This is a genomic window from Pseudomonas sp. PGPR N4 (genome assembly GCF_059693665.1).
In genome coordinates this window covers 115344-173014 of the sequence record NZ_JCAUKV010000006.1, presented here as the reverse complement: position 1 = coordinate 173014, position 57671 = coordinate 115344, and the positions used below count along the sequence as shown (strand labels likewise).

Here is a 57671-nt window from a genome sequence, read left to right as displayed (position 1 = left end):
AGGATACCTTTGATCAGATAAATGCCGGTTTGCAGGCACTTTTTCCAAAAGTTTTCGGCGGTGGCAGCGCTTACTTGGAACTGACGGGCGAAGATTTACTCGATACTGGGGTGACAATCATGGCGCGCCCGCCTGGCAAGAAAAACAGCACCATCCATTTGTTGTCGGGTGGCGAGAAAGCCTTGACTGCGCTGGCGCTGGTGTTCGCTATCTTCAAACTCAACCCGGCACCGTTCTGCATGCTCGACGAAGTCGATGCGCCGCTGGACGATGCCAACGTCGGGCGGTACGCCCGGTTGGTCAAGGAAATGAGCGAGACCGTGCAGTTCATCTACATCACCCACAACAAGATCGCCATGGAGATGGCCGATCAACTGATGGGGGTGACGATGCACGAGCCAGGCTGTTCACGTCTTGTTGCAGTTGATGTAGAGGCGGCAATGGCCATGGTAGACGCCTGATAAGCGACGCTGAGGCGTTTTCAGCAGCTAAAACGTCTGTCATGTGTGACAGACGGTGTAAAGTTGTCTTTGGTCGTGCTAGCTTTACCGTCACGTGTATTCTGCGTGGGTAAAACGCCTGTCAGAACATAGAGTTGGCGCCACGTGTTAAAGGGCTTTGAACCCTTTGTTTTCAAGCATATTTTTTATAGAGGCACGGGATTAAATGGAAATCGGTCTGCGCGAGTGGCTGATCGTCATCGGCATCATTGTCATCGCCGGTATTCTTTTCGACGGCTGGCGTCGCATGCGTGGTGGCAAAGGCAAGTTGAAATTCCGTCTCGATCGCAGCTACTCCAATGTTGCGGACGAAGAAGGCGGCGCGGAAGTGCTCGGCCCGGCACGCGTGCTGGAAGGCCAGCACAAAGAGCCCGAGCTGGATGAAACCGACCTGCCGTCGATGAGCGCAGGGCGTGAGCGCGAGCGCGAAGCCAAACCCGTCAAGGCCGCCAAGCGCGGCAAGCGCAACAGCGAGCCGCAGCAGGGCGATCTGAGCCTGGCGGCCGAGCCGCGTGAGCCCGACCTGTTCGCCGAGCCTGACAACGCCTACGAGACTGACAACAACCGCAGCAGCGGTTTCTCCTCGAGCTCGTCCAGCAGCAGCGTCAAGGAGCTGCCACCGGCTGAAGAAGTGCTGGTGATCAGCGTGATCTCCCGTGACGAAACCGGCTTCCGCGGCCCGGCCCTGTTGCAGAACATTCTCGAGAGCGGTCTGCGCTTTGGCGAAATGGACATCTTCCACCGTCACGAGAGCATGGCCGGCCACGGCGAAGTGCTGTTCTCGATGGCCAACGCGGTCAAGCCAGGGGTGTTTGACCTGGATGACATCGACCATTTCAGCACCCGTGCGGTGAGCTTCTTCCTCGGCTTGCCAGGCCCGCGCCATCCCAAGCAGGCGTTCGACGTGATGGTCGCTGCTGCGCGCAAGCTGGCCCATGAGCTCGATGGCGAACTCAAGGATGACCAGCGTAGCGTGTTGACGGCGCAGACCATCGAGCATTATCGCCAGCGCATCGTTGAGTTCGAGCGTCGCGCGCTGACTCAGAAACGTTGATTTAACTGTGCGGGCAGGGTCGATAGTGATCCTGCCCGCAGTGATTTTTGCGCTAGAGCAGCTTTGGGGTTGAGTGGGGCAGGCGAGTGCGGCGGTGCCTGGATTGGGGCTGCGGCGCAGCCCTTTCGCGACACAAGGCCGCTCCTACATGGATCCCGTTGCCGTTGAGGTCAGTGCGGTCCCCGCCGCTCTTTAGGCATGCGCGGTCCCCTGTAGGAGCGGCCTTGTGTCGCGAAAGGGCCGCATAGCGGCCCCCCATCCGCCAAACCCACCCAAAGCCGCTCTTGTGCCCAGCAAGAGACCCCCCCATGACCGCCGAAACCCGCATCCATCAGCTGCGCGCCGAACTCGACCAGCACAACTACCGCTACTACGTCCTCGACGAGCCAAGCATCCCCGACGCCGAATACGACCGCCTGTTCAACGAACTCAAAGCCCTCGAAGCCGAACACCCGCACTTGGTCACCCCTGACTCGCCAACCCAGCGCGTCGGCGGCAGTGCCCTGGCGGCTTTCAGCCAGATCCGCCACGAAGTGCCCATGCTCAGCCTGGGCAACGCCTTCGAAGAGGCCGACCTGCGCGAATTCGATCGCCGCGTGGTCGACGGCCTCGATCAGCCCGGCGCCGTCGACTACAGCTGCGAGCCCAAGCTCGACGGCCTTGCGGTTAGCCTGCTGTACCGCGATGGCCAGTTGGTGCAAGGTGCCACCCGTGGCGACGGCACCACCGGCGAAGACATCAGCAGCAACGTGCGCACCGTACGCAACATCCCGCTCAAGCTGCAGGGCAGCGGCTGGCCAGCGGTGCTCGAAGTGCGCGGTGAAGTGTTCATGAGCAAGGCCGGCTTCGACCGCCTCAACGCCAGCCAGGCTGCCATTGGCGGCAAGACCTTCGCCAATCCGCGCAACGCCGCCGCCGGCAGTCTGCGCCAGCTGGACTCGAAGATCACCGCCAGCCGCCCGCTGGAATTCTGCTGCTATGGCGTTGGGCAAACTTCCGAAAGCATCGCCGACAGCCACATCGACACCCTCGAGAAGCTCAAGACCTGGGGCATGCCGATCAGTCGCGAGCTCAAGCACGCCGCTGGTATTGAGGAATGCCTGGCCTACTACCAGGACATCGGCGCTCGCCGCAACGAGCTGGCCTACGAGATCGATGGCGTGGTGTTCAAGGTCAACAGCCTGGCCGCACAGCGCGAGCTGGGCTTCCGTGCACGCGAGCCGCGCTGGGCGATCGCCCATAAATTCCCGGCCATGGAAGAGCTGACCGAAGTGCTCGACGTCGAGTTTCAGGTCGGTCGTACCGGCGCAGTCACGCCTGTCGCGCGCCTGAAGCCGGTCAAGGTCGCCGGCGTCACCGTATCCAATGCCACCCTGCACAACATGGACGAAGTCGCCCGGCTCGGCGTGCATATCGGCGACACGGTGATCATCCGTCGCGCTGGCGACGTCATCCCGCAAGTCATGCAGGTGGTGCTCGAGCGCCGCCCGGCTGACGCCCGTCCGGTGCCGGTGCCGAGTGAATGCCCGGTGTGCGGCTCGCAGGTCGAGCGTACCCAGTTGATCAAGCGCAGCAAAGGCAAAGAGACCACCAGCGAAGGTGCGGTCTACCGCTGCGTTGGCCGCCTGGCCTGCGCCGCGCAGTTGAAGCAGGCGATCATCCACTACGTCTCGCGCCGCGCCATGGACATCGATGGTCTAGGCGAGAAAAGCGTCGAGCAGTTGGTCGATGAGGGGCTGATCCGCTCGCCGGCTGACCTGTACAAGCTGACTTTCGAGCAGATCGTCGACCTCGAAGGCTTTGCCGAGGTTTCCAGCAACAAACTGCTTGAGGCCATCAACAACAGCAAACGACCAAACCTGGCGCGCTTCATCTACGCCCTCGGCATCCCCGATGTCGGCGAAGAGACCGCCAAGGTCCTCGCGCGCTCGCTGGGCAGCCTGGCGCGGGTGCAGGAGGCGCTGCCGCAGGTGCTCACCTACCTGCCCGATATCGGCCTGGAAGTCGCCCACGAGATCCACAACTTCTTTGAAGACCAGCACAACCGCGACGTCATCCAGCAGTTGCTCGACAGCGGCATGCAATTGCAGGAGGAGGGCGAGCTGGCCCCCGAGTTCGCCGCCAGCACTACCCTCGCCGGGCTGATCACCAAGCTCGACATCGCTTCGGTCGGCCCGACTGGCGCCGAGAAGCTGGTAGCCAAGCTCGGCAGCCTCGAGCAGATCATCCAGGCCGACGGCATCGACCTGCGTCAGGCCCTGGCGGCCAAGCAAGCCGAAGCCGTGCGCGAGTTCTTCAAGGTCGAGGCCAACCAACAGCTGGCACGCGCTATCGAAGCGCAGCTGCTGAAGTTCGGCATGCACTGGGCCAGCGACAAGCGCGTGGTCGAAGGCCTGCCCCTGGCCGGGCAGACCTGGGTGCTTACCGGCAGCCTCGAGCGCATGAGCCGCGACATCGCCAAGGACAAGCTCGAACAGCTCGGCGCCAAGGTCGCCGGTTCGGTCTCTGGCAAGACCCACTGCGTCGTCGCCGGCCCCGGCGCCGGCTCGAAGCTGGCCAAAGCCAGCGAACTCGGGGTCAAGGTGCTCGATGAAGACGCCTTTGTCGGCTTTTTGGCCGGCCACGGCATCGACATCTGACTGCCTCGCGGGACAAGTCATTGAGAAATGATGATTTTTTCTTGATGCAGAGGTTGTAACTTCGTCCCAGAGCGGTACAATGGCGCGGCTTGTCACATGGCAAGTCGCGTTATGGTGGCCCTATCGGTCCCTCCGCATTGATTACCCGTTGACCTGGTCAGATCCGGAAGGAAGCAGCCAAGGCGGGGACATTGAGTGCCGGGGTGTGGCTGGTGGGGCTGCCTCCATTTCAGGGGTCGGAAAATTTTTCGGCGCGCCTGCTCCAGCATCTCCCTTCGCTGTCCAACCCAACTCCCCTCAGTTATTCGAGCGCCGCTCGCGTACGCGTACCCCCGCAGCCGCAACCTTCATCAACCGCTGAAACGTCGGACACGCCAGATGATCGTCCTCAGGGCACGCCGCCGCATGCCGCAGCCCTTTGCTCATGGCCTGCAAGCGTTTGACCTGTTCATCGATTTCGTCCGCCTTGGCCCTGAGCATGTCGCGATCGACCTGCAGGTCTACCAGCATCGCCCGCACTTCACTCAATGAAAACCCTGCTGCCTGCCCAAGCGCGATCAGGGCCAGGCGATCGGCTACGTCTGCGGAAAACTGGCGACGTTGGCCGGGGCTGCTAAGTGACTCGAGCAAGCCAGTCTTGGCGTAGTAGCGCAGGGTCGAGGCGGGTACTCCGGTGCGCTTGGCGACATCGGCGATGTCCATGATTGCTCCCTTGACTTGAAGTTGACTTCAACTTCTATGCTGCGCGGCATTGGGGTTTTTCGTCAATCTGCGAGGGTGTATTCATGGGCGTTACGGTTTTATTGATTTCCACGCTGGTGGTCGGCATCGGCGCCACGTTGGTGATGGATGCGTGGGCGATGGTGCTGCGCCGCCTGGGGGTGACAACGCTGAACTACGCCATGCTCGGGCGCTGGGCGGGGCACCTGCTGCGGGGCAGGGTGCACCATGCAGCTATCGCCAAGGCGGAGCCGATCAGGCACGAGCGGGTGTTGGGTTGGGCGTTGCATTACGCGATTGGCCTGTTCTTCGCCGCCGCGTTGCTGGCACTGCAAGGGGCCGACTGGCTGCACGCGCCGACGCTGCTGCCAGCGCTGACCTTTGGGCTGTGTACCGTTGTGGCGCCGCTGTGCATTCTACAGCCGGCGATGGGGGCGGGCTGGTTTGCCAGCAAGACGCCAGCGCCGCTGCGCAACAGCCTGCGCAGTGTGGCCACGCACCTGGTGTTCGGCAGCGGCTTGTATGCCACGGCGTTGCTGCTTTCACTGGTGTGAGCCGATCACCATCGGCGCTGGCGAAGTGGGCGCGGCGTAGTGCTGAACAATGCGGTCCATCTCGCCGGACTGCTTGATCCGCACCAGCGCCCTGAGCAGCGCCTGGGTCGGGCGCGACGGGTCGCTGCGGACCACGCAACCGAGGTTTTGCTCTTCCAGCAGCGCGCGGCTCTGCAATTGCGCTTCGGCTGGCAGTTGGCGGTTGAACCACTGCAGCGATAACTCATTGCTCACTGCGTACTGGTAGCGCCCGGCCTGTAGTTTCTGCAGGGCCAGTTGTTGGCTACGGCTGTCTTCGCGGTGCAATTGTCCTCGGCTGAACAGGGGTTGCAGGGTTGGGTAGCTATAGCCGAGGACCGTACCAATGGCTTGAGCCGGCAGGCGCGAGGCATCCACGGGGTCGAGCAGGCCGGCGCGGCTCACCAGCAGATCGCGCTGGACCATCAGCGGCACGCTCCAGATGTACTCGCCTGGGCGCTCGATCAACCAATTGGTTGCGAGGTGGCAGCGCACGTCGACATCGCCGTCCTCCATGGCTTGCTGCATGCGCAGGCGGGCCAACACGTGGTACTCAGGCCGCACCCCGGCTTCGCGCGCGGCAGACTGCATCAAGTCATAAAGAATGCCTTCGACCGGCTGACCCTGCTCTATGCGGATCAGCGGCATGCTCCAGCTCTCGGCAATGGCGAAGCGCAGCACCGGTTGCTCGGCCCAGCTGGGCGTGGCGCATAACATCAGGCTGGCCAGTAGTCGGCGCACGTGTATTCCTCCTTGATCTGCGTCGAACCGTGCATGGCTTAGCGTAGACGAGATTGGCCGGGTGCAATTTCGGCCCCGCTCCGCTAGCATTAGCGATCTTCCGCTGGTTCAGTTTGCGATGGTTTTTGATGAGTTATCAGGTTCTTGCACGTAAGTGGCGTCCGCGCTCGTTCCGCGAAATGGTCGGCCAGACCCATGTGCTCAAGGCATTGATCAATGCGCTGGACAACCAGCGGCTGCATCACGCCTACCTGTTTACCGGTACCCGCGGGGTCGGCAAGACCACCATCGCGCGGATCATCGCCAAGTGCCTGAACTGCGAAACCGGCATCACCTCGACGCCCTGTGGCACCTGCTCGGTGTGCCGGGAGATCGACGAGGGGCGCTTCGTCGACCTGATCGAGATCGACGCTGCCAGCCGAACCAAGGTCGAAGACACCCGCGAGCTGCTCGACAATGTGCAGTACGCACCGAGCCGTGGCCGCTTCAAGGTCTACCTGATCGACGAAGTGCACATGCTCTCGACGCACTCGTTCAACGCCTTGCTGAAGACGCTGGAAGAGCCGCCGCCCTACGTCAAGTTCATCCTCGCCACCACCGACCCGCAAAAGCTGCCGGCCACCATCCTCTCGCGCTGCTTGCAGTTCTCGTTGAAGAACATGAGCCCGGAGCGGGTGGTAGAGCACCTGAATCACGTGCTGACTGCCGAGAACGTGCCGTTCGAGAATGACGCATTGTGGCTGCTCGGGCGCGCTGCCGATGGCTCGATGCGCGACGCCATGAGCCTGACCGATCAGGCCATCGCCTTTGGCGAAGGCCAGGTACTGGCCGCCGATGTGCGGGCGATGCTCGGCACACTTGACCACGGCCAGGTGTACGGCGTGTTGCAGGCCTTGCTCGAAGGCGATGCGCGAGCGCTGCTGGAGGCGGTGCGCGATTTGGCCGAGCAAGGCCCGGACTGGTCCGGCGTGCTCGCCGAGATGCTCAACGTGCTGCACCGCGTGGCCATCGCCCAGGCACTGCCCGAGGCGGTCGACAATGGTCAGGGCGACCGTGATCGAGTCCTGGCGCTGGCGTCGGCGCTGCCTGCCGAGGACGTGCAGTTCTACTATCAGATGGGTTTGATCGGCCGGCGCGACTTGCCGCTGGCACCAGACCCGCGCGGCGGTTTCGAAATGGTCCTGCTGCGCATGTTGGCATTCCGCCCGGCGGACAACGATGACGCGCCGAGACCGCAGCTAAAGCCAGTGGGGATCAGCCAGGCCACAGCTGATTCAGCAAAAGCGGTGGCAGCGGCAGCGCCCGTCAGCGCGGTTGCAGAGGTGCCGGCCCCGGCTGCGCCGGTGGCCCCAGCGGTTGCCGAACCAGTAGTCGCGGAGCCTGTTGCGGAACCAGAGCCAGAACCAGAACCTGCTGCGCCAGCGCCAGTTGCCGAGCAAGCCATCGACCTGCCATGGGAAGAGCAGGCAGCGCCTGTCGCTCCGCCGAAGCCACCTGCGCCTGAGCCGCCAGCCAAGCCCGAGCCGCAACCCGAAGCACAGCACGCGCCGTCACGTGACGACGCGCCGCCGTTTGACCCGGCTGCCTACGATGGCGTCGGTATGGAACGTGACGACGAGCCGCCGCTGGACGAGGACTATTATGCCGGCGAGGCCGACCCGGTTGGTTTCAGCTACCTCGACGAACTCGCCGAGCACGTTCAGGAAGACCAGCAGGCGCCGCCGCCCGAGCCGCTGCCAGCCTCCAAGCCGGCAACTGGGCTGGCCCTGCAATGGTTGGAATTATGCCCACAGTTGCCTGTATCGGGGATGACAGGCAACATCGCCGCAAACTGTACGTTGATTGCCGTCGACGGCGATAACTGGCTGCTGCACCTTGACCCGGCGCAGGGCGCGCTGTTCAACTCGACCCAGCAGCGGCGTTTGAACGACGCGCTCAACCAGCACCTCGGGCGCACCCTGCAGCTGAGCATCGAGCTGATTCGCCCGGAGCAGGAAACCCCGGCCCAGGCCGCAGCGCGCAAGCGTTCCGAGCGTCAGCACGATGCCGAAGTGTCGATCGAGCAGGATCCGCTCATCCAGCAGATGATCCGCCAGTTTGGCGCGACCGTGCGGCAGGATACTATTGAGCCCGTAGAGCCTCTGGTCAGCCAGGGGCAATAAACCGATATCCATGCGGCCGGCACTGCGCCAGGCCGCATCATATGAACCAATCGAGGTATACCCCCATGATGAAAGGTGGCATGGCAGGCCTGATGAAGCAGGCTCAGCAAATGCAGGAAAAAATGGCCAAGATGCAGGAAGAGCTGGCCAGCGCCGAAGTCACTGGTCAGTCCGGCGCCGGCCTGGTCAGTGTGGTCATGACCGGCCGTCATGACGTCAAGCGCATCAGCCTCGACGACAGCCTGATGCAGGAAGACAAGGAAGTCCTCGAAGACCTGATCGCTGCCGCCGTCAACGACGCCGTGCGCAAAGTCGAGCAGAACAGCCAGGACAAGATGGGCGGCATGACCGCTGGCATGCAACTGCCGCCAGGCTTCAAGATGCCTTTCTAAGGCATTGGCTTTCCTGCAGGACAAAACGCCCGTTGATCGGGCGTTTTTTTTTGCGCTGGGTAAACCCTGGCCAGTAACCGCAGCCGACCGAACCCGCAGGCGCGGTCGAGGGTCAACCACAACACAGGTAGGCCTTGTCGGTATCGGCTGTAGCTGATTTGACGCTGCCTGCCGTGGCCGGTATAAACCGCCTCTTAATTTGTATTGTCAGGCCTCTCCGATGAGCTTCAGCCCACTGATCCGCCAACTGATCGACTCGCTGCGCATCCTGCCCGGTGTCGGCCAGAAAACCGCCCAGCGCATGGCCCTGCAGTTGCTCGAGCGTGACCGCAGCGGCGGCCTGCGCCTGGCGCAGAGCCTGACCCAGGCGATGGAAGGGGTCGGCCACTGCCGCCAGTGCCGCACCTTGACCGAACAGGAGCTGTGCCCGCAGTGCGCCGATGTGCGCCGCGACGACACCCAACTGTGCGTGGTCGAGGGGCCGATGGATGTGTATGCCGTGGAGCAGACTGGTTTCCGCGGTCGCTACTTCGTACTCAAGGGGCACCTGTCGCCGCTCGATGGCCTCGGGCCTGAGGCTATCGGCATCCCGCAGCTGATGGCGCGCATCGCCGAGCAGGGCAGCTTCACCGAAGTGATCCTCGCCACTAACCCGACCGTAGAAGGTGAGGCGACCGCGCACTACATCGCCCAGTTACTGCACGAGCAGGGCCTGGTTGCCTCGCGTATCGCCCATGGCGTGCCGCTCGGTGGCGAGCTGGAGCTGGTCGATGGCGGCACCCTGGCCCATGCCTTTGCCGGGCGCCGGCCGATTGCGCTGTAACTGACTGCCCCCCAGCCGGTTACTTCATCCGCGGCATTTCAATCCGGTGCTCGTGTACGCGCCGGTACAAGGTTGCCCGGGAAATGCCCAGCGCCTGAGCTGCATCCGCCGGTTTCCAGCGATGACGAATCAGCGCATCGAGAATCATCTGCCGGGCCGGGCTGGAGACGCTGGTCAGCGCCGGCGCGTCCTGAGCGGCGCCGCGCAACTCTTGCGGTAGATCATCCAGGCGCAACTGGCCACCATCACACACCGCGCAGGCATAGCGCAGCACCTGGCGCAGCTGCCTGAGGTTGCCCGGCCAGCGGTAGCTCAACAGCGCTTCCAGCGCCGCATCGGTGAGCAGCACCTCAACCCCGCAGGCCTGCGCCTCCTCGGCCAGCAGGCGGTGGATCAGGCTCAGGCGGTCGTCGCGCTCGCGCAGCGGCGGCAGTTCGAAGCGGGCGTTGGCCAGGCGGAAGTACAGGTCCTCGCGAAAGCGCCCGTCGCTGACCATCGTTGCCAGGTCACGGTGAGTGGCGCAGATCACCTGGATATCGACGCGCTCGCGCCGGGCCGCACCCAGCGGCGCCACCTCGCCCTCGGCCAGCACCCGCAGCAGCCGGGTTTGCAGGCTTAGCGGCATGTCGCCGATCTCGTCGAGAAACAGCGTGCCGCCATCGGCTTGCTGGAGCAGGCCCTGCATGCCTTTGCTGGAGGCGCCGGTAAACGCTCCGGCAACATAGCCGAACAGCTCGCTTTCGATCAGCGACTCCGGGATCGCCGCGCAATTGAGCGTGACAAACGGCCCTGCTGCGCGCTGGCTGAGCTGGTGCAATTGGCGGGCGAAGACTTCCTTGCCGACCCCGGTTTCACCTTGCACCAGCACCGCCAGGTTGCAGTCCTTGACCCGCGTGGCCAGGCGCAGGTGCTGGCTGATGCGCGCGTCTTGGGCTGGCGCCGTGGGCACTGATGGCGGGCTGCGCCGCTGTGGCGCGCTGACTCGCCCATACAAGGCAAAACCTGGCAGGCGCTGGGCGCTGGCCTCGCTGGCGCGGCGCAGTTGCTCGAGGTCGAACAGCTCGCCGATGTGTTGCGGCAGGCGCCCGTTGCGTGCCAGCAGATGCTCGCGGGCGAGGCTGTTGAGCGCTTGCAGGCGGCCTTCGGCATCCCAGGCGAGCAGGTAATCGGGCTGGCTTTCGACATAACCGGGGGTGCCGTGGGCGCGCATCACCCAGTGGCCCTGGCTGCTGTGCATGAAGAAGGCGTTTTCGATCTCGCGAGCGGTCTGCTCGACCAGCTGGCGAATCAGGTGCTGGCTGCGCCGATCATCCGGCGACTTCAGCGCGGACACGTCGACCACCCCCAGCAGTTCGCCCAGCGGGTCGAACACCGGCGCTGCGGTACAGGTCAGGCCGATGAATGCAGCGCGATAGTGATCGCGCTTGTGCACGGTCACCGGCGCCTTGCTGGTCAGCACCGCCGCCACGCCGCAGGTGCCTTCTTCCACTTCCGACCAGCAGGTGCCCAGATACAGGCCGGCCTTGCGGCAGTCAGTGCGGATGCTGCTGTCGACCCGGTAGTCGATGGTGCGGCCCTGGCCGTCGGTCAGCAGCACGCAGTAGTCGGCGCCGCGCACTTGGGCGTGCAGGCGCGCCACGGCGTCGCTGGCGATGCGCAGAAACAGCTCGGCGCGCTCGCGGCATTCGTTGAGCAGGTTTGGCGAAAGGATGCGTGGACCTTGCTGCGAACCAGGGTCGAGGTGATGCAGCTCCATCGAGCGCCGCCACGAATCGAGGATCAGCGCGGGTACCGGCACCTGTGGCTGGCGTTCGGCGTTTTTCAGCACGCGGCTGACACAGTCGACATGGGCTCTGGAGTTCGCGGCGAGCATTCGGGCCTCCGGGTCTCTCGTTCTTGTCTTTATCGAGCCATTAAGCACCCGTGCGAAAGCCGCGACAAGCGCTGCTTGATTGGCGGCGCGGCTGAGACGCGGCGTCTCAGCGTCTCGCGGTCGGCGCTGCTGGCGCGGCACCCGGCGTCTCGCCGGCAAGCCGCCAATGTGCGCTGGACAATAGCTGAAACCGCTCTGCCACAGGGTTTGCAGCGTTCAGATCAAAAGCTGGCACCGGCCTTGCTCTGGCTCTCCTCAAACAATAAAACGAGGTGCGCCATGCGCCAGCCCGGCCCGATCATCGGGATCATTGCCAACCCTGCCTCCGGTCGCGACCTGCGCCGCCTGACGGCCAATGCCGGTTTGTATTCCAGCACCGACAAAGCCTCGGCGATCCAGCGCCTGCTCGCCGCATTTGGCGCCACTGGCATTGCCCAGGTGCTGCTGCCAACCGATATGACCGGCATCGCCGCCGCGGTGCTCAAGGCCAGCACTGGCCCGATGGCCCGTGAGCAGCGCTGGCCGGCGTTGCAGATGCTCGATCTGCCTCTGACGCAAACCGCCGCCGACACCCGCCTCGCGGCTCGCCAGATGGTCGAGCAGGGCGTGGCGATGATCGCTGTGCTGGGCGGCGACGGCACGCACAAGGCGGTCGCCGCCGAAGCCGGCGATACGCCGTTGCTGACCTTGTCGACCGGCACCAACAACGCCTTCCCTGAACTGCGCGAAGCGACCAGCGCGGGCCTCGCCGGTGGCCTGCTGGCCAGCGGGCAGATCCCAGCAGCCATAGGCCTGCGCCGCAACAAGCGGCTGCTGGTGCGGGTGCCGCAACAGCAGCTGTGCGAATGGGCGTTGGTCGAGGTCGCGGTTTCACCTCAACGCTTTGTCGGCGCCCGCGCCTTGAGCCGCAGCGAAGACCTGGCAGAAGTGTTCGCCTGCTTTGCCGAGCCACACGCCATCGGCCTGTCGGCCATCTGCGGGCTGTGGTGCCCGGTTTCACGTCAGGCCGAGCAGGGCGCCTGGGTGCGCCTCGATACCAGCGCCACACAGGTCTTGCTGGCGCCGCTCGCGCCCGGCCTGTTGCAAGGCTGTGGGGTGACCGCCAGTGGCCCGCTGCAGCCGGGCGTGGCGTATCCGCTGAGCCTGCGCAGCGGCACCCTGGCGCTGGATGGCGAGCGTGAAATCGAGTTTGCCGAGCAAGACACCCCAACCATCACCCTCGACCTGCACGGCCCACTTTCGGTCGATGTCGAGGCAGTGCTGGCGCATGCCGCCCGCCACCATCTGCTGGTCGTCCCCCGCGACCAGCGGCACACCCCTGCAACCCTGCGTTGAGACAACCCTGGAGAACAACAAGATGTCCACCCAACTCAGCTCCGAGCAGTTGCTGCATGCCTATGAAGTCATGCGCACCATTCGCGCCTTCGAAGAGCGCCTGCATGTCGAGTTTGCCACCGGCGAGATCCCCGGTTTCGTCCACCTGTATGCCGGCGAAGAGGCCTCGGCGGCCGGGGTCATGGCGCACCTGCGCGATTCCGATTGCATCGCTTCCAACCACCGCGGCCATGGCCACTGCATCGCCAAGGGCGTCGATGTGTACGGGATGATGGCCGAGATCTACGGCAAGAAGACCGGCGTCTGCGGCGGCAAGGGCGGTTCCATGCACATCGCCGACCTGTCCAAGGGCATGCTCGGCGCCAACGGCATCGTCGGTGCCGGCGCGCCGCTGGTGGCCGGCTCGGCGCTGGCAGCCAAGCTCAAGGGCCGCGATGACGTCTCGGTGGTGTTCTTCGGCGACGGCGCCTCCAACGAAGGCGCGGTGTTCGAAGCCATGAACATGGCCTCGGTGATGAACCTGGCGTGCATCTTCGTCGCCGAGAACAACGGCTACGCCGAAGCCACCGCGTCGAAATGGTCGGTGGCCTGCGACCATATTGCCGACCGCGCCGCCGGCTTCGGCATGCCCGGGGTGACGATCGACGGCTACGACTTCTTTGCCGTGCACGAAGCCGCAGGCGCCGCCGTCGAGCGTGCGCGCAGCGGCCAGGGGCCGTCGCTGATCGAGGTCAAGCTGACCCGCTACTACGGCCACTTCGAGGGCGACGCACAAACCTACCGCGCCCCCGACGAGGTCAAGAACCTGCGCGAAACCCGCGACTGCCTACTGCAGTTTCGCAACAAGACCACCCGTGCCGGCCTGCTCAGCGCCGCGCAACTGGACGCCATCGATGGCCGCGTCGACGACCTGATCGAGGACGCCGTACGCCGCGCCAAGGCCGACCCCAAACCACAGCCCGCCGATCTGCTCAGCGACGTTTACGTCAGCTACTCGTGAGCCCCCGACAATAACAACGACAGGACAATCACCATGGCAAGAAAGATCAGTTACCAGCAGGCCATCAACGAGGCCCTGGCCCAGGAAATGCGCCGCGACAGCACTGTGTTCATCATCGGCGAAGACGTCGCCGGCGGCGCCGGTGCGCCGGGTGAGCAGGACGCCTGGGGTGGCGTGCTTGGCGTGACCAAGGGACTTTATCATCAGTTTCCGGGGCGGGTGCTGGATGCGCCGCTGTCTGAAATCGGCTACGTCGGTGCCGCCGTCGGTGCTGCCACCCAAGGCCTGCGCCCAGTCTGCGAACTGATGTTCGTCGACTTTGCCGGCTGCTGCCTGGACCAGATCCTCAACCAGGCGGCGAAGTTTCGCTACATGTTCGGCGGCAAGGCTGTGACACCGCTGGTGATGCGCACCATGGTCGGTGCCGGCCTGCGCGCAGCGGCCCAGCACTCGCAGATGCTCACCTCGCTATGGACGCATATCCCGGGCCTGAAGGTGGTCTGCCCGTCGTCACCGTATGACGCCAAGGGCCTGCTGATCCAGGCCATCCGTGACAACGACCCGGTGATCTTCTGCGAGCACAAGCTGCTCTACAGCATGCAGGGCGACGTACCCGAAGAGCTCTACACCGTGCCGTTCGGCGAGGCCAATTACCTGCGCGACGGCGACGACATCACCCTGGTGACCTACGGGCGCATGGTCCATCTGGCCATGGAAGCTGCCAACAACCTGGCCCGCCAGGGCATCGACTGCGAGGTGCTCGACCTGCGCACCACCAGCCCGCTGGACGAGGACAGTATCCTTGAAAGCGTGGAGAAAACCGGCCGGCTGGTGGTGATCGACGAAGCCAACCCGCGTTGCTCGCTGGCCACTGACATCAGCGCGTTGGTCGCGCAAAAGGCCTTTCCCGCGCTCAAGGGGCCGATCGAGATGGTTACCGCGCCGCACACGCCAGTGCCGTTCTCCGATGCCCTCGAAGACCTGTACATCCCCGATGCGGCGAAGATCGAAGCCGCCGTGCGCAAAGTCATGGACGCCTCAAGGAGTGCTGCATGAGCCAGATCCATACCCTGACCATGCCCAAGTGGGGCCTGTCGATGACCGAGGGCCGAGTCGACGCCTGGCTCAAGCAGGAAGGCGAGCAGATCAACAAGGGCGACGAAGTGCTGGATGTCGAGACCGACAAGATCAGCAGCAGCGTCGAGGCGCCGTTCAGCGGCGTGTTGCGCCGCCAGGTCGCCCAGCCGGACGAAACCCTGGCAGTCGGCGCATTGCTCGCCGTACTGGTCGACGGCGAGGCGGATGAGGCCGAGATCGACGCGGTGGTCGAGCGCTTCCAGGCCGAGTTCGTCGCCAGCGCTGCCAGTGAGCAGGCGCAAGGCCCGGCACCGCAGAAAGCCGAGGTCGGCGGGCGCCTGCTGCGCTGGTTCGAACTGGGCGAGGGCGGTACACCGCTGGTACTGGTGCACGGCTTTGGCGGCGACCTCAACAACTGGCTGTTCAACCACCCGGCCCTGGCCGCCGAGCGGCGGGTGATTGCGCTGGATCTGCCTGGTCACGGCGAGTCGGCAAAGACCCTTGAGCATGGTGACCTGGACGAGCTCAGCGGCGCCGTGTTGGCCTTGCTCGACCACCTCGATATCACCCGCGCGCACCTGGCCGGGCATTCCATGGGCGGCGCGGTGTGCTTGAACCTGGCCCGCCTGGCGCCGCAGCGGGTGGCCAGCCTGAGCTTGATCGCCAGCGCTGGTCTGGGCCGGGAGATCAATGGCGACTACCTGCGCGGTTTTGTCGAAGTGGCCAATCGCAATGGCTTGAAACCAGCCATGAGCCTACTGTTTGCCGACCAGGGCATGGTCACCCGGCAGATGCTCGAAGACATGCTCAAGTTCAAGCGCCTCGAAGGCGTCGACGCTGCCCTGCGTTTGTTGGCCGCAGCGATTGCCGATGGCGACCAGCAACGCCATGACCTGCGCGGCGTGATCGCCCAACAGCCGACCCTGGTGCTGTGGGGCAGCGAAGACGCGATCATCCCGGCCAGCCATGCCCAAGGCGTAGAGGCCGAAGCGGTGGTGCTGCCAGGGGTTGGCCATATGGTGCAGATGGAAGCTGCCGAGCAGGTCAACCAGCTGCTGCAGGACTTTGTCCGCAAGCACTGATCCCGTGAGCCTGGAGAAAACAACAATGAACGACCTCAGCCACTCCCATATGCGCGCCGCCGTCTGGCATGGGCGCAATGACATTCGCGTCGAACAGGTACCGCTGCCGGCAGACCCACCGCCGGGCTGGGTGCAGATCAAGGTCGACTGGTGCGGCATCTGCGGCTCGGACCTGCACGAGTACGTGGCCGGGCCGGTATTTATCCCGGTCGAAGCACCGCACCCGCTGACCGGTATTCAGGGCCAGTGCATTCTAGGCCACGAATTCTGCGGCGAGATCGCCAAGCTCGGCGAGGGCGTCAGCGGCTACGCCGTTGGCGATCCGGTTGCTGCCGATGCCTGCCAGCACTGCGGCACCTGCTATTACTGCACCCATGGCTTGTACAACATCTGTGAAAAACTGGCCTTTACCGGGCTGATGAACAACGGTGCGTTCGCCGAGCGAGTGAACGTCCCGGCCAATCTGCTCTACCGCCTGCCCGAAGGCTTCCCGCGCGAAGCCGGCGCGCTGATCGAGCCGCTGGCGGTGGGCATGCATGCGGTGAAAAAGGCCGGCAGCCTGCTTGGGCAGAAGGTGGTGGTAGTCGGGGCTGGCACCATCGGCCTGTGCACCATCATGTGCGCCAAGGCCGCAGGTGCGGCTCAGGTCATCGCCCTGGAGATGTCCTCGGCGCGCAAGGCCAAGGCCCTTGAGGTCGGCGCCAGTGCCGTGCTCGACCCGAGCCAGTGCGACGCGCTGGCTGAAATCCGCGCGCTCACCGGCGGGCTGGGTGCTGATGTCAGCTTTGAATGCATCGGCAACAAGAACACCGCCAAGCTGGCCGTCGATGCGATTCGCAAAGCCGGCAAGTGTGTACTGGTGGGGATTTTCGAGGAACCGAGCCTGTTCAACTTCTTCGATCTGGTCTCGACCGAGAAACAGGTGCTGGGTGCCTTGGCCTACAACGGCGAGTTTGCCGATGTGATCGCCTTCATCAACGATGGCCGCCTGAACATTCAGCCACTGGTGACCGGGCGCATTGGCCTGGAGCAGATCGTCGAGTTGGGCTTTGAGGAGTTGGTCAACAACAAGGAGCAGAATGTGAAGATCATCGTCTCGCCAGGCGGGCGTTGATCTCCACAGGCTGACCTACACGGGGAGATGCGCTGGCCGCCAGCGGCCAGCGCAGATCAGGCAGCCCCTAGTATTCGCTCAGGGAAAACTCGGTCAGGCAGAAGGTCGGCACGCCTGCGTCCTGCAGCCGTTGCGAGCCTTCCAGCTCCGGCAGGTCGATGATCGCCGCCGCTTCGAATACTTGCGCGCCGGTGCGCCGGACCAGGTTGGCTGCTGCCAGCAAGGTGCCGCCGGTGGCAATCAGGTCATCGAAGATCAGCACCGAGTCGCCTTCACACAGGCTGTCCGCGTGCACTTCAAGAAACGCCTCGCCGTACTCGGTCTGATAGCCCTCGGACAGCACATGCGCCGGCAGCTTGCCCTGTTTGCGGAACAGGATCAGCGGCTTGTTCAACTGGTGGGCAATGATCGACCCGATCAGAAAACCGCGCGCATCCATGGCACCGATATGGCTGAATTCGGCCTCGACATAGCGCTCGATGAACCGGTCGGCCACATAGCGCAGGCCGCGCGGCGACTGGAACAACGGGGTGATGTCACGGAAGATCACACCCGGCTTGGGGAAGTCCACTACCGGGCGGATCAGGGCTTTGAGGTCGAAAGTGTCGCTGTACATGAGGGGTATCCTGAGAAATCTGGCCGCAAGTATACCCCGTCAACTGGCTCAGGCGTCGATAGCGCCGCCGGCCAGTGCGCACAGCTGGATCGGGTCGAGGATATGCACTTCCTTGCCCTCGGCCGTGATCAGGCCGTTTTGCTGGAAGCGCGTGAACACCCGCGACACGGTTTCCACAGCCAGGCCCAGGTAGTTGCCGATCTCGTTGCGCGACATGCTCAGACGGAACTGGTTGGCCGAATAACCGCGTGCGCGGAAGCGCGCCGACAGGTTGACCAGGAAGGTGGCGATGCGCTCGTCAGCGGTTTTTTTCGACAGCAGCAGCATCATTTGCTGGTCGTCGCGAATCTCCCGGCTCATCACTCGCATCAGCTGGCGGCGCAGTTGCGGCAGTTGCACCGACAGTTCGTCGAGGCGCTCGAAGGGGATCTCGCATACCGAGGTGGTTTCCTGGGCCTGGGCCGATACCGGGTAGGCCTCGGTGTCCATGCCCGACAGGCCGACCAGCTCGCTCGGCAGGTGGAAGCCGGTGATCTGCTCCTCGCCGCTGTCGCTCAGGCTGAAGGTCTTCAGGGCACCAGAGCGAACTGCATAGACCGAGCCAAAATCGTCGCCCTGGCGGAACAGGAATTCCCCCTTTTTCAGCGGGCGGCCGCGTTTGACGATTTCATCCAGCGCATCCATGTCCTCAAGGTTAAGGGACAATGGCAGGCACAACGGGGCCAGGCTGCAATCCTTGCAGTGGGCCTGGTTGTGTGTGCGCAGTTTTACTGGCTCGGACATTTCAATCGATCCTTGTGGGAAATCACACATAAGCCGTAAGGATAACCGACGGCATGGCTTGAGGGCCAGCCTGCACTTTTTTTGTGCAGGCTGGCGGGTCTGCCGCGTGGTGTCGCGCAGCCCGTCCTCAGCGAATGATGTGCCTGCCCCACAGGGAAGTCCATGCGCTGCTTGGTCGCGTCAGATCACCCGCGAGAAACGCTGGCGATTGTGTTGCGCCAGGTAGGCATCGAACACCATGCATACCGAGCGGACCAACAGGCGCCCGGCCGGCAGGACCTTGATGCCCTTGCTGTCGAGACGGATCAGACCGTCGCGGTGCATCGCCTGCAGTTGCGGCCACAGCTCATTGAAGTAACCACGAAAATCGATCATGAAGGTGCGTTCGATCTGCTCGAAGTCCAGCTCGAAGTGGCAGATCAATTGCTGGATCACCGCCCGGCGCAGGCGATCATCCTGGTTGCACAGTAGCCCGCGTTGGGTCGCCAGTTGTGCGTTGGAGAGGAGCTCCTTGTAGGTGTTCAGGTCGCTGCTGTTCTGGCAGTACAGGTCGCCGATCTGGCTGATGGCCGACACGCCGAGGCCGATCAGGTCGCAATGACCGTGGGTGGTGTAGCCCTGGAAGTTGCGCTGCAGGGTGCCTTCTTCCTGGGCGATGGCCAGCTCGTCGTCGGGCAGGGCAAAGTGGTCCATGCCGATGTAGCGGTAACCCGCTGCGGTCAGTTGCTCGATGGTGGCGTGGAGCATTTCCAGCTTGGCTGCCGGGGCCGGCAGGTCGTTGCTGTCGATACGCCGCTGGGGCATGAAGCGCTCTGGCAGGTGTGCGTAGTTGAACACCGAAAGGCGGTCGGGCTGCAGTCGGATCACTTCGTCGACGGTGCGGGCGAAGCCCTCCGGGGTCTGCTTGGGCAGGCCGTAGATCAAGTCCAGGTTGACCGAGCGGAACTGCAAGGTACGCGCCGCCTCGATCAGGGTGCGGGTCTGCTCCAGGCTTTGCAGGCGGTTGACCGCACGCTGCACCACTGGGTCAAGGTCTTGCACACCGAGGCTGACCCGGTTGAAGCCCAGTTCGCGCAGCAGGCCCATGGTCGACCAGTCGGCTTCACGCGGGTCAAGCTCGATGCCGTAGTCGCCGGAGTCGTCGTCGAGCAGGTTGAAGTGCTCGCGCAGGCTCGCCATCAGCTGACGCAATTCGACATGGCTGAGGAAGGTCGGCGTGCCGCCACCAAAGTGCAGCTGTTCAACACGTTGTTTAGGTTCCAGATGACAGGCGATCAGCTGGATTTCCTGTTGCAGGCGCTGCAGGTAGGGCAGGGCGCGGGCGCGGTCCTTGGTGATGACCTTGTTGCACGCGCAGTAGTAGCAGATGTTGGCGCAGAACGGCACGTGCACATACAGCGACAGCGGCCGTACCGCGCGGCGGCTCTCGCGCAGGGCATGCAGCAGGTCGAACGAACCCACTTCGCTGTGCAGTTGCAGAGCGGTTGGGTAGGAGGTGTAGCGAGGGCCGGCCAGGTCGTAACGGCGGATAAGGTCGGCGTCCCAACGAAGTTCGTCGAGCATGTGGAATAGTCCCCGGATAGGAGCAGCAGTGTCCGAAGTCTATGAGCGTCTGTAGGAATCTGTTTTGATTTGTATCAACGCGCCTCGCGAGGCGCCCTCAGTGGCCCATCAGCCAGTGCTGGTGCGGGCCGGGCAGGGTCCACAGGCCAAACACGATCACCAGCAGGCCACCGGCCACGCGCACACTGCGTTTGCGCAGCAGCCGATTGACCCGCTCGGCGGCCAGCCCGGTGGCGAGCAATACCGGCCAGGTGCCGAGGCCGAATGCCAGCATCAGCGCCGCGCTGTAGCCGGCATTGCCCTGGCTCGCTGCCCACAGCAGGGTGCTGTAGACCAGCCCGCACGGCAGCCAGCCCCACAGTGCACCGAGCAGCAGCGCCCGCGGCAAACTCGACACCGGCAACAAGCGAGTTGCCAGCGGTTGAATATGCCGCCACAGGCCACGGCCGAGTGCTTCGATGCGGGTCAGTCCGCTCCACCAACCAGCCAGGTACAGGCCCATGGCGATCAACAGCAACGCCGCGATTACCCGCAACACCTGCGCTGCCGGGCTGCTGGCCACGGCCCAGCCGGCCATGCCCAGCAGCAGGCCGGCGCTGGCATAGCTGAGCACGCGGCCGAGGTTGTAGGCCAGCAACAAGCGCAGCCGACGGCCGCGTTGTTGTGCCGGGATGGCCAGAGTCAGCGCGCCCATCAGGCCGCCGCACATGCCCAGGCAGTGGCCGCCGCCAAGCAGGCCGAGCACCAGCGCCGAGCCCAGCAGGGGCAGCAGCTCAGCCACGGGGCGGGGTGTCCTCATCCGCGGGCTTGGTCTCATGCTTGACCGCCGCTTGATGGCCTGGGTCCTGGTCATCGAAGAGGATGCTGTGCGCCGGGCTGTCGAGGTCGTCGTACTGGCCGCTATCGACGGCCCAGAAGAAGATGTAGATGGCCACGCCAACGATCAGCAGGGCTGCGGGAATCATGATGTACAGCGCAGGCATGGCGGTATCGCTCAGTGAAGGATGGTCGCGCCGGCAACCGCCTCGACGCGGGCCGTGCTGGCGGGCGCGGGGTCGGGCAGGCGGGTCAGGCGCAGGGCATTGAGCACCACCACCAGCGAGCTGACCGACATGCCGATGGCGGCCCACACGGGGGTGATCCAGCCCAGCGCCGCGAACGGCAACATCAGGCCATTGTACAAGGTTGCCCAGGCCAGGTTCTCGACGATTATCCGCCGCGTGCGGCGTGCCAGCAGCAGCGCCTGGGCCAGCGCTTGCAGGCGGTTGGACAACAGCACCGCATCGGCGCTGGTTTTTGCCAGGTCAGTAGCCGAGCCCATGGCAATGCTGATGTCCGCTGCAGCCAGCACGGGCACGTCATTGACCCCATCACCGAGCATCAACACCTTGCGCCCTGCGGCCTGCAATGCGCGCAGGCGGGCCAGCTTGTCGTCGGGGCGGAGGCCGCCAACCGCCTCATCGATGCCCAGTTGCGCGGCCACCTCAGCGACCATCGGCGAGCTGTCGCCTGACAGCAGCAAGGTCTGCCACCCGCGCGCCTTGCAGGCGTCGAGCAAACCCTGGGCGTCGTCGCGCAGGCGGTCGTCCAGGCCAAACCAGGCCAGCGGGCCGTGTGCATCGCCGAGCAGCAGCCACTGGCCACGCGGCTCGGGCAGCAGCGGTGGCTCGCTGCCGCTCAGGGCACAGACGAAACTGGCCTGGCCGATGCGCAGGTGCTGGCCGTCGAGTTGGCCTTCCAGGCCCAGCCCGGGCACGTTCTGCACTTCTTCGGCGGGCCGCGTGCTGCGGCCGAAGGCACGCGCGATCGGGTGCTCCGAGCGGTTTTCCAGGGCGGCGGCGAGGGCCAGGCACTGGTCGCTGCCCAGCGTGCCCAAGGGGCGAATGCTGCGCAGGGTCAGGCGGCCTTCGGTGAGCGTGCCGGTCTTGTCGAAGATCACCGTGTCGATCTGGTTGAGGCCTTCCAGCACATGCCCGCGTGTCACCAGCAGGCCAAGCTTGTGCAGGGTGCCGGTGGCGGTGGTCAGCGCGGTCGGCGTGGCCAGCGACAGGGCGCAGGGGCAGGTGGCGACCAGCATCGCCAGCACGATCCAGAATGCCCGGCTCGGGTCCAGTTGCCACCAGAGCAGGCCGATGGCGACTGCGGCCAGCAGCGTGAATAACAAGAACCACTGCGAGGCGCGGTCGGCGATCTGCGCCAGACGCGGCTTTTCGGACTGGGCGCGTTCCAGCAGCCGGACGATGGCGGACAAGCGCGTGGCCTGGCCCAGCGCTTGGACCTCGACGCTCAGCGTGCTTTCGATGTTCAAGGTGCCGCCGGTGACGTGATCGCCCGGGCTGCGCGCCAGCGGCAGGTACTCGCCGGTGAGCAATGACTCGTCGATGCTCGAACGGCCCTCGACAATCCGCCCGTCCGCCGGGATCACCGCGCCGGGCAGCACCTGCACCCGATCGCCGCAGTTGAGTTCGGCCAGCAGAATACGCTCGCTGCGCCCCTCGCTGTCCAGGCGCAAGCACGAGGCCGGCAGCAGGTTGACCAGTTGCGCAGTGGCCGCCGCCGTGCGCTCGCGGGCGCGGCGTTCAAGGTAACGGCCAGTCAGCAGAAACAGGGCAAACATGCCGACCGTGTCGAAGTACAGCTCGCCACTTCCGGTGATCGCCGTCCAGATACCAGCGCAGTAGGCCAGGGCGATGGCCAGCGACACCGACACATCCATGGTCAGGTGGCGGGTGCGCAGGTCGCGCGCGGCGCCTTTGAAAAACGGCGCACAGCTGTAGAACACGATCGGCGTGGTCAGAAACAGCGCAACCCAACGCAGAATGGTGTGCAACTCGGGGCTGAGGTCGATGTTGAATTCCGGCCAGGTGGCCATGGTCGCCATCATCGCCTGGAACCACAACAGCCCGGCCACACCGAGGCGGCGCAGGGCGCTGCGGTTCTCCCGCGCAAGCTGCTCGGCGGCCTGGTCGGGCTGATACGGGTGGGCGGCGTAGCCAATCTGGCGCAGCTCGGCCATCAGCTTCGACAACGGCAGTTGCAGGTCGTCCCAGCTCAGCAGCAGGCGGTGGTTGGACAGGTTCAGGCGGGCGTTGGCCACGCCTGGCACATTGCGCAGGTGTTTCTCGATCAGCCAGCCGCAAGCGGCGCAACTGATGCCTTCGATCATCAGCACCGCTTCGGCATGGCCATGGTCATGGCGGACGAAGCCTTGCTGAACATCGTTGCGGTCGTACAGCGCCAGTTCGTCCTGCAACTGCTGGGGCAGGGCCTCTGGGTTGGCGCTGGTTTCGCTGCGGTGCTGGTAGTAGTGCTCAAGGCCGCCAGCGACGATGGATTCGGCAACGGCCTGGCAACCGGGGCAGCAGAATGCGCGCAGCTCGCCCAACACCTTGGCGTTGAAGCGGCTGCCGGCAGGGACCGGTAGGGCGCAGTGGTAGCACGGGTTGGGCTGAGTCATCACATCATGGCCTTACAAAAACCGCAAAGTTGCACGCATCCCCGTAGGAGCGGCCTTGTGTCGCGAAAGGGTCGCGAAGCGGCCCCAGGATTCATGCCGCGGCCACTATTGCCGGGCCAGCTTCGCTGGCCTTTCGCGACACAAGGCCGCTCCTACAGGTGCTCGGCGCCCTGGATGGCTTCATCGCCGAGCTGGAGGGTTACGCCGTGCTCGACTTTCTCTTCCTCGAACAAGCGCCAGATGTGGCCATCCTGGCTGCCCAGCAGCTCGACAAAGCGCCGGCCCTCGATCTTGTCGTCCAGTTGGCCAACATAGCGGCCCGCTTCGCTGCGCGCCAACTGGACTTTGCGGTCCTTGTCCGGCTGGGTCGGCGAGATCAGGTTGAGTTCCAACGTCTGCGGGTCGCTGTTGCCGCTCAGACGCAGCTCGACCTCGCCGGTCAGCTCATCGAGGAGCACGCTGGCCTTGAGGTTGAGAGTCTGCGCCAGCAGTTCGCGGTCGAGCGAGCGGTTGATGCCTTTGCCGGCCTCGTAGTAGTTGTCGTTGACCAGGTTGTCTGGGTTGCGCACGGCAATGCTGACCATGGTCAGGCTCAGGCACACCGAGGTGGTGAGGATGCCGATGAGGATCCAGGGCCAGAGGTGCTTGTACCAGGGGCTGGCGGCAGTAGCAGGCATGGAGCGGATTCCTTAGCGAATTTGCGGGCCGATGAAACGGCTCTTGGCTTCAACCTGGGTGCCGTTGTCGTCGGCGTCCTTGAGGGTGAAGATGACTTCGTTGGTGGTCGACGGCAACTGCTCGGGGGCCACCGACAGCTGCACCGGCAGGCTGACGATATCACCGGCCTCGACGCGGATCTCGCGCTGGCCTTGCAGTTGCAGGTCTGGCAGGCCGCTGGCCTCGAGCACGTAGACGTGATCGCGCTGGTCCTTGTTCATGACTTTGAGGCTGTACACGTTCTCGATCCGCCCCTGGGCGTTTTCGCGGTACAGCACGCGGTCCTTGCTGACATCGAACCCCACCAGCGAACGGGTAGCGAAGGCCGTGGCCAGGGCGCCGATCATCACCAGCAGGACTACTGCATAACCGATCAGGCGCGGCCGTACCATGTGTGTCTTTTGCCCGGACAGGTTGTGTTCGGTGGTGTAGCTGACCAGGCCGCGTGGGTAGTTCATCTTGTCCATGATGGTGTCGCAGGCGTCGATGCAGGCAGCGCAGCCGATGCACTCGACCTGCAGGCCGTCACGGATGTCGATGCCGGTCGGGCACACCTGCACGCACATGGTGCAGTCGATGCAGTCGCCCAGGCCTTGCGCCTTGTAGTCGGCGTCTTTCTTGCGCGGGCCGCGCAGTTCGCCGCGGCGCGGGTCATACGAGACGATCAGGGTGTCCTTGTCGAACATCACGCTCTGGAAGCGCGCATACGGGCACATGTAGATGCACACCTGTTCACGCAGCCAACCGGCATTGCCGTAGGTGGCCAGGGTGAAGAAGCCGACCCAGAAGTAGGCCCAGCCATCGGCTTCGCCGGTGAAGAATTCCACGAGCAGTTCGCGGATCGGCGAGAAGTAACCGACAAAGGTCACCCCGGTGACGAAACCGATCAGCAGCCACAGGCTGTGCTTGGCGGTCTTGCGAGCGAGCTTGTTGGCGCTCATTGGCGCCTTGTCGAGCTTCATGCGCTGGTTGCGGTCACCCTCGGTGATTTTCTCGCACCACATGAACACCCAGGTCCACACGCTCTGCGGGCAGGTGTAGCCGCACCAGATGCGCCCGGCGAACACGGTGATGAAAAACAGGCCGAAGGCGGCGACGATCAGAATGCCCGACAGCAGAATGAAATCCTGCGGCCAGATGGTGGTGCCGAAGATGTAGAACTTACGCTCGGGCAGGTTCCACCAGACAGCCTGGTGGCCGCCCCAGTTCAGCCACACGGTGCCAAAGTAGAGCAGGAACAGCAGCGCGCCGCCGACCATGCGCAGCCTGCGGAACACGCCGGTGAAGGCGCGGGTGTAGATCTTGGCACGGGAGGCATAGAGGTCGACGGAATCCTTTCCCTTGTTGGCAGGCGGGGTCACGTCATGTACCGGAATGTGCTTGCTCATCATCGAGTCCCACGGCAGTGGAGAAGTGCCGCGGCCAGTGCATGCCGGCCGCGGTCGTGCGCCTGGTGCTGACGCTCTGCGGCCTATGATACGCCTGTGCTGGCGAGGTCGGACCGTGCTGCGACGTTATGTCGCGTTGGGTTTGCCTGTGAAATGGTGTAGGTGCGATTGTCAATTGATCCAGGTCAGCCGAGGTGCAAACGCCTCGGCTGACCTGGCCGGATTACGGCTTGGCAGGCTCGGCGGCATCCTGCTGCGACAGGCTGTACACATAGGCGGCCAGCAGGTGCACCTTGTCATTGCCTTGCAACTCGGCCTGGGCCGGCATCTGGCCCTGACGGCCGTAGCGGATGGTCTGCTGCAACTGGGCGAAGCTTGAGCCGTAGATGAACGCCTGCGGATGGGTCAGGTCAGGTGCGCCCATGGCCGGCGTACCCTTGGCCTCGGGCCCGTGGCAGGCGACGCAGTTGGTGGCGAACAGTTTCTGGCCGTTGGCAGGGTCTGCCTTGATGCCCTCGGGCAGCTTGCGCCCGTCCAGGTTGGTCAGGACAAAGGCGGCCACATCAGCCACACCTTGCTCGCCGAGCACCTCGGCCCAGGCCGGCATGACGCCGTGGCGGCCGTTCATGATCGAGGCCTTGATCGTCTCCGGCTCGCCGCCCCAGCGCCAGTCGCTGTCGGTCAGGTTGGGGAAGCCATAGGCGCCCTTGGCGTCGGAACCGTGGCACACCGAACAGTTGGAGGCGAACAACCGGCCACCCATTTTCAGCGCCTGCGGGTCCTTGGCGACTTCCTCGATCGGCATCGCGGCAAACTTGGCATAGATCGGCCCGAAGCGGGCATTGGCCTTGGCCATTTCCTTTTCCCACTCGTGCACGCCGGTCCAGCCCGCCTCACCGTTGCTGAACTCGGTCTGCTTGTCGTTATCGAGGTAGCTGTAGCCTGGCAGGATGCCTTTCCAGTTGCCCAGGCCTGGGTACAGCACCAGGTAACCAAGGGCAAAGATGATGGTGCCGACAAACAGCCAGAACCACCATTTGGGCAGCGGGTTGTCGTATTCCTCGATGCCGTCGAAGGCGTGGCCGACGGTCTCGTCGGTGATGTCCTCGCGCTGGCCCTTGCGGGTCGACAGCAGCAGCCAGGTGAGGGCGAAGATCGTGCCCAACGTCAGCACGCTGACGTACAGGCTCCAGAAGGTAGTCATTGTTGTTTGCTCCTAGACGCTTTTGCTTGCGCTTGCTCGACGTGCTGGCTGGCTTCGGGGTCATCGGCAAAAGGCAGTTGCGTGGCCTCGTCGAAGTCGCGCTTGCGCCGTGGGCTGAACACCCACAGGGCGAGGCCGACGAACGCCACCAGTACCACCACGGTGCCCAGGCCGCGGATCATCCCGATATCCATCAGCGTCACCGTTTGCTTTTGATGATAGTGCCAAGGCCTTGCAGGTACGCCACCAGCGCGTCCATCTCGGTCTTGCCCCTGACCGCGTCGGCAGCGCCGGCGATGTCGGCATCGGTGTACGGCACGCCCAGGGTGCGCAGCACTTCGAGCTTTTTCGCGGTGTCCTTGCCATCGAGCTTGTGCTCGACCAGCCACGGGTAGGACGGCATCTTCGACTCGGGCACGACGTTGCGCGGGTTGTACAGGTGCGCGCGGTGCCAGTCATCCGAGTAACGCCCGCCGACCCTGGCCAGGTCCGGCCCAGTGCGCTTGGAGCCCCACAGGAACGGGTGGTCCCAGACACTTTCGCCGGCCACCGAGTAGTGCCCGTAGCGCTCGGTTTCGGCGCGGAATGGCCGGATCATCTGCGAGTGGCAGCCGACGCAGCCTTCGCGGATATAGATATCGCGGCCTTCCAGCTCCAGCGCGGTGCGCGGCTTCATGCCTTCGACCGGCTTGTTGGTGACGTCCTGGAAAAACAGCGGGACGATCTGGGTCAGGCCACCGATGCTGACGGCAATGACCATGAAGAAGGCCAACAGGCCGATGTTCTTCTCGACTGCTTCATGCTTCATCAGTGCGCTCCCACAACGACGATCTTGGCGGCGGCTTCAGCTTCTGTGGCATCCGCTGCACGTACAGTGCGCAGCACGTTGTAGGCCATCAGCAACATCCCCGAGGCGAAGAACGCACCGCCCACTGCGCGGACGATATAGCCCGGGTGGCTGGCCTGCAGCGCCTCGACGAACGAATAGGTGAGGGTGCCGTCATCGTTGATCGCACGCCACATCAGGCCCTGGGTAATGCCGTTGACCCACATCGAGGCGATGTACAGCACGGTGCCGATAGTGGCCAGCCAGAAGTGCGCGTTGATCAGGCCGACGCTGTGCATCTGCGCCCGGCCGTAGAGCTTGGGAATCATGTGGTAGATGGCGCCGATCGAGATCATCGCCACCCAGCCGAGCGCGCCGGCGTGTACGTGGCCGATGGTCCAGTCGGTGTAGTGCGACAGCGAGTTGACCGTCTTGATCGCCATCATCGGCCCTTCGAAGGTCGACATGCCGTAGAACGCCAGCGACACCACGAGGAAGCGCAGGATCGGGTCGGTGCGCAGTTTGTGCCAGGCCCCGGACAGCGTCATCATGCCGTTGATCATGCCGCCCCAGCTCGGCGCCAGGAGGATGATCGACATGACCATGCCCAGCGACTGCGCCCAGTCGGGCAGGGCGGTATAGTGCAAATGGTGCGGGCCGGCCCAGATGTACAGGGTGATCAGCGCCCAGAAGTGCACGATCGACAAGCGATACGAGTAGATCGGCCGCTCGGCCTGCTTGGGCACGAAGTAATACATCATGCCGAGAAAGCCCGTGGTCAGGAAGAAGCCCACCGCGTTGTGCCCATACCACCACTGGATCATCGCGTCGGTCGCTCCAGCGTAGGCCGAATACGACTTGAACAGGCTGACCGGCAGCGAGATGTGGTTGACGATGTGCAGCATCGCGGTGACGACGATGAAGGCGCCGTAGAACCAGTTGCCGACATAGATGTGCTTGGTCTTGCGCTTGACGATGGTGCCGAAGAACACCACGCCGTAGGTGACCCAGACAATCGCCAGCAGAATCGCGATTGGCCATTCAAGCTCGGCGTATTCCTTGGTGGTCGTGTAACCCAATGGCAGGGTGATCAAGGCGCTGACGATGACCGCCTGCCAACCCCAGAAGGTGAACGCCGCCAGGCTATCGGAAATCAACCGCGTCTGGCAGGTGCGCTGGACCACGTAATACGAGGTGCCAAACAGCGCACAGCCACCGAAGGCGAAGATCACCAGGTTGGTGTGCAGCGGGCGCAGGCGGCCGAAGCTGGTCCAGGGCAGGTCGAGGTTCAGTTGCGGCCAGACCAGTTGCGAGGCGATGAACACCCCGAGCCCCATGCCAAGGATCCCCCAGACCACCGTCATGATGGCGAACTGGCGGACGACCTTATAGTTATAAGCAGTCGGACTGATTGCTGTGCTCATTCTAAGGTTCCACGGTTTGAATATTCTTGTTGGTTGAAAATCGGCGCCAGTATCGGTAACCCCTGGGGGTATGGCAACGCAAGGCTCCTCGCGCCGACCCGTGTCCAAACCCTGCATGCTGCCGTCCCGCAGCGCTTGGGTCTGGATGATTGTACACAAATAAATATTTGTTATGTGTACCGTTTCTCGACTTTTTCTGATCGATTGGTCAGGCTTTTTCGGGCCTGTCTGGGTAGGTCGGATACCCTTCCAAAGCCGTAGCTTGAACCGCCCAAAGTCGGCCCGGCGTCAGGCGCTATGGGACGTACGAGTAGGGCGTTGCCGCCTTGGCATCAAGCTTAGTTGTGTTCGGAGGGGGTGCAAGCGAGGTGAGCGGTGGGGAGAAGCGGGGAAGCCGGGGCCGTGAAACGGCCCCGAGGGTGTCACTTGGCGGTCACGGTCTGCGCCGGTTGCGGTTGCGACAGGCTGTACACGTAGGCTGCCAGCAGGTGGACCTTGTCGTGGCCCTGAATGTCAGCCTGGGCTGGCATCTGGCCCTGGCGGCCGTAGCGAATGGTCTGCTGCAACTGGGCGAAGCTGGAACCATAGATGAACGCCTGTGGATGGGTCAGGTCAGGTGCGCCCATCACTGGCGTGCCTTTGCCTTCCGGTCCGTGGCAGGCGACGCAGTTGCTGGCGAAGATCTGCTGGCCTTTGGCTGGATCAGCCTTGACCCCTTCAGGCAGCTTGCGGCCGTCCATGTTGGTCAGCACGAACGCCGCCACATCCGCCACGCCCTGTTCACCGATCACCTCCGCCCAGCCCGGCATGACGCCGTGGCGGCCGTTCATGATCGAGGCCTTGATGGTTTCCGGGTCGCCGCCCCAGCGCCAGTCGCTGTCGGTCAGGTTGGGGAAGCCGTAGGCACCTTTGGCGTCCGAGCCGTGGCACACCGAGCAGTTGGAGGCGAACAGGCGACCGCCCATTTTCAGCGCTTGCGGGTCCTTGGCCACTTCTTCCACCGGCATGGCGGCAAACTTGGCGAAGATCGGCCCGAAGCGGGCGTCGGCCTTGTCCATCTCGCGCTGCCATTCATCGACCTGGGTCCAGCCATTCTCATAGCCCGGCAGGATGCCCTTCCAGTTGCCCAGGCCTGGGTACAGGATCAGGTAACCGACGCCGAAGGCGAGGGTGCCGACGAACAGCCAGAACCACCACTTGGGCAGCGGGTTGTCGTACTCCTCGATGCCATCGAAGCTGTGGCCCATGGTCTGGTCGGTGGTGTCCTTGCTCTGGCCCTTGCGGGTGCTGAGCAGCAGCCAGGTCAGGCCGATCAGGCTGCCGATGGTCAGTACGCTGATGTACGTACTCCAGAAGGTGGTCATTGCCCGTTACTCCTCATTGCAGGCTCCTGCCCGGCAGGGGGCAGGCGGTCATCGTCGAAGGGCAGCAGGCGCGCTTCGGCGAAATCACGGTCACGGCGACGGTTGAACACCCACAGGCTCAGGCCGATGAAGGCGATCATCACCACCAGGGTGCCGAGGCCGCGGATCATGCCGATGTCAATTGACAGTTCCATTGCTTACCTCTTGTTCTTGATCGCAGTGCCGAGCACCTGCAGGTAGGCGACCAGCGCGTCCATCTCGGTATGGCCCTTGACGGCGTCACGGGCACCGGCGATATCCGCGTCGGTGTAAGGCACGCCGAGGGTGCGCAGGGCGCGCATCTTGGTCTCGGTGTGGCTGTTGTCGACCTGGTCGGCGACCAGCCATGGGTAGGACGGCATTTTCGACTCAGGGACGACGTTGCGCGGGTTGTACAGATGCGCGCGGTGCCAGTCGTCCGAGTAGCGCCCGCCGACTCGGGCAAGGTCCGGCCCGGTGCGCTTGGAGCCCCACAGGAACGGGTGGTCCCAGACGCTCTCGCCGGCGACCGAGTAGTGCCCGTAGCGCTCGGTCTCGGCGCGGAACGGCCGGATCATCTGCGAGTGGCAACCGACGCAGCCTTCGCGGATATAGATATCGCGGCCTTCCAGCTGCAGCGCGGTGTACGGCTTCATGCCTTCGACCGGCTTGTTGGTGACGTCCTGGAAGAACAGCGGGACGATCTGGGTCAGGCCGCCGATACTGACGGCCAACACCATCAACACCGCCAGCAGGCCGACGTTTTTCTCGATGACTTCATGTTTCATCAGGCAACTCTCCTCAGGCCAACTGGGCGTTCGCAGGGGCGGCGGCTGCATCCGGTGCGCGCACCGTGCGCCAGGTGTTCCAGGCCATCAGGAACATGCCGCTGAGGAAGATCGCACCACCGACGAAGCGCACGATGAAGCCTGGGTGGCTGGCCACCAGGGTTTCGACGAACGAGTAGGTGAGGGTGCCGTCGGCGTTGACCGCGCGCCACATCAGGCCCTGGGCGATGCCGTTGACCCACATCGAGGCGATGTACAACACGGTGCCGATGGTCGCCAGCCAGAAGTGCGCATTGATCAAGCCAATGCTGTACATGCGCTCTTTGCCCCAGATTTTCGGGATGGTGTGGTACAGCGCACCGATGGAAATCATCGCTACCCAACCAAGCGCGCCGGCATGGACGTGGCCGATGGTCCAGTCGGTATAGTGCGACAAGGCGTTGACGGTCTTGATCGCCATCATCGGCCCTTCGAAGGTCGACATGCCGTAGAACGCCAGCGACACCACGAGGAAGCGCAGAATCGGGTCGCTGCGCAGTTTGTGCCAGGCGCCCGACAGGGTCATCATGCCGTTGATCATGCCGCCCCAGCTTGGCGCGAGCAGAATCAGCGACATGACCATGCCCAGCGACTGCGCCCAGTCAGGCAGGGCGGTGTAGTGCAGGTGGTGCGGGCCGGCCCAGATGTACAGGGTGATCAGTGCCCAGAAGTGCACGATCGACAGCCGATAGGAATACACCGGGCGTTCGGCCTGCTTGGGCACGTAGTAGTACATCATGCCGAGGAAGCCTGCGGTCAGGAAGAAGCCCACCGCGTTGTGGCCGTACCACCACTGCACCATGGCGTCGGTTGCGCCGGCATACACCGAGTAGGATTTGGTCAGGCTGACCGGGATTTCCAGGTTGTTGACGATGTGCAGCAGCGCCACGGTGAGGATGAACGCACCGAAGAACCAGTTACCCACATAGATGTGCTTGGTGGTGCGCTTGATCAGCGTACCGAAGAACACGATCGCGTAGGCCACCCAGACAATGGTGATCAGGATGTCGATCGGCCATTCCAGCTCGGCGTATTCCTTGGAGCTGGTGTAGCCCAGCGGCAGGCTGATCGCGGCGAGCACGATCACCAGTTGCCAGCCCCAGAACGAGAATGCCGCCAGGCGCGGCGCGAACAGGGTGGTCTGGCAGGTGCGCTGCACCGAGTAATACGAGGTGGCAAACAGCGCGCAGCCGCCGAAGGCGAAGATCACTGCGTTGGTGTGCAGCGGTCGCAGGCGGCCAAAGCTGGTCCACGGCAGGTCGAAGTTGAGGGCAGGCCAGGCGAGTTGGGCAGCGATGAAAACGCCGAGCCCCATCCCGACGATTCCCCACACCACCGTCATAATGGCGAATTGGCGGACCACCTTGTAGTTGTAGGCGGTTCTGGGTGTTGTGTTCATGTATGGGTTCCCATCCACGGTTATAGGCAGACTAAACAGCGAGGCAAGAATGAGAGATGGGCAAAATGCCGGTATTGACGGGGATCAATGGGCGCAAGTGGCAAATGTTTCAGGCTTGCGCTGCGATCTACCGCAAGCCGGTGGCGAGCAGGGCTATGTGGGGTGTTTGATCCTGGCCCACGGTGCTGGCGCACCGATGGACAGCGGGTTCATGAACGACATGGCGCAAAGGCTGACAGGGCAAGGGCTGGCGCTGCTGCGCTTCGAGTTCCCGTACATGGCCGAACGGCGCGCAACAGGCGGCAGGCGGCCACCTAACCCGCAGAAGGTTTTGCTTGAATGCTGGCGCGAGGTGTATCAACAGGTGCGACCATTGGTCACAGGACCGCTGGCGATTGGCGGCAAGTCAATGGGCGGGCGCATGGCCAGTTTGCTGGCCGATGAACTGCAGGTAGATGCACTGGTGTGCCTGGGATATCCGTTCTACGCAGCGGGCAAGCCGGAAAAGCCGCGGGTCGCGCACTTGGCGGAACTGCAGACACCGACCTTGATTGTGCAGGGCGAGCGCGATGCTCTGGGCAACCGGGAAACGGTCGCGGGCTACCAGCTGTCGTCAGCCATCGAACTGTGCTGGCTGGCGGCGGCGGATCATGACCTCAAGCCGCTGAAAGCGTCGGGCTTCACCCATGAGCAGCACCTGCAAACCACCGCAGAACGGGTTGCCCGCTTCATCCAGCGCTGAGCAGCAACTCAGCAGGCGCCGCGCCTGCTGAGCCAATGCGATTGCTGGATCAGTCGCGGTATTCGCACAGGTAAGCGGTTGCAACTGCGACCTTGAGCTGGAACTTGCTGTCGGCAGGCACGTTGAACTGGCTGCCAGCGATGAATTCCTGCCAGTTGTCGCTGCCCGGCAGCTTGACGGTCAGGGCGCCGGAAACCACGTGCATGATTTCGCGCTTGGCGGTGCCGAACTCGTATTCGCCCGGGGCCATGACGCCGACGGTGGCCGGGCCTTCAGTGCCTTCGAAAGCGATCGACTTGACGGTGCCATCAAAGTACTCGTTGACCTTGAACATGGGGGCGACTCCTGTAAAGGGGGGATGAAAAAGGGGCTGGCCAGTATGCCCAAGCCCCAGCGTGTCGTCATCTGCTTTCAGGGGCTCTCGGCCGGCAGGCTCAGCGGCAGCAAACGCGCGGTGTTGCGCGCATCTTCGAGGGCGCGGTGCTGCTGGCCGCTGAACTGCAGGCCAGCCAGTTGCAGGGCGCTGTTGAGCCCGGCCGGGCGTTGCAGGTGGCGGGCCTTGGCGAAGCGCTGCTTGAGGTTGATGTGGGCGGTGTCCTGGAGCACGCTGCGCACTTTATAGTCGTGCCATTCCTGCAGCAGCTGGCGGCGGTCATAGTCGCCCCAGCTGACCCAGGCTTGCAGTTCATCGGCATGCGTCCTCAGCCAGCCCTCGAACCCAGCCCAGGCCTCACGAAAACACGCGGCGGCGTCGACGTCCGCCTGGCTGATGTGGGTCAGCTGGCGGCAGAACGGAGTCAACTGCGGGCGTTTTTTCGGTTTGACGAAGCACTGGAACTGGTCGACCTCATGGCCTTGCCGCGTCACCAGGCTGGCGCCGATTTCAATGATTTCCATCTCTGTGAGCGGCCAGCCACCGTCGTCGGTGGTGGCCTCCAGGTCGATCACTAACCAATGGGCCATGGCAGGCTCCCTTGCAAGACTCGCTAGAGAGTAGCCAAACTCGGCCAAACAGGCACCCTATGGCACTTTGGCATATGTGCTGGTTGTGCCGCTTGCAGAAAACGCCTAGCTTAGGCGCATCAAGGTTTGGTGTGTCTGCAAGTGTCTGTGTTGATTCCACTGCCCAGGCTCAAGGCCTTCTCGTCGCTGTTGCTGGTTGCTCTGCTGGGGCACGTCGCGCCTGCCTGGGCCGAACCCGAGGCAGGCATCGAGGTGCGCATCGGTGCGGCGCATTTTCCGCCTTATTCCGAACGCCCGGAGCGGGGCGCCGACAGTGGCCTGCTGCCGCAACTGACACAGGCGCTCAACACGCTGCAAAAGGACTACTTCTTCGTTCTGGTGCCCACCTCGATTCCGCGGCGCTTTGCCGACCTGGAGCAAGGGCGCACCGACATGGCGATTTTCGAGAACCCTCAGTGGGGCTGGCAACAGGTCCCCCACCAGGCCGTCGACATGGGCCTGGAAGATGCCGAAATTTTTGTCGCGCGGCGCCAGCCGGGAAGGGACCAGAATTACTTCGCTGAGCTGCATGGCAAGCGTCTGGCTGTTTACCACGGCTATCATTACGCCTTCGCCGACTTCAACGCCGACCCACAGCAGCTCAGTGCGAACTACCATGCGACCTTGACCTACTCGCATGACAGCAACCTGTTAATGGTCCAGCGAGGGCGCGCCGACATTGCCCTGGTAACGCGCTCGTATTTCAATGATTTTCTTGCTCGCAACCCTGCCAGCCGCGAGCAGTTGATGGGCTCGGAACGGGTCGATCAGCTTTATCATCATTACGCACTGCTGCGCCCGAATGCACCGATCAGCCCGCAGGCATTTGCCGCGCTATTGCAACAACTGCGCAGCAACGGTGAATTGACGCGGATTTTTCAGCCCTATCAGATCCAGACGATGAGCCCGCAGTAGCCCTCAAGCGTGCGGCTGGGCGCTTTTGCGGCAATGGATCAGGGCGTCGCGAATCATGAAGTTGACCAGCGTCGGCGAGACGCCAAGTTCCTTGGCGATGTCTTTCTGCGGGACGCCGTGCAGCCGGTACATCTCGAAGGCATAACGGGTGCGCTGGGGCAGTTCATTCAATGCATCGGCGATATGTTCAAGCGCAGCCAGGTTGATGTGGGTGTGCTCGGGCGATGCATTGACGATCACCACGTTCATGCCTTCCTCTTCGGTGCCCGAATACCTCAGCTCCATCGCCTGTTTGCGATAGTGATCGATGGCCAGGTTGCGCACGATCTGGAACAGATAGCTGAGTTGAGCTTTGATCGAGGAGGTGATCTGCGGTGCGGCGTTGAGCCGGAAGAAGGCGTCCTGAACAACATCCTCGGCACGCGAGCGGCAGCCAGTGATGCGCGCGGCGATTTTGAGGAGAATGCTGCGATTGTCGACGAACGCCTGGAGTAAGGGTGAATCGCACTTACTTGTGGATAGTTGTTCCGCCATGGAAATCACCTTAGCTCTTTTAGGAATAGGAGCGCTTTTGGGTAGGGCGCTTCCTGCGACGAGCGACAAATTAGGCGGAATGATAATGGTTGTCAAATACGAAAGTTAATGAGTATCTATTCGTGTTTGATCTAAGCCTGCCCTCGCACAGTCATCCCCCTCGCTGCCCGCACTGTTAATTATTTGCCCTGCCCATCCGTTCCCCTGTGTACCCAAGGCCGCCTACGCCGCCCGCATTCAGCGAGGCAACGGCCAGGCCCGACTTACCCAGACACTGGCAGGAACACCCATGACGGACGCCTTCGAACTCCCGCACTCGCTGGTCCAGGCCCTGGCGCAACGCGCCAAGCAGACCCCCGAGCGGATCGCCTTGCGCTTTCTGGCCGATGACCCGCGCGAGCAGGCAGCACTGACCTATCAGGCGCTGGATGCGCGGGCGCGGACCATCGCCGCAGCACTGCAGGCGCGGGCCGAGTTCGGTGATCGGGCAGTGCTGTTGTTCCCCAGCGGTGCCGATTACGTCGCGGCGTTCTTCGGCTGCCTGTATGCGGGTGTGATTGCCGTGCCGGCCTATCCGCCAGAGTCTGCCAGGCGCCATCATCAACAGCGCCTGTTGTCGATCATCGACGATGCCCAGCCGCGCTTGCTGCTGACCGTGGAAACACTGCGCGACAGCCTGCAGCAACTTGACGCGCTCGCTGCTGACGGCGCGCCGCAGTTGCTGGCGGTCGACCAGCTCGACCCGGCGCTGGCGGCGCAGTGGCGCGAGCCGCAGTTGGCGGGCGATGACATCGCCTTCTTGCAGTACACCTCAGGCTCTACCGCATTGCCCAAGGGCGTGCAGGTCAGCCATGCCAACCTGGTCGCCAACGAGCAACTGATTCGCCAGGGCTTTGGCATCGACCTGAACCCCGACGACGTCATCGTCAGCTGGCTGCCGCTGTACCACGACATGGGCTTGATCGGCGGCTTGCTGCAGCCGATCTTCAGTGGCGTGCCGTGTGTGCTGATGTCGCCGGGGTACTTCCTGGCCCGGCCGCTGCGCTGGCTGCAGGCGATCAGCGAGTACGGCGGCACCATCAGCGGCGGGCCGGATTTTGCCTACCGCCTGTGCAGTGAACGGGTTAGCGAAGCGGCCTTGGCCGGGCTCGACCTTAGCCGCTGGCGGGTGGCGTATTCCGGTTCCGAGCCGATCCGCCAGGACAGCCTGGAAACCTTTGCCAGCAAGTTTCAGCCATGCGGCTTCGAGCGCAGCAGCTACTTCGCCAGTTACGGCCTGGCCGAAGCCACCTTGTTCGTCAGCGGCAGCCGTCGCGCTCAAGGCATTGCTGCTCTGCAGGTCGATGCCCAGGCGCTGGCCGAGCACCGTATCGAAAGCGGCGAGGGCAGTGTGTTGATGAGCTGCGGCTATCCGCAACCCGAGCACGCCGTGTGCATCGTCGAACCACAGCAGCAACAGCTGCTGGCGGATAACCAGGTCGGGGAAATCTGGGCCGCCGGCCCGAGCATCGCCCGTGGCTATTGGCGCAACCCGCAAGCGACGGCTCGCACCTTCGTCGAGATGAACGGCCAGACCTGGCTGCGCACGGGCGACCTGGGCTTTATCCGCGACGGCGAGATATTCGTCACCGGGCGCCTGAAAGACATGCTCATCGTACGTGGGCAAAACCTCTACCCGCAGGATCTGGAGCAGACCCTCGAGCGCGAAGTCGAAGGGCTGCGCAAGGGGCGGGTGGCGGTATTCGCCGTCGACGACAACGGCGAGGAGGGCATCGGTGTCGCTGTCGAAGTGAGCCGCAATGTGCAGAAGTCGACCGCTCCCGAGACGCTGATCAAGACCCTGCGCCAGGTGATCGCCGATGCCTGTCGGCAGGCACCGGCGGCAGTGCTGCTGCTCAACCCCGGCGCGCTACCGAAGACTTCCAGCGGCAAGCTGCAACGCGCGGCCTGTCGCCAGCGCATGGATGACGGCAGCCTTGATTGCTACGCGCGCTTCCCGGCGATCAGCAGCGTGGCGTCGGCGGCTTCTGTGACAGAGCCCCTGCAAGCGCGCATCGCTGCCATCTGGCGTGATCTGCTCAAGGTCGAAGCGGTGGCGGCCGATGACCACTTCCTGCTGCTGGGTGGCAACTCGATTGCCGCCACCCAGGCGACCGCGCAACTGGCAGACGAGCTTGGCATCGAGCTGAGCCTGCGCACCCTGTTCGACGCCCCGCTGCTGGCTGACTACAGCGCAGCGGTAGCTGCACTGCTGGCTGACGGCGGCCAGCAGCGCAGTCATATCGACGTGCGCGGCCGCGCTCAGCCACTGCCGCAGTCGCTGGCGCAAAACCGCCTGTGGCTGCTGTGGCAGCTGCAACCGCAGTCGGCAGCCTACAACATCCCGGCCGGCCTGCACCTGCGCGGCGAACTCGACGTTGCCGCGCTGCAGCACAGCCTGCAAGCGCTGGTCAGCCGGCATGAATCGTTGCGTACGGTGTTCAGCGAAGTCGCCGGCCAGGCCCTGCAACGGGTGCTGCCTGAGCAGCAACTGGAGCTCGCTCAGCTTGACCTGCATGGGCTGGACCCCGCGCAGGTTACGGCCCGCCGCGAAGCCGAGGCGCAGCAGCCGTTCGATCTGGGCAATGGGCCGCTGCTGCGCGCTACTCTGGCGCGGCTGGATGATGAGCAGCACCAGCTGTGGCTGACGCTGCACCACATCGTCGCTGACGGCTGGTCGCTGAACATTCTGCTGGATGAGTTCGCTCGCCTGTACGCGGCCCGCTGCCAGGGCCAGCACGTCAGCGTGCCAGCGCTGCCGTTGGGCTACGCCGATTACGGCATCTGGCAGCGCCAGTGGCTGGCCGAGGGCGCGGCTGCAGCACAACTTGAATATTGGCAAGCGCAATTGGGTGATGATCTGCCGGTGCTCGATCTGGCCACCGATCAGCCGCGTTCGAGCCAGCGCACACTGCGCGCCGAGCGCCTCAGCGTAAAAGTCCCGGCCCAGCTCACCACCGCGCTCAAGCAGCTTGCCGAGCAGCAACAGGCCAGCCTGTTCATGATCCTGCTGGCTGCCTGGCAGGGCTTGCTGCACCGCTACAGCGGGCAGCACGACATCCGCGTTGGCGTGCCCAATGCCAACCGCCCACGCCTGGAAACTCAGGGCATGGTTGGCTTCTTCATCAATACCCAGGTGCTGCGTGCGCAGCTCGATGGCCGCCAGCCGTTCAGCCAGTTGCTGGCCCAGGTGCGTCAGGCCACGATCGAGGCGCAGGCGCATCAGGACCTGCCGTTCGAGCAGCTGCTTGAAACACTGCCGCAGGCGCGTGAGCAGGGCCTGTTCCAGGTCATGTTCAACCATCAGCAACGCGACCTGTCAGCGCTGCGCCGCCTGCCTGGTTTGCTCGCCGAAGAGTTGCCATGGCACAGCCGTGAAGCCAAGTTCGACCTGCAACTGCACAGCGAAGAAGACCAGCAGGGCCGCCTCAGCCTGGCCTTCGACTATGCCGCCGAGCTGTTCGACGCGGCCACCGTGCGGCGCCTGTCGCAGCACCTGCTGGCCTTGCTCGAACAGGTCAGCGCGCAACCGCAGCTGGCGCTGGGCGATGTGCAGTTGCTTGATGCCGCCTCGCGCACGCAACTGCTGCAATGGGGCCAGTGCGCAGCGCCGGCGCCGCAGCGCTTGCTGGTCGAGCAGCTCAACGAACAGGCGCGCCTGACCCCGCAACAGCCGGCTCTGCTCTGGGACGGCGGCAGCCTCGATTACGCCAGCCTGCACCAGCAGGCCAACCGCCTGGCGCATTACCTGCGCGACAAAGGTGTCGGCCCCGATACCTGTGTCGCGATTGCCCTGCAGCGCTCGCCACAGTTGCTGGTCGGCTTGCTGGCGATCCTCAAGGCCGGTGGCGCCTATGTGCCGCTGGACGTCGATTACCCTGCCGAGCGGCTGGCGTTCATGCTCGCCGACTGTGGCGCGAGCCTGTTGCTCAGCCACAGCGACTGCCTGGCACAGCTGCCGCAGCGTGCCGAGGTCAGCGTGATCGCCCTTGACCAGTTGCACCTGGACAGCTGGCCAAGCCATGCGCCGGGGCTGCATCTGGAAGGCGACAACCTCGCCTACGTAATCTACACCTCAGGCTCCACCGGCCAGCCCAAAGGCGTCGGCAATACCCATGGGGCATTGGCCGAGCGCCTGCGGTGGATGCAGACCAGCTATGCACTGGAGGCCAGTGATGTGCTGCTGCAAAAGGCACCGATCAGTTTTGACGTGTCGGTGTGGGAGTGCTTCTGGCCGCTGCTCACCGGTTGCCCATTGGTCCTCGCCGGCCCCGGCGAGCACCGTGATCCGCAGCGCATCGCCGAGCTGGTGCAGCAGTTTGGCGTGACCACGCTGCACTTCGTCCCGCCGTTGCTGCAGGTGTTTGTCGAGGAGCCGCTGGCTGCGAGCTGCACGAGCCTGCGCCGGCTGTTCTCCGGTGGCGAGGCGTTGTCGGCCAGCCTGCGTGATCGGGTTCTGCAGGTACTGCCGCAGGTGCACCTACACAACCGCTATGGCCCGACCGAAACCGCAATCAACGTAACCCATTGGCATTGCCAGCCCAGCGATGGCGAGCGTTCACCGATTGGCAGGCCGCTGGCCAACGTGCTCTGCCAGGTGCTCGATGACGAACTCGAGCTGAGCCCGCCAGGTGTGCCGGGCGAGCTGTGCCTGGGTGGCGTCGGCCTGGCTCGGGGTTACCTGGGCCGACCAGGGCTGACCGCCGAGCGCTTCGTGCCGCAGGCCGATGGCAACGGCGCGCGCCTGTACCGCAGCGGCGACCGCGTCCGTTGGTTGCCCGAGCATGCTGCGCTGGAATATCTGGGCCGGCTCGATCAGCAGGTCAAGGTCCGTGGCTTCCGGGTTGAACCCGAAGAAGTGCAGGCCTGCCTGCTGGCTCAGCTGGGCGTCTCTCAGGCGGTGGTGCTGATTCATCAGGACGCGGTTGGTGCGCAGTTGCTCGGCTATTACACCGGTAACGAGCAGAGCGAGGCGCTGCTGGCCGCACTGAGCGAGCGCCTGCCGGCCTATATGGTCCCGGCGCAATTGATCCACCTTGCTCAGATGCCCATCGGCCCGAGCGGCAAGGTCGAGCGCAAGGCGCTGCCGGCGCCGGTCTGGCAACAACGCCAGCACGTCGAGCCGCACACTGCGCTGCAACAGCAGGTCGCGGCAATCTGGCGCGAAGTGCTCGGCGTGCCGCAGGTGGGCTTGCAGGATGACTTCTTCGCCCTCGGCGGCCATTCGCTGCTGGCCACCCAGATCGTCTCGCGCACACGCCAGGCGTTGGACGTCGAGCTGCCGTTGAAGACCTTGTTCGATGCCAGCGAGCTGGGCGCATTCTGTGTCGAGATTGCCGGGCTGCGCGAGCGCGGCGAGCATAACCAGCAAGGCGCTATTGCGCGGGTCGACCGGCGCCAGGCGGTGCCGCTGTCGTATTCGCAGCAGCGCATGTGGTTCCTCTGGCAGATGGAGCCGGACAGCCCGGCCTACAACGTCGGCGGCATGGCGCGCCTGCGCGGCACCTTGCACGTGGATGCCTTCGAGCGCGCCCTGCATGCGTTGATTGCCCGTCACGAAACCCTGCGCACCACCTTCCCGAGCATCGACGGCGTGCCATACCAGTGCGTCGCCGAGCACAGCCCATTGCAGGTGCAGTGGCATGACTTCAGCGCGGTGGCTGCCGAGCAGCGCCAACAGCGCCTGCAAGCGCTGGCCGATCAACAGGCGCACCAGCCGTTCGATCTGGAGCGCGGTGCGCTGCTGCGCGCCTGCCTGGTCAAGGCCGCCGAGCGCGAGCACTACTTTGTCCTGACCTTGCACCATATCGTCACCGAAGGCTGGGCGATGGACATCTTTGCCCGCGAACTGGGTGAGCTGTACGAAGCCTTTGTCGATGATCGCGAGTCGCCGCTGGCGCCGTTACCAGTGCAGTACCTGGACTACAGCGTGTGGCAGCGGCAATGGCTGGAAGGCGGCGAAGGCCAGCGCCAGCTGGCCTACTGGCAGGCCCGGCTGGGCGATGACCAGCCGCTGCTGGAACTGCCCAGCGACCGCCCACGGCCGCCGGTGCAGAGCCATCAGGGCGGGCTGTACCGCTTCGACCTCGACCCGGCACTGGCGGCGCGGGTGCATGCGTTCAATGGCGAGCGCGGCCTGACCCTGTTCATGACCATGACCGCCACTCTGGCGGCCTTGCTGCACCGCTACAGCGGCCAGCGCGACCTGCGTATCGGTGCGCCGGTGGCCAACCGGATTCGCCCGGAAAGCGAAGGCCTTATTGGCGCCTTCCTCAACACCCAAGTGCTGCGCTGCGAGCTGGACGGGCAGATGCGTGCAGGCGACCTGCTCGAGCAACTGCGTGACACCATCGTGGCCGGCCAGTCGCACCAGGACCTGCCGTTCGAGCAACTGGTCGAAGCCTTGCAACCGGCGCGCAGCAGTGCCTACAACCCGCTGTTCCAGGTGATGTGCAACGTGCAGCGCTGGGCCTTCCAGCAAAGCCGCGAGCTGGCCGGGATGCAGGTCGACTACCTGCTCAACGACGCCAGTGCGACCAAGTTCGACCTGTACCTGGAAGTTACCGACCTGGACGGCCGCCTCGGCTGCTGCCTGACCTACAGCCGCGACCTGTTCGATGAACCGCGCATCGCCCGTATGGCCGAGCACTGGCAACAGCTGCTGGCTGGGCTGATCGCCGACCCGCAGCAGCGTCTGTGCGAGCTGCCGATGCTGGCCGCGGCCGAGCAACAGGCGCTACTTGACCAATTGCAGGGCGAGCCTGCTGGCGAGCTGCAACACACCCTGCACGGTCTGTTCAGCGTGCAAGCCCAGCGCAGCCCGGATTCGCTGGCGCTGACCTTTGCCGGTGAACACCTCAGCTATGCCGCCCTCGACCAGCAGGCCAATCGCCTGGCGCGGGTGCTGCGCGAGCGTGGCGTCGGCCCGCAAGTGCGGGTTGGCCTGGCACTTGAGCGCTCGCTGGAAATGGTCGTTGGCCTGTTGGCAATCCTCAAGGCCGGCGGTGCCTATGTGCCGCTCGACCCGGAATACCCACTGCAACGCCTGCAATACATGATCGAAGACAGCCGCATCGGCCTGCTGCTCGGCCAGCGCGATTTGTTCGAACGGCTCGGCGAGTTGCCGGCCACTGTCGGCCGTTGGTGCCTTGAGGATGATGCCGCAGCCTTGGCTGATTACAGCGATGCAGCGCTGACCAACCTCAGCCTGGCGCAGCATCAGGCCTACCTGATCTACACCTCCGGCTCGACCGGCCAGCCCAAGGGCGTGGTGGTCAGCCACGGCGAAATCGCCATGCATTGCCAGGCCGTGATCAGCGCGTTCGGCATGCGCAGCGACGACTGCGAGCTGCACTTCTATTCGATCAACTTCGATGCTGCCAGTGAGCGCCTGCTGGCGCCGCTGTTGTGCGGTGCGCGGGTGGTCTTGCGCGGGCAAGGGCAGTGGGGCGCCGAGGAAATCTGCCAGCTGGTGCGCGAGCAGCAGGTGAACATTCTTGGCTTTACCCCAAGCTACGGCAGCCAGCTGGCTCAGTACCTGGCCAGCAGCGCCGAGCAATTGCCAGTGCGTCTGGTAATCACCGGCGGTGAAGCGCTGACCGGCGAGCACCTGCAGCGGATCCGCCAGGCGTTTGTTCCGCAGCAGCTGTTCAACGCCTATGGGCCGACCGAAACCGTAGTCATGCCGCTCGCGTGTCTGGCGCCGACGACCCTGCCGGCCGACGCTGGCAGCGTGCCGATCGGCCAAGTGATCGGCGCTCGCAGCGCGTACGTGCTGGATGACGATCTGGCGCTGTTGCCCCAGGGCGGCATCGGCGAACTGTACATCGGCGGCGCCGGCCTGGCCCAGGGTTATCACGACCGCCCCGGTTTGACTGCCGAGCGTTTTGTCGCCGACCCGTTTAGCCGCGACGGCGGCCGCCTGTACCGCACCGGCGACCGCGTGCGCCTGCGTGCTGATGGCTTGGTCGAATACGTTGGCCGTGCCGACCAGCAAGTGAAGATCCGTGGCTTCCGGATTGAACTGGGTGAAATCGAAAGCCGCCTGCAAGCCTACGCCGACATCGACGAGGCAGTGGTGCTGGCGCTGGACTTGCCCGGCGGCAAGCAGCTGGTGGGCTATCTGGTCTGCGCTCAGGCCAACGCCGACGCGGCTACCCAGGCCGATCTGCGCGAAGCGCTGAAGGCTCATGCCCGCCGGCACCTGCCGGACTATATGGTCCCCGCACACCTGGTGCTGCTCGCCCAGCTGCCGCTGATGGGCAACGGCAAGCTCGACCGCCGCGCCTTGCCAGCGCCGGATCTGGAGCTGGTGCAGCTGCATTATCAAGCCCCGGCGAATGCGCTCGAGGAGCAACTGGTGCAGGTCTGGCGGGAGGTGCTCAACGTCGCCCGGGTCGGTGTGCAGGACAATTTCTTCGAGCTGGGCGGCGATTCGATTCTGTCGATCCAGGTGGTCAGCCGGGCCCGCCAACTGGGCCTACAGTTCACCCCGCGCGACCTGTTCCAGCACCAAACCATCCAGGCACTCGCCGCGGTGGTCAGGCACAGCGATGCGCCTAGCGTGATCGAGCAGGGCGCGCGGGTCGGCAGCAGCGCGTTGACGCCGATCCAGCAATGGTTCTTCGACAGTGAAGTGGTCGAGCCGCAGCATTGGAACCAGGCCGTGCTGTTGCAGGTCCGTGAGCCATTGCTGGCGGCGAGCCTGGAACAGGCGCTGGCCGCGTTGCTGGTCCAGCACGACAGCTTGCGGCTGCGCTTCACTCAGGTGAACGGTCGCTGGCACGGCGAGTATCAACAGCCGACCAGCGAGCAACTGCTGTGGACGGCGACGGTCGCCGATCTGGACGACTGCCAGGCGCTGTATACCGATGTGCAACGCAGCCTCGACCTGCAGCAAGGGCCGCTGCTGCGCGCCTTGCTGGTCAGTGATGGACAAGGCCAGCAGCGTTTGCTGGTCGTTATCCACCACCTGGTGGTCGATGGCGTGTCCTGGCGGGTGCTGCTCGAGGACTTGCAGGCGCTGTACCGCGGCGCCAATCTCGCGGCCAAGACCCACGCCATCGGCGACTGGGCAGCGCGCCTGGCTACCTATGCCGGCAGCGACTCGCTGCGCGATGAGCTTGGCTGGTGGCAGACGCAACTGGCTGGCGTGCGCCGTGAGCTGCCCTGTGATCATCCTCAGGGCGGCAACCTCAACCGACATGCACAGACCCTGAGCATCAACCTTGAGGTCGAACAAACCCGCCAGCTGCTGCAGCAGGCGCCGGCGGCCTATCACACCCAGGTCAACGACCTGCTGCTGACCGCCCTGGCGCGCACCCTGTGCCGCTGGAGCGGCGACCGCGAAGTGCTGGTGCAACTGGAAGGCCACGGCCGCGAAGGCTTGTTCGAAGACCTCGACCTGACCCGCAGCGTCGGCTGGTTTACCAATGCCTATCCACTGGCCTTGGCCATCGAGCCAGGCGACCACGATCAGGCCCAGGCAAGCTCGATCAAACGCATCAAGGAACAACTGCGCCAGGTGCCGCACAAGGGCATCGGTTACGGCGTACTGCGTTACCTCGCTGACGCCGCCAGCCGCGAAAGCATGGCAGCGCTGCCGCAGGCGCGGATCACCTTCAACTACCTCGGCCAGTTCGACCAGCAGTTCGATGCGCATGCGCTGTTCCAGCCGCTGGATGCGCCGGCGGGCCTGGCCCACGACCTCGACGCGGCGCTGCCCAACTGGCTCAGCGTCGATGGCCAGGTTTACGGTGGTGCCCTGCAACTGCGCTGGACCTTCAGCAGCGAGCGCTACGAGCACGCCACCATCGCCGCGCTGGCCGAAGACTATCGCCGCGAACTGCTGGCGCTGGTTGCCCATTGCCTGGCCGATGGCAACGGCAGCTTCACCCCGTCGGACTTCCCCCTCGCTCACCTGAGCCAGGAGCAGATCGACAGCCTGCCCGTACCCGCTGCGCAAATCGACGACGTCTACCCGATGACGCCGATGCAGGAGGGGATGCTCCTGCATACCCTGCTCGAGCCGGGCACCGGCATCTACTACATGCAGGACCGCTACCGCATCAACAGCGCGCTCGAGCCGCAGCGCTTTGCCCAGGCCTGGCAGGCGGTAGTCGCCCGTCACGAAGCCCTGCGTGCCTCGTTCAGCTGGAGCGCCGGCGAAGCGATGCTGCAGATCATCCATAAGCCGGGCCACACCGCCGTCGACTATCAGGACTGGCGCGAGCTGGATGACGAGGCCCAGGAGCAACGCCTGCAAGCGCTGCACAAGCAGGAACGCGAAGCGGGCTTCGAATTGCTCAGCCAGGCGCCGTTTCACCTGCGCCTGGTGCGCGTGGCCGACGAGCGTTACTGGTTCATGATGAGCAATCACCACATCCTGATCGATGCCTGGTGCCGCTCGTTGCTGATGAACGACTTCTTCGAGATCTATCAGGCGCTCGGTGAGGGCCGCCAGGCGCAACTGCCAGTGCCGCCGCGCTATCGCGATTACATCGGCTGGCTGCAACGGCAGGACCTCGATGAAGCGCGCCAGTGGTGGCAAGCCAACCTGGCCGGATTCGAGCGCGCCACGGCGCTGCCCAGCGACCGACCGCTGCGCCACGACCATGCCGGCGACGGCATGATCGTCGGCGACTGCTATACCCGGCTGCAGGTCGAGCAGGGCGCCCGCCTGCGCGAATTGGCCCAGGCCCACCAGTTGACCATCAATACCTTCGCCCAGGCGGCCTGGGCACTGGTGCTGGCGCGCTTCAGCGGCGAGCGCGACGTGGTCTTCGGCGTTACCGTGGCTGGGCGGCCGGTGAGCATGCCGCAGATGCAGCGCACGGTTGGCCTGTTCATCAACAGCGTGGCCCTGCGTGTGCAATTGCCGGCGCCGGGGCAGCGGCAAAGTGTGCGGCAGTGGCTGCAGGGCCTGCTCGAGCGCAACATGGAGCTGCGTGAATACGAGTACCTGCCGCTGGTGGCGATCCAGGAGCGCAGCGAACTGCCCAAGGGCCAGGCGCTGTTCGACAGCCTGTTCGTGTTCGAGAACGCGCCAGTGGAAACGGCCGTGCTCGACCACGCCCAGCACCTCAACGCCAGCTCTGACTCGGGCCGGACCCACACCAACTTTCCGCTGACCGCGGTGTGCTACCCCGGTGATGACCTAGGCCTGCACCTGTCGTTTGACCAGCGCTATTTCGATCACGCCACGGTCGAGCGCTTGCTGGCCGAATTCAAGCGCCTGCTGCTGGCGCTGGTCGAGGGCTTTGACGGCGAGGTCAGCGCGCTGGCGTTGCTCGGCGCTGAAGAACAACGCTTCCTGCTCGAAGACTGCAACCGCAGCGAGCATGCCTACAGCCTTGAACAGAGCTATGTCGAGCTGTTTGAGGCGCGCGTCGCCGCGCATCCGCAGCGGGTCGTGGCGCGCTGCCTGGAGGCCAGTTTTGACTACGCCGGGCTCAACCTGGCCGCCAACCGCATGGGCCACGCGCTGCTCGCAGCGGGCGTCGCCATCGATCAACCCGTAGCCCTGCTGGCCGAGCGTGGCTTGCCGCTGCTGGGCATGATCGTCGGCAGCTTCAAGGCCGGCGCGGGCTATCTGCCGCTCGACCCCGGGCTGCCAGCGGCGCGCCTGCAACGCATCGTCGAGCTGAGCCGCACGCCGCTGCTGGTGTGCACCGCCGCCCACGCCGAACAGGCGCGGCAACTGCTGGATGAGCTGGCCGGTGCCGTACGGCCAACCTTGCTGGTGTGGGAAGAAATTCAGCATAGCGCCGTGGCTAGCCATAACCCAGGTATCTACAGCGGCCCGGACAACCTCGCCTATGTGATCTACACCTCCGGCTCCACCGGTTTGCCCAAGGGGGTGATGGTCGAGCAGCGTGGCATGCTCAACAACCAGTTGAGCAAGGTGCCGTACCTGGGGCTGGACGAGCACGACGTGATCGCCCAGACCGCGTCGCAAAGTTTTGATATTTCGGTCTGGCAGTTTCTCGCCGCGCCGTTGTTCGGGGCCCGCGTTGAGATCGTGCCGAACGCCATCGCGCATGACCCGCAAGGCTTGCTCAGCCATGTGCAGGCGAGCGGGATCAGCGTGCTGGAAAGCGTGCCGTCGCTGATTCAGGGCATGCTCGCCAACCCCGAGCAGCACCTGGACCGGCTGCGCTGGATGCTGCCGACCGGCGAGGCGATGCCGCCCGAGCTGGCCGCGCAATGGCTGCAACGCTACCCGGCAATTGGTCTGGTCAACGCTTATGGCCCGGCCGAGTGCTCGGATGACGTGGCGTTCTTCCGTGTCGATGCAGCGTCGACCGAAGGCAGCTACCTGCCGATCGGTACGCCGACCGACAACAACCGGCTGTACCTGCTGGGTGAAGAACAGACCCTGGTGCCGCTGGGTGCAGTGGGCGAGTTGTGCGTGGCCGGCACCGGGGTGGGCCGCGGCTATGTCGGCGACCCGGTGCGCACGGCCCTGGCGTTCATCCCGCATCCATACGGCGCGCCGGGAGAGCGCTTGTACCGCACGGGTGATCTGGCCCGGCGCCGGGTAGACGGCGTGCTCGAATACGTCGGTCGCATCGACCACCAAGTGAAGATCCGCGGTTATCGGATCGAGCTGGGCGAGATCGAAGCGCGCCTGCATGAGCAAGGCGAGATCCGCGACGCCGCCGTCGGCGTGCAGGAGGGCGTCAACGGCAAGCACCTGGTCGGCTATCTGGTGGCGCATCACGGCGTGACGGCCGATGCAACCTTGCTTGAACAGGTCAAACAGCGCCTGCGCAGCGACCTGCCGGAGTACATGGTGCCGTTGCACTGGGGCTGGTTCGACAGCCTGCCGCACAACGCCAACGGCAAGCTCGATCGCAAAGCGCTGCCAGCCATCGATATCGGTGCTCAGCACAGCCAGGACTACCTGGCGCCGCGCAGCGAGCTGGAAGCGACACTGGCTGTGATCTGGGCCGATGTGCTCGGCAGCGAGCGGGTAGGCGTGCGCGACAACTTCTTCGAGCTTGGCGGCCACTCGCTGCTGGCCACTCAGATCGCCTCGCGGGTGCAGAAGCAGCTGCAACTGAACGTGCCGCTGCGGGCAATGTTCGAGTGCAGCACGGTCGAGGAACTGGCGCTATATGTCGAAGGGCTGCAGGGCAGTGTGCTGGATGACGACAAGGTCGACCGCCTGAGCGACCTGATGGCCGAGCTGGAAGGCTTCTGACAGCTGCGGCGGGCGGGCGCTGGTCGCCCGCTCGCCGGCGCCTGGCCGAGCGTTAAATTCAACCTGTGGTTATCCGTTCTAGCTTGGACACCACCTGCAGCACCATCGCATTTGATCAGAGGCGCAATGACCATTTCTCGACGCGGCTTCATCGCTGGCCTGGCGCTGGCGGGGGCCACTGGCACGGCGGCTTACTACGCGCACAGGGAGCTGACCCACGACCCGGCCGACGACATCGTCACCCCCGGCGAAGCGACGGTGGAACCTGCCGATTTCACCGGCCAGGTGCTCGCCGAGCAGATGCGCGGCGTTTGGGACCTGCGCTTCGAGGGCATTGATGGCGGCCTCGAGGGCTTGCCACTCACGGGCGTGCAGGCGTTTATCGACGTCGCCACCAAGGGCCGTGGCCTGCGTGGTTTTGTCGATACCGGCGAGCAGTTGCGCGCTGACGGCGTGGCCGCCTACCGCATTCTCGGGGACCTGGTCGGGGCCAATTCGCGGCAGGTGCGCTGGCGTTTGATCAGCCTGCGCGGCGGCCCCGGCTACGAGTGCATCGCCAGCCTGGATGAGGTCTGGGGCGAGTTCGCCAATGCCGGCAACGCCAGCCTCAGTGGCCGCTTGCAACGAGTCGACCGCTCGCTGACCCTGCCGGTGCCCGACAGCCGCTTCGTTGCGATCAAACGCAGTTTCCCCGAAGCACGTGAGCGCCTGACCTACAACGCGGCGATGCAGGCCTGGGTGATCAGCCCCGAACATCGCTTGTTCCATCAGCTCTGGCACGCCACCCGCGACCAGTGGCACAAGCTCCCCGAAGACAAGCGCAACGCCCTGCGTGGGCTCGGTTGGCAGCCCGGCCCACGTGAGCAGGAGCGCGATGCCCGCGGCCCACGCAAGCACCGCAATGGCTCGGGTATCGACTTTCTGTTCATGCACCGGCACATGCTCGCGGCAGCGCGGCAGTTGCAGGACTTGCCCGCCTGGCAGCAGTTTCCGCTGCCGCAGCCCAACGTCGAGTTCGACCGTCAGGGCTTTGCCCGCTACCACGAGAACCACGACGGCTGCTGTGTGCCGCCCAGCTGGCAGGCGCCGGGCGACGAGCCGTATGGCCAGTGGGTTGCAGCGATCAAGGCCAGCGAAACGTTCTGCAGTAACTTCCAGGTGTGGGAGTCGCAGTATCAGGACCCGCAGTACCTGGCCAGGCTCAGCCTGGGCGAGCTTGGTTCGGAAATGGAAATGACCCTGCACGACTGGCTGCACATGTGCTGGGCCTCGGTTCCGCGCGACCCAAGCAACGGCGCTCCGGTGCCGTTTGCCCGCGATCCGAGCGACTTTGCTCCGCGCTGGTTCGGTGCCGACAACGACTTTCTTGGCGATCCGTTTTCATCCCACGTCAACCCGGTGTTCTGGGGCTTTCACGGCTGGATCGACGAGCGCATCGAGGACTGGTATCAGGCCCATGAGCGGCTGCACCCGGGCCAGGTGCGCCGGCTTGAGGTGAGCGGGGTGAAGTGGTTTGCGCCTGGACGCTTCGTCGAGGTCGGCGATCCGTGGCTGGGGCCGGACACCCACGGTTGCAGCAGCACGCCCGGCCTGCGCCTGGGCAAGTCGGTGGAGATGGACGTAGAGACCATGAAGCTGGCTCTGCGCATCACCTTTGGTGAAGACGACACGCTCGCCGGGTTGGTGCGCAAGGTGCCGCAGCGGCCTTGGTATGCGCGGCACTTGTCGCTAAAGAATATCGTCTGAAGCCGGCCTGGGGCCGCGGCCCCGGGCGTTCGCCTACTGCTCGACCTGCCAGCCACCGCCCAGGGCTTTGTACAGCGCTACGCTGCCTTGCAGGCGGGCCAGACGCAGTTGCGCCTGCTGGTCCTGGGCCAGGTACAGCGTGCGCTGGGTTTCGAGCACGCTGAGCAGGGTTTCGGCGCCGGCGCTGTAGCGGCGTTGGGCAATATCGAAAGCCAGCCTGGCCTGGGTGAGTTCCTCATACTGCCACTGGCGCTGACGGTCTATCCCGCTGATCGCGTTGAGCGCCTTTTCCACATCGGCAAAGCCGGCAACGATGCTGCTGCGGTAGTTCTCCAGCAGTTCTTCCTGCTCGGCTATGGCCAGGTCGCGGGCCGCACTGAGGCGGCCGTTATTGAAGATTGGCCCGATCAGCCCGGCTGTCAGGGTGTAGTAGGGGCTGTCGAGGATGTCGGCGAAGGTGCGCGCGCCACTGCCCAGTTCGGCGCCCAGGGTCAGCCGCGGCAACAGTGCAGCGCGGGCGACCTGAACATTGGCACTGGCGGCGGCCAGACGTGCTTCGGCGGCGGCGATGTCCGGGCGGCGGCCGAGCAGGTCGCTGGGCACACCACTGCCGATCTGCGGCCAGCGCACGGCGCTGATGCTGGCGCTGGTCTGCGGCAGGTTCTGCACCGGTTCGCCGAGCAGTGTGGCTAGCGTCACGCGGTTGTCTTGCCACTGTTGTTCGAGCAACGGCACTTGCCGTTCCTGAGCGGCGACCAGACTGCGCTGCTGGGCAAGCTCCAGGCGGGTGGCAGACCCCGCACCCTGGCGCGCCTCGACCACGCCGAGCACATCGCGCGCGTTGGCCAGGTTGAGGCGGGCGATGCGCAGTTGCTCTTGCAGGGTCAGGCCACGCAGGTAGCTGTCGGCAACGGCGCTGGTCAGGGTCAGCTCGACGGTGTGCCGATCAAAGCGGCTGGCGTCGACCTCGCGCAGGGCGCTGTCGCGAGCGGCGCGCACACCGCCCCAGAAGTCCACCTCGTAGCTGGCGTTCAAGCGTGCATCGAAGGCGGTGCTGGTGCGCTCGCTGCTGCTGGCGTCGAGCTGGTCGTTACCCTCGCCACGCAGCAGCCGCTGGCGGCTGGCGTCGAGGCCGTATTGCAGGTCCGGCAGCAACGGCGCGCCGGCAATCACCGCTCGCGCCTGCGCCTGGCGTACCCGTGCGGCAGCGCCGGCAAGGTCGTGGCTGTTGAGCCGGGCGCGCTCGACCAGACCGTCCAGCTCGCTGCTGGCAAACGCCTGCCACCAGCGGGCATTTGGCAGCGGGTGGTTATTAACCTCACTGCCGCCCTGCCAGGCCGACGGTGCCGGAAGGTTGGCCTCGGGGGCGGGCGCGGTGCTGCAGGCGGCGAGGGCAAGGCTCAGGGATAACAGGCTGATGCGGCTGGGCAAGGTCATGGATTATTCGCTGGTAAGGGCTTTGACCGGATCGAGGCGGGCGGCTTTGCGCGCCGGCATGAAGCCGAACACCACGCCTGTCACCACGGCGCAGGCGAAGGCGCCAAGAATGGCCGGCAGGGCGAAGGCTACGGCGATGTCGGCCAGCAGCAGGCCGCCGCCGATCGCCAGGGCGAGGACAATGCCGGTCACGCCGCCGACCATCGACAGCATCACCGCCTCGCTGAGGAACTGGCGGAGGATGTCGCGCTGACGGGCGCCGGTGGCCATGCGGATGCCGATCTCGCGGGTGCGCTCGCGCACGGTCATGAGCATGATGTTCATCACGCCGATGCCGCCGACCAGCAGCGAGATCGCGGCGATGGCGCCGAGCATCAGCGACAGGCTGTTCTGTGTGCGTGCTTCGGCCTGAATCAGCGCCGCGTCGTTGGTCAGTTCGAAATCCGCCTTGCCCTGGTGGCGCTGGCGCATCAAACGCTCGATGGCTGCTTCGGTGGCGCTGACCCTGGCCGAATCGGCGGCGGCGATGATCACGTACTCAGGGTCGTGGCTGCCGAACAGGCGGATCGCCGCTGCGGTATAGGGCACCACGATGCGCTCGTCGCTGTCCTGATCGCCGGAACTGGCTCCTTTGGCCGCGAGCATGCCGATTACCTGAAACGGCACGTTGCCGATCAGCAGGTATTGGCCGATCGGATCGCTGCCCGGGGCGAGCAGCTTGTCGCGGACCTTTTGCCCGATCACCGCCACAGCGGCGCCGGAGCGCTCGTCGGCCTCGGTGAAGAAGCTGCCGGCCACCACCGGCCAGTTGAGAATGTGCGGGAACTGGATATTGTTGCCGCCGACATAGAACTGCTGATTGTTGTTGCCATGACGGACCATCAGCTCGCCGCCAATGACCGGCATGATCCGCTCGACTTGCGGCAGTTGCGCGACCGCGGCAACGTCATCGAGGCTGACGATGCCGCCGGGTTCGCGCAGGGTGGCGTGGCGCCCGCTCAGGTAGAGGATGTTCGAGCCAAACGCGGCCATCTGCGCCATGACCTGGCGCTTGCTGCCTTCGCCTACAGCGAGCATGACCACCACCGAGGCGACGCCGATGACGATGCCAAGCAAGGTCAGTGCGGTGCGAAAGCGGTTGATCCACATCACCCGCCAGGCGGCTTGCAAGGCTTCGACCAGCTCGCCTTTCCAGGCGCCGCGCTCGACGGCGCCCTGATCCAGACGCTGGCGCAGGTCATCGGCCTGCAGCCCTTGTATGACCGCAGGCGGCTGGCCAGCCGCCGAGTCGCTGACGATCTGCCCGTCACGAATCTCGATCACCCGCGCTGCCCTGGCCGCGACTTCGCGGTCGTGGGTGATCAGGATGATCACATGGCCCTGGCTGGCCAGCTCGTCGAGCAGGTTCATCACCTCGGCGCCGCTGTGGCTGTCCAGCGCACCGGTCGGCTCGTCTGCCAGGATGATATGGCCGCCGTTCATCAGGGCGCGGGCAATCGATACTCGCTGCTGCTGGCCGCCCGACAACTGATGCGGACGGTTGCCGGTGCGGCTGGCCAGGCCCAGCCGGTCGAGCAGGGCGGCGGCGCGGGCATGGCGCTCGGCGGCCGCGGTCCCGGCGTAGATGGCAGGCATCTCGACGTTTTCCTGGGCTGAGCCAGACGGGATCAGGTGGTAGCCCTGGAAGACGAAACCGAACGCTTCGCGGCGCAACCAGGCCAGCTCATCGCTGTCCAGTTCTGCAACGTTCTTGCCAGCGAAGTGGTAGCTGCCGGAGGAGGGCCGGTCGAGGCAGCCGAGGATGTTCATCAAGGTCGATTTGCCGGAACCGGAGGTGCCGACGATGGCGACGAATTCACCCGGATGAATGCTCAGGCTGACCCCGCGCAATACCTGCACTTCAGGGCTGTCGATACCGCCGTAGACTTTGCAGATGCCGTTCAGCTCGATCAGAGGCACAGACATTCAACCTCCGCTGGCGCTGGGCGCGCCGATGACCAGTTGCTCGCCTTCGGCGAGGCCGTCGAGGATCTGCACGCGCAGTCGATCACTGAGGCCGGTGCGGACCTCGCGCTGCTCGATCTTGCCGTCGCGCTTGACCACCTGCGCCAGGCGCAGGCCCTCGGCCTTGCCTTCGTCGAAGGCGGCCAATGGCGCGGTCAGGACCTGGCTGGCCTGGCCGGCGACGAAGAACACCTGGGTGGTCATCTCGGCCATCAGCGCGCCGTCGGGATTGTCGACATCCAGCAGTACCGTGTACTGCACCACCTGGCTGCCGGTGGTACCGGCGCTGGCGCTGGCCGGGCTGCCGCCACCCTGGCTGGTCTGATCCAACGGCTTGGGCGGGATCGGCAGGATCTGCCTTACCTGGCTGGTCCAGCGGCGCTTGCCGCCGGCGAGGGTGGTGAAGTAAGCGCTCATGCCCGGCTTGACCTTGCCGATGTCGGCTTCCGAGACCTGCGCCCAGACGGTCATCGGCGACAGCTTGGCGATGCGCAGGATAAGCGGGGTCTGCTGTTGGGCGTTGAGGGTCTGGCCCTCGCGCGCGTCCAGCGCCACCACCGTACCGTCCATTGGGGCAAAGATACGCGTGTAGCCAAGCTCGGCTTCATCACTGCGCAAGCTGGCCTGGGCCTGGCGGATCTGCGCCTGGTACATGTCGATGCGCGCCTGGGTGACCTTGAGCTGGGCGTCAGCGCTTTGCAGGTCTTCGGCACGGGTGGCGCCGGCGGCAGCCAGTGCACGTTGGCGCTGCTGTTGTTGCTGGGCTAGCTGGAATTGCGCGCGTTGCTCAGCCAGTTGCGCCTTGAGGTTGTCGATCGAATAACGCCCGGCATCGAGCCTGGCCTGTTGCGTCGAGGGGTCGATTTCGACCAGCAGCTGACCCTGGCGGATCGGGTCGCCGACTTCGACGTGCAGCTTGCGGATCTGCCCCGACGCCTGCGCCCCCACGTCGACGTAGCGGCGTGGCTGCAGGGTACCCAGCGCGGTGACGCTGCTTTCGATGTCGGCGCGGGTAACCGCGACGGTGCTGACTGGCGCGCCAGCCAAGGGCAAGCTGGCCCAGGCCAGTACGCTGCCCAGTGCCAGCAGGCCGAGGCCACCGAGCAAAACACGGTGGCGGGTGGTGGTTGAGCGACTCATGCGAACTTCCAGCCAGTGAGGTTGGCCACACGCTGCCAATCAGGGCGCGCACGGAGGTGCCAGATAGACGAAAGCGCTCTATCCGGATTTAGCCGGAAAAGGTGATCGCGTGCTTGTTGCTGAGAATAATTATAATTTGTAAGATCGCACTCTGATATCACTCAGTCCCGCGTCAATGCAGTGCATATTGCCCAGCAGGGAGACGCCAGGTGCCGTTGTGGAACATTATTATCGCGAGTTGGTGAGCTTTCTTTGCGCGCGTCTGGGCAATCGCCAGGCCGCTGAAGACGTGGCTCACGACGCTTATCTGCGGGTGCTGGAGCGTACCGATACGCAGCAGATCGAGCATCCCCGCGCGTTCCTTTATCGCACTGCGCTCAACCTGGTGATTGACCGCCACCGCCGCCACCTGATCCGCCAGACCGAATCGCTCGATGTGCTCGACAGCGATGAGCGCTGGCACAGCCCGGCGCCGTCGCAGAGCATGCAGCTTGGCCAGCGCCTGGCGCTGATGCAGCGCGCACTGGATGAACTCAGCGCGCCGTGTCGCGAGTGTTTTCTGCTGCGCAAGATCGACGGTCTGTCGCATCCGCAGATTGCCGAGCGTCTGGGTATTTCCCGCAGTCTTGTGGAAAAGCACATCGTCAATGCCATGAAGCACTGCCGCGTGCGCATGCGCCAGTGGGAATCGTGAACGGCGGCCAGTGAAAATCCCCGTGCTGGCACCTTGATTTCTCGCGTTTTAGCGACGAGTATCAGTAAAGACCCTGCCTGGTAGTCACCGGGCATGCCTGAACTGGCGCAGTATGGTCATGGAGCGTGTGTCCTTACCTCTGCCCAGGTTCGATCGATGCCTCATAAATCCTTGCGCATCCTCATCGCCGACGAGCACCCGTCCCAGCGTTTGCAGCTGGAGAAGATGCTTAATGCCATGGGGTACTACCGGATCGCCCCGGTGGAAAACTTCGAAGACTTGCAGCGCCTGGTGCAGAGCGCGCTGCAGCCGTTCAATCTGTTGATTGGCAACATCGAGCTGGCTAGCCACGCCGGTGTTGATCTGGCGCGTTTCTGTCGGGTCAGTTCGCAGATTCAGCATGCCCTGCTGTATCACTCGCAGCGCCTGAAAGTGCCGGCGGTGCCGCAGACCGAGCGCAAGGCGGTGAGCATCAGCCTACCGAAAGTGCCTGACAGCGAGGCGTTGGAGTCATTTATGGCAATCATCGACCTGCCGATGGTGGTCGGCCAGTTGCCGCTGCCGCCCGGGCTTTCCCCAGGCTCGGGCTATCCAAGACTGCGGCGCAACTTCGCCCAGACCGTGTTCAACCGCTAAGCCTGGATGCGCCTGATGGCCGCAGGGTTTGTTATCCTCTCGCCCTTTGCCGATCTGCGGACTCTGCCATGACTGCCATCGATAGCGCGCCTGCGCCGCGGTTTACCCGCGCTGACCACCGGACCCTGGGTCTGGCGGCGCTGGGCGGCGCGTTGGAAATCTACGATTTCATCATCTTCGTGTTCTTTGCCCTGACCCTCAGCCAACTGTTTTTCCCGCCGGAAATGCCTGAGTGGCTGCGTTTGTTGCAGAGTTTCGGGATTTTTGTGACTGGTTACCTGGCGCGGCCGTTGGGCGGTATCTTGATGGCGCATTTTGCCGACCATCTGGGCCGCAAGCGGGTGTTCAGCCTGAGCATCCTGATGATGGCGCTGCCGTGCCTGCTGATCGGAGTGATGCCGACCTACGCCGACATCGGCTACGCCGCGCCGTTGATCCTATTGGCGCTGCGGATTCTGCAGGGCGCGGCAGTGGGCGGTGAAGTGCCCAGCGCCTGGACCTTCGTTGCCGAGCATGCGCCGGATGGCCGGCGCGGCTACGCATTGGGCTTTTTGCAGGCTGGATTGACCTTTGGTTATTTGCTCGGCGCGCTTACGGCTACTTTGCTGGCGCAGCTGTTTACCCCGCAGGAGATCCTTGATTACGCCTGGCGTTACCCGTTCTTGCTTGGCGGGGTGTTCGGCGTGATCGGGGTTTGGCTGCGCCGTTGGTTGAGTGAGACGCCGGTGTTTCTGGCGCTGCGTGAGCGGCGTGAGCAGCCGGTGGCGTTTCCGTTGCGCCAGGTGTTGCGCGAGCATCGGCGGGCGTTGCTGCCGGCGGCGCTGCTGACCTGTGTGCTGACTTCGGCGGTGGTGGTATTGGTGGTGATCACGCCGACGGTGATGCAGCAGCGGTTTGGTATCAGTGCT

The 57671-nt window shown here is 64.5% G+C and carries 44 protein-coding genes and 1 other RNA gene (2 of these 45 cut by a window edge); 20 read left to right on the top strand and 25 right to left on the bottom strand.

Going from position 1 to position 57671, the window contains the following annotated elements; all coding sequences use genetic code 11:
- From smc to ffs, 4 genes are all read left to right on the top strand, one after another.
- A protein-coding gene (gene smc, locus AC58X1_RS20920; protein WP_497429404.1) for a chromosome segregation protein SMC crosses the window boundary here: on the top strand, window positions 1–461 show its final stretch. The gene continues 3028 nt to the left of window position 1, outside the view; 461 of the gene's 3489 nt are visible here — the last part of the coding sequence; its start codon lies beyond the left edge, outside the window; it ends in the stop codon at window positions 459–461.
- 205 nt (window positions 462–666) lie between these two features.
- Window positions 667–1554 (top strand): cell division protein ZipA, encoded by an 888-nt coding sequence (gene zipA, locus AC58X1_RS20915; protein ID WP_150569729.1) that lies wholly within the window; start codon window positions 667–669, stop codon window positions 1552–1554.
- 308 nt (window positions 1555–1862) lie between these two features.
- On the top strand, window positions 1863–4193 hold the full coding sequence (gene ligA, locus AC58X1_RS20910; protein ID WP_497429403.1) for an NAD-dependent DNA ligase LigA: 2331 nt from the start codon (window positions 1863–1865) through the stop codon (window positions 4191–4193).
- Window positions 4194–4314: 121 nt separating this feature from the next.
- Window positions 4315–4411: signal recognition particle sRNA small type (ffs, locus tag AC58X1_RS20905), an RNA gene on the top strand.
- A 79-nt stretch (window positions 4412–4490) separates the two neighbouring features.
- Here ffs and AC58X1_RS20900 read toward each other — a convergent pair.
- The gene (locus AC58X1_RS20900; protein WP_497429402.1) at window positions 4491–4895 is read right to left on the bottom strand and encodes a helix-turn-helix domain-containing protein; all 405 of its coding nucleotides are present in this window, start codon (window positions 4893–4895) and stop codon (window positions 4491–4493) included.
- An 83-nt stretch (window positions 4896–4978) separates the two neighbouring features.
- Here AC58X1_RS20900 and AC58X1_RS20895 point away from each other — a divergent pair, with 83 nt between their 5' ends.
- Entirely contained in the window at window positions 4979–5467 is a 489-nt protein-coding gene (locus AC58X1_RS20895) for a DUF2938 domain-containing protein (RefSeq protein WP_181107634.1), read from the top strand.
- On the opposite strand, the gene AC58X1_RS20890 is transcribed toward AC58X1_RS20895, so the two are convergent.
- Complete coding sequence (locus AC58X1_RS20890; protein WP_497429401.1) at window positions 5456–6226, bottom strand: substrate-binding periplasmic protein; 771 nt, start codon at window positions 6224–6226, stop codon at window positions 5456–5458. The two genes, AC58X1_RS20895 and AC58X1_RS20890, sit on opposite strands and share 12 nt — an antisense overlap.
- A 128-nt stretch (window positions 6227–6354) precedes the next feature.
- Between AC58X1_RS20890 and dnaX the strand changes: the two genes are divergently transcribed.
- The 3 genes from dnaX (at window position 6355) to recR (ending at window position 9603) form a co-directional block, all read left to right on the top strand.
- The gene (dnaX, locus tag AC58X1_RS20885) at window positions 6355–8388 is read left to right on the top strand and encodes a DNA polymerase III subunit gamma/tau (RefSeq protein ID WP_497429400.1); all 2034 of its coding nucleotides are present in this window, start codon (window positions 6355–6357) and stop codon (window positions 8386–8388) included.
- A gap of 65 nt (window positions 8389–8453) precedes the next feature.
- Window positions 8454–8780 (top strand): YbaB/EbfC family nucleoid-associated protein, encoded by a 327-nt coding sequence (locus AC58X1_RS20880; protein ID WP_101318032.1) that lies wholly within the window; start codon window positions 8454–8456, stop codon window positions 8778–8780.
- 220 nt (window positions 8781–9000) lie between these two features.
- Window positions 9001–9603, top strand: a complete 603-nt coding sequence (recR, locus tag AC58X1_RS20875) for a recombination mediator RecR (protein ID WP_101318035.1) — start codon at window positions 9001–9003, stop codon at window positions 9601–9603.
- 19 nt (window positions 9604–9622) lie between these two features.
- On the opposite strand, the gene AC58X1_RS20870 is transcribed toward recR, so the two are convergent.
- Window positions 9623–11476, bottom strand: coding sequence for a sigma-54-dependent Fis family transcriptional regulator (locus tag AC58X1_RS20870; RefSeq protein ID WP_497429399.1), 1854 nt, complete (start codon window positions 11474–11476; stop codon window positions 9623–9625).
- 279 nt (window positions 11477–11755) lie between these two features.
- On the opposite strand from AC58X1_RS20870, the gene AC58X1_RS20865 reads away from it, so the two are divergent.
- From AC58X1_RS20865 to AC58X1_RS20845, 5 genes are read left to right on the top strand one after another with little or no spacing between them, the layout of a single operon-like run.
- The gene (locus tag AC58X1_RS20865) at window positions 11756–12811 is read left to right on the top strand and encodes an ATP-NAD kinase family protein (protein ID WP_101318039.1); all 1056 of its coding nucleotides are present in this window, start codon (window positions 11756–11758) and stop codon (window positions 12809–12811) included.
- 22 nt (window positions 12812–12833) lie between these two features.
- Entirely contained in the window at window positions 12834–13811 is a 978-nt protein-coding gene (locus AC58X1_RS20860; RefSeq protein ID WP_312388908.1) for a thiamine pyrophosphate-dependent dehydrogenase E1 component subunit alpha, read from the top strand.
- 33 nt (window positions 13812–13844) lie between these two features.
- A complete protein-coding gene (locus tag AC58X1_RS20855; RefSeq protein ID WP_497429398.1) occupies window positions 13845–14867 on the top strand; it encodes an alpha-ketoacid dehydrogenase subunit beta in 1023 nt (340 codons plus the stop codon).
- Window positions 14864–15970, top strand: coding sequence for an acetoin dehydrogenase dihydrolipoyllysine-residue acetyltransferase subunit (locus AC58X1_RS20850; protein WP_497429397.1), 1107 nt, complete (start codon window positions 14864–14866; stop codon window positions 15968–15970). Before AC58X1_RS20855 ends, AC58X1_RS20850 begins: the two co-directional genes overlap by 4 nt.
- 49 nt (window positions 15971–16019) lie before the next feature.
- Complete coding sequence (locus AC58X1_RS20845) at window positions 16020–17084, top strand: 2,3-butanediol dehydrogenase (RefSeq protein ID WP_497429454.1); 1065 nt, start codon at window positions 16020–16022, stop codon at window positions 17082–17084.
- A 67-nt stretch (window positions 17085–17151) separates the two neighbouring features.
- Here the strand turns inward: AC58X1_RS20845 and AC58X1_RS20840 are convergent, their stop codons facing one another.
- From AC58X1_RS20840 to ccoN (AC58X1_RS20765), 16 genes are all read right to left on the bottom strand, one after another.
- Window positions 17152–17700, bottom strand: a complete 549-nt coding sequence (locus AC58X1_RS20840; protein WP_101318049.1) for an adenine phosphoribosyltransferase — start codon at window positions 17698–17700, stop codon at window positions 17152–17154.
- 48 nt (window positions 17701–17748) lie between these two features.
- Window positions 17749–18483, bottom strand: a complete 735-nt coding sequence (gene fnrA / locus AC58X1_RS20835; protein WP_101318051.1) for a Crp/Fnr family transcriptional regulator FnrA — start codon at window positions 18481–18483, stop codon at window positions 17749–17751.
- Window positions 18484–18663: 180 nt separating this feature from the next.
- Window positions 18664–20046, bottom strand: a complete 1383-nt coding sequence (gene hemN, locus AC58X1_RS20830; RefSeq protein ID WP_150569716.1) for an oxygen-independent coproporphyrinogen III oxidase — start codon at window positions 20044–20046, stop codon at window positions 18664–18666.
- Window positions 20047–20143: 97 nt separating this feature from the next.
- Window positions 20144–20827 (bottom strand): sulfite exporter TauE/SafE family protein, encoded by a 684-nt coding sequence (locus AC58X1_RS20825; RefSeq protein WP_497429396.1) that lies wholly within the window; start codon window positions 20825–20827, stop codon window positions 20144–20146.
- The gene (gene ccoS, locus AC58X1_RS20820) at window positions 20820–21029 is read right to left on the bottom strand and encodes a cbb3-type cytochrome oxidase assembly protein CcoS (protein WP_150569714.1); all 210 of its coding nucleotides are present in this window, start codon (window positions 21027–21029) and stop codon (window positions 20820–20822) included. The genes AC58X1_RS20825 and ccoS overlap by 8 nt, the downstream gene beginning before the upstream one ends.
- A gap of 11 nt (window positions 21030–21040) precedes the next feature.
- Window positions 21041–23503: a heavy metal translocating P-type ATPase gene (locus tag AC58X1_RS20815; RefSeq protein ID WP_497429395.1), complete on the bottom strand. Its 2463-nt coding sequence runs from the start codon at window positions 23501–23503 to the stop codon at window positions 21041–21043.
- Window positions 23504–23655: 152 nt separating this feature from the next.
- Complete coding sequence (locus AC58X1_RS20810) at window positions 23656–24180, bottom strand: FixH family protein (RefSeq protein ID WP_497429394.1); 525 nt, start codon at window positions 24178–24180, stop codon at window positions 23656–23658.
- A gap of 12 nt (window positions 24181–24192) precedes the next feature.
- On the bottom strand, window positions 24193–25608 hold the full coding sequence (gene ccoG, locus AC58X1_RS20805; RefSeq protein WP_497429393.1) for a cytochrome c oxidase accessory protein CcoG: 1416 nt from the start codon (window positions 25606–25608) through the stop codon (window positions 24193–24195).
- Between the two features lie 223 nt (window positions 25609–25831).
- Window positions 25832–26812, bottom strand: a complete 981-nt coding sequence (gene ccoP / locus AC58X1_RS20800) for a cytochrome-c oxidase, cbb3-type subunit III (RefSeq protein WP_259077330.1) — start codon at window positions 26810–26812, stop codon at window positions 25832–25834.
- Window positions 26809–27006: a cbb3-type cytochrome oxidase subunit 3 gene (locus AC58X1_RS20795; protein WP_101318067.1), complete on the bottom strand. Its 198-nt coding sequence runs from the start codon at window positions 27004–27006 to the stop codon at window positions 26809–26811. The genes ccoP (AC58X1_RS20800) and AC58X1_RS20795 overlap by 4 nt, the downstream gene beginning before the upstream one ends.
- A 5-nt stretch (window positions 27007–27011) precedes the next feature.
- On the bottom strand, window positions 27012–27620 hold the full coding sequence (gene ccoO / locus AC58X1_RS20790; protein ID WP_101318069.1) for a cytochrome-c oxidase, cbb3-type subunit II: 609 nt from the start codon (window positions 27618–27620) through the stop codon (window positions 27012–27014).
- The gene (gene ccoN, locus AC58X1_RS20785) at window positions 27620–29062 is read right to left on the bottom strand and encodes a cytochrome-c oxidase, cbb3-type subunit I (RefSeq protein WP_103436733.1); all 1443 of its coding nucleotides are present in this window, start codon (window positions 29060–29062) and stop codon (window positions 27620–27622) included. The genes ccoO (AC58X1_RS20790) and ccoN (AC58X1_RS20785) overlap by 1 nt, the downstream gene beginning before the upstream one ends.
- A 422-nt stretch (window positions 29063–29484) precedes the next feature.
- Window positions 29485–30426: a cytochrome-c oxidase, cbb3-type subunit III gene (gene ccoP, locus AC58X1_RS20780; RefSeq protein ID WP_101318073.1), complete on the bottom strand. Its 942-nt coding sequence runs from the start codon at window positions 30424–30426 to the stop codon at window positions 29485–29487.
- Window positions 30423–30614 (bottom strand): cbb3-type cytochrome oxidase subunit 3, encoded by a 192-nt coding sequence (locus tag AC58X1_RS20775; RefSeq protein WP_101322973.1) that lies wholly within the window; start codon window positions 30612–30614, stop codon window positions 30423–30425. The genes ccoP (AC58X1_RS20780) and AC58X1_RS20775 overlap by 4 nt, the downstream gene beginning before the upstream one ends.
- A gap of 9 nt (window positions 30615–30623) precedes the next feature.
- Window positions 30624–31232, bottom strand: a complete 609-nt coding sequence (gene ccoO, locus AC58X1_RS20770; protein ID WP_101318075.1) for a cytochrome-c oxidase, cbb3-type subunit II — start codon at window positions 31230–31232, stop codon at window positions 30624–30626.
- 13 nt (window positions 31233–31245) lie between these two features.
- Entirely contained in the window at window positions 31246–32670 is a 1425-nt protein-coding gene (gene ccoN / locus AC58X1_RS20765) for a cytochrome-c oxidase, cbb3-type subunit I (RefSeq protein ID WP_101318077.1), read from the bottom strand.
- Window positions 32671–32719: 49 nt separating this feature from the next.
- Here ccoN (AC58X1_RS20765) and AC58X1_RS20760 point away from each other — a divergent pair, with 49 nt between their 5' ends.
- The gene (locus AC58X1_RS20760) at window positions 32720–33412 is read left to right on the top strand and encodes an alpha/beta family hydrolase (RefSeq protein ID WP_312391227.1); all 693 of its coding nucleotides are present in this window, start codon (window positions 32720–32722) and stop codon (window positions 33410–33412) included.
- Window positions 33413–33461: 49 nt separating this feature from the next.
- On the opposite strand, the gene ppnP is transcribed toward AC58X1_RS20760, so the two are convergent.
- Window positions 33462–33746: a pyrimidine/purine nucleoside phosphorylase gene (ppnP, locus tag AC58X1_RS20755; protein WP_101318081.1), complete on the bottom strand. Its 285-nt coding sequence runs from the start codon at window positions 33744–33746 to the stop codon at window positions 33462–33464.
- Between the two features lie 77 nt (window positions 33747–33823).
- Window positions 33824–34375: a 3'-5' exonuclease gene (locus tag AC58X1_RS20750; protein WP_101318083.1), complete on the bottom strand. Its 552-nt coding sequence runs from the start codon at window positions 34373–34375 to the stop codon at window positions 33824–33826.
- Between the two features lie 150 nt (window positions 34376–34525).
- Here AC58X1_RS20750 and AC58X1_RS20745 point away from each other — a divergent pair, with 150 nt between their 5' ends.
- Window positions 34526–35329, top strand: coding sequence for a substrate-binding periplasmic protein (locus AC58X1_RS20745; RefSeq protein WP_497429453.1), 804 nt, complete (start codon window positions 34526–34528; stop codon window positions 35327–35329).
- 3 nt (window positions 35330–35332) lie between these two features.
- On the opposite strand, the gene AC58X1_RS20740 is transcribed toward AC58X1_RS20745, so the two are convergent.
- Window positions 35333–35863, bottom strand: a complete 531-nt coding sequence (locus tag AC58X1_RS20740; RefSeq protein WP_150569709.1) for an RNA polymerase factor sigma-70 — start codon at window positions 35861–35863, stop codon at window positions 35333–35335.
- Window positions 35864–36152: 289 nt separating this feature from the next.
- On the opposite strand from AC58X1_RS20740, the gene AC58X1_RS20735 reads away from it, so the two are divergent.
- Both AC58X1_RS20735 and pvdP read left to right on the top strand, forming a co-directional pair.
- Window positions 36153–49106, top strand: coding sequence for a non-ribosomal peptide synthetase (locus AC58X1_RS20735; protein ID WP_497429392.1), 12954 nt, complete (start codon window positions 36153–36155; stop codon window positions 49104–49106).
- Between the two features lie 126 nt (window positions 49107–49232).
- Complete coding sequence (gene pvdP / locus AC58X1_RS20730; protein WP_497429391.1) at window positions 49233–50852, top strand: pyoverdine maturation tyrosinase PvdP; 1620 nt, start codon at window positions 49233–49235, stop codon at window positions 50850–50852.
- Window positions 50853–50885: 33 nt separating this feature from the next.
- Here pvdP and AC58X1_RS20725 read toward each other — a convergent pair whose 3' ends face one another.
- The 3 genes from AC58X1_RS20725 to AC58X1_RS20715 are packed head-to-tail and all read right to left on the bottom strand — an operon-like array spanning window position 50886 to window position 55433.
- The gene (locus tag AC58X1_RS20725; protein ID WP_497429390.1) at window positions 50886–52289 is read right to left on the bottom strand and encodes an efflux transporter outer membrane subunit; all 1404 of its coding nucleotides are present in this window, start codon (window positions 52287–52289) and stop codon (window positions 50886–50888) included.
- Window positions 52290–52292: 3 nt separating this feature from the next.
- The gene (locus tag AC58X1_RS20720; RefSeq protein ID WP_220633333.1) at window positions 52293–54254 is read right to left on the bottom strand and encodes a MacB family efflux pump subunit; all 1962 of its coding nucleotides are present in this window, start codon (window positions 54252–54254) and stop codon (window positions 52293–52295) included.
- Entirely contained in the window at window positions 54255–55433 is a 1179-nt protein-coding gene (locus AC58X1_RS20715) for an efflux RND transporter periplasmic adaptor subunit (RefSeq protein WP_101318096.1), read from the bottom strand.
- 217 nt (window positions 55434–55650) lie between these two features.
- Here AC58X1_RS20715 and AC58X1_RS20710 point away from each other — a divergent pair, with 217 nt between their 5' ends.
- The 3 genes from AC58X1_RS20710 to AC58X1_RS20700 form a co-directional block, all read left to right on the top strand.
- Window positions 55651–56127, top strand: coding sequence for a sigma-70 family RNA polymerase sigma factor (locus AC58X1_RS20710; RefSeq protein WP_101318098.1), 477 nt, complete (start codon window positions 55651–55653; stop codon window positions 56125–56127).
- A gap of 156 nt (window positions 56128–56283) precedes the next feature.
- Window positions 56284–56763, top strand: a complete 480-nt coding sequence (locus AC58X1_RS20705; protein ID WP_101318100.1) for a response regulator — start codon at window positions 56284–56286, stop codon at window positions 56761–56763.
- Window positions 56764–56831: 68 nt separating this feature from the next.
- Window positions 56832–57671 carry the 5' portion of an MFS transporter gene (locus tag AC58X1_RS20700; RefSeq protein ID WP_497429389.1) on the top strand. The gene runs 501 nt beyond the window's last position, so only the first 840 of its 1341 coding nucleotides appear in the window; it begins with the start codon at window positions 56832–56834; its stop codon lies off the right edge, out of view.

Coding starts and splice junctions, on each gene's coding strand:
- zipA (WP_150569729.1), top strand. CDS start 667: ATGGAAATCGGTCTGCGCGAGTGGCTGATCGTCATCGGCATCATTGTC.
- ligA (WP_497429403.1), top strand. CDS start 1,863: ATGACCGCCGAAACCCGCATCCATCAGCTGCGCGCCGAACTCGACCAG.
- AC58X1_RS20900 (WP_497429402.1), bottom strand. CDS start 4,895: ATGGACATCGCCGATGTCGCCAAGCGCACCGGAGTACCCGCCTCGACC.
- AC58X1_RS20895 (WP_181107634.1), top strand. CDS start 4,979: ATGGGCGTTACGGTTTTATTGATTTCCACGCTGGTGGTCGGCATCGGC.
- dnaX (WP_497429400.1), top strand. CDS start 6,355: ATGAGTTATCAGGTTCTTGCACGTAAGTGGCGTCCGCGCTCGTTCCGC.
- AC58X1_RS20880 (WP_101318032.1), top strand. CDS start 8,454: ATGATGAAAGGTGGCATGGCAGGCCTGATGAAGCAGGCTCAGCAAATG.
- recR (WP_101318035.1), top strand. CDS start 9,001: ATGAGCTTCAGCCCACTGATCCGCCAACTGATCGACTCGCTGCGCATC.
- AC58X1_RS20870 (WP_497429399.1), bottom strand. CDS start 11,476: ATGCTCGCCGCGAACTCCAGAGCCCATGTCGACTGTGTCAGCCGCGTG.
- AC58X1_RS20865 (WP_101318039.1), top strand. CDS start 11,756: ATGCGCCAGCCCGGCCCGATCATCGGGATCATTGCCAACCCTGCCTCC.
- AC58X1_RS20860 (WP_312388908.1), top strand. CDS start 12,834: ATGTCCACCCAACTCAGCTCCGAGCAGTTGCTGCATGCCTATGAAGTC.
- AC58X1_RS20855 (WP_497429398.1), top strand. CDS start 13,845: ATGGCAAGAAAGATCAGTTACCAGCAGGCCATCAACGAGGCCCTGGCC.
- AC58X1_RS20850 (WP_497429397.1), top strand. CDS start 14,864: ATGAGCCAGATCCATACCCTGACCATGCCCAAGTGGGGCCTGTCGATG.
- AC58X1_RS20845 (WP_497429454.1), top strand. CDS start 16,020: ATGCGCGCCGCCGTCTGGCATGGGCGCAATGACATTCGCGTCGAACAG.
- AC58X1_RS20840 (WP_101318049.1), bottom strand. CDS start 17,700: ATGTACAGCGACACTTTCGACCTCAAAGCCCTGATCCGCCCGGTAGTG.
- fnrA (WP_101318051.1), bottom strand. CDS start 18,483: ATGTCCGAGCCAGTAAAACTGCGCACACACAACCAGGCCCACTGCAAG.
- hemN (WP_150569716.1), bottom strand. CDS start 20,046: ATGCTCGACGAACTTCGTTGGGACGCCGACCTTATCCGCCGTTACGAC.
- ccoS (WP_150569714.1), bottom strand. CDS start 21,029: ATGCCTGCGCTGTACATCATGATTCCCGCAGCCCTGCTGATCGTTGGC.
- AC58X1_RS20815 (WP_497429395.1), bottom strand. CDS start 23,503: ATGACTCAGCCCAACCCGTGCTACCACTGCGCCCTACCGGTCCCTGCC.
- AC58X1_RS20810 (WP_497429394.1), bottom strand. CDS start 24,180: ATGCCTGCTACTGCCGCCAGCCCCTGGTACAAGCACCTCTGGCCCTGG.
- ccoG (WP_497429393.1), bottom strand. CDS start 25,608: ATGAGCAAGCACATTCCGGTACATGACGTGACCCCGCCTGCCAACAAG.
- ccoP (WP_259077330.1), bottom strand. CDS start 26,812: ATGACTACCTTCTGGAGCCTGTACGTCAGCGTGCTGACGTTGGGCACG.
- AC58X1_RS20795 (WP_101318067.1), bottom strand. CDS start 27,006: ATGGATATCGGGATGATCCGCGGCCTGGGCACCGTGGTGGTACTGGTG.
- ccoO (WP_101318069.1), bottom strand. CDS start 27,620: ATGAAGCATGAAGCAGTCGAGAAGAACATCGGCCTGTTGGCCTTCTTC.
- ccoN (WP_103436733.1), bottom strand. CDS start 29,062: ATGAGCACAGCAATCAGTCCGACTGCTTATAACTATAAGGTCGTCCGC.
- ccoP (WP_101318073.1), bottom strand. CDS start 30,426: ATGACCACCTTCTGGAGTACGTACATCAGCGTACTGACCATCGGCAGC.
- ccoO (WP_101318075.1), bottom strand. CDS start 31,232: ATGAAACATGAAGTCATCGAGAAAAACGTCGGCCTGCTGGCGGTGTTG.
- ccoN (WP_101318077.1), bottom strand. CDS start 32,670: ATGAACACAACACCCAGAACCGCCTACAACTACAAGGTGGTCCGCCAA.
- AC58X1_RS20760 (WP_312391227.1), top strand. CDS start 32,720: ATGAGAGATGGGCAAAATGCCGGTATTGACGGGGATCAATGGGCGCAA.
- ppnP (WP_101318081.1), bottom strand. CDS start 33,746: ATGTTCAAGGTCAACGAGTACTTTGATGGCACCGTCAAGTCGATCGCT.
- AC58X1_RS20750 (WP_101318083.1), bottom strand. CDS start 34,375: ATGGCCCATTGGTTAGTGATCGACCTGGAGGCCACCACCGACGACGGT.
- AC58X1_RS20740 (WP_150569709.1), bottom strand. CDS start 35,863: ATGGCGGAACAACTATCCACAAGTAAGTGCGATTCACCCTTACTCCAG.
- AC58X1_RS20735 (WP_497429392.1), top strand. CDS start 36,153: ATGACGGACGCCTTCGAACTCCCGCACTCGCTGGTCCAGGCCCTGGCG.
- pvdP (WP_497429391.1), top strand. CDS start 49,233: ATGACCATTTCTCGACGCGGCTTCATCGCTGGCCTGGCGCTGGCGGGG.
- AC58X1_RS20725 (WP_497429390.1), bottom strand. CDS start 52,289: ATGACCTTGCCCAGCCGCATCAGCCTGTTATCCCTGAGCCTTGCCCTC.
- AC58X1_RS20720 (WP_220633333.1), bottom strand. CDS start 54,254: ATGTCTGTGCCTCTGATCGAGCTGAACGGCATCTGCAAAGTCTACGGC.
- AC58X1_RS20715 (WP_101318096.1), bottom strand. CDS start 55,433: ATGAGTCGCTCAACCACCACCCGCCACCGTGTTTTGCTCGGTGGCCTC.
- AC58X1_RS20705 (WP_101318100.1), top strand. CDS start 56,284: ATGCCTCATAAATCCTTGCGCATCCTCATCGCCGACGAGCACCCGTCC.